Annotated in this window: 57 protein-coding genes and 1 riboswitch (2 of these 58 running past the window's edge); of the genes, 31 read left to right on the top strand and 26 right to left on the bottom strand. The window is 71.6% G+C overall.

Annotated elements, in window-relative coordinates:
- The 5 genes from ACIRST_RS08085 to ACIRST_RS08065 form a co-directional block, all read left to right on the top strand.
- Window positions 1-225 carry the 3' end of an ABC transporter substrate-binding protein gene (locus ACIRST_RS08085; RefSeq protein WP_402800794.1) on the top strand. The gene continues 768 nt to the left of window position 1, outside the view, so the window shows 225 of its 993 coding nt (coding positions 769-993); the start codon falls outside the window, past its left edge; the stop codon is at window positions 223-225.
- A gap of 87 nt (window positions 226-312) precedes the next feature.
- Window positions 313-696 carry a nuclear transport factor 2 family protein gene (locus ACIRST_RS08080; RefSeq protein WP_350522971.1) on the top strand — a complete coding sequence of 128 codons (384 nt, stop codon included), beginning with the start codon at window positions 313-315 and terminating at the stop codon, window positions 694-696.
- Between the two features lie 10 nt (window positions 697-706).
- Complete coding sequence (locus ACIRST_RS08075; protein WP_350522972.1) at window positions 707-1,183, top strand: GNAT family N-acetyltransferase; 477 nt, start codon at window positions 707-709, stop codon at window positions 1,181-1,183.
- Window positions 1,184-1,379: 196 nt separating this feature from the next.
- Window positions 1,380-1,790 carry an anti-sigma regulatory factor gene (locus ACIRST_RS08070; RefSeq protein ID WP_218203464.1) on the top strand — a complete coding sequence of 137 codons (411 nt, stop codon included), beginning with the start codon at window positions 1,380-1,382 and terminating at the stop codon, window positions 1,788-1,790.
- Window positions 1,791-1,964: 174 nt separating this feature from the next.
- Window positions 1,965-2,972, top strand: coding sequence for a SigB/SigF/SigG family RNA polymerase sigma factor (locus tag ACIRST_RS08065; RefSeq protein ID WP_402800792.1), 1,008 nt, complete (start codon window positions 1,965-1,967; stop codon window positions 2,970-2,972).
- A gap of 60 nt (window positions 2,973-3,032) precedes the next feature.
- On the opposite strand, the gene ACIRST_RS08060 is transcribed toward ACIRST_RS08065, so the two are convergent.
- Window positions 3,033-3,461, bottom strand: a complete 429-nt coding sequence (locus ACIRST_RS08060) for a hypothetical protein (protein WP_350522974.1) — start codon at window positions 3,459-3,461, stop codon at window positions 3,033-3,035.
- A 50-nt stretch (window positions 3,462-3,511) separates the two neighbouring features.
- Between ACIRST_RS08060 and ACIRST_RS08055 the strand changes: the two genes are divergently transcribed.
- Window positions 3,512-4,483, top strand: coding sequence for a diacylglycerol kinase family protein (locus ACIRST_RS08055; RefSeq protein ID WP_350522975.1), 972 nt, complete (start codon window positions 3,512-3,514; stop codon window positions 4,481-4,483).
- Between the two features lie 368 nt (window positions 4,484-4,851).
- Entirely contained in the window at window positions 4,852-5,103 is a 252-nt protein-coding gene (locus ACIRST_RS08050) for a WhiB family transcriptional regulator (RefSeq protein ID WP_014138019.1), read from the top strand.
- 517 nt (window positions 5,104-5,620) lie between these two features.
- Here ACIRST_RS08050 and ACIRST_RS08045 read toward each other — a convergent pair.
- The 7 genes from ACIRST_RS08045 to ACIRST_RS08015 form a co-directional block, all read right to left on the bottom strand.
- On the bottom strand, window positions 5,621-7,141 hold the full coding sequence (locus ACIRST_RS08045; protein ID WP_402800788.1) for a sensor histidine kinase: 1,521 nt from the start codon (window positions 7,139-7,141) through the stop codon (window positions 5,621-5,623).
- Between the two features lie 445 nt (window positions 7,142-7,586).
- Window positions 7,587-8,672, bottom strand: coding sequence for an SIS domain-containing protein (locus ACIRST_RS08040; protein WP_350522977.1), 1,086 nt, complete (start codon window positions 8,670-8,672; stop codon window positions 7,587-7,589).
- 264 nt (window positions 8,673-8,936) lie between these two features.
- Entirely contained in the window at window positions 8,937-10,211 is a 1,275-nt protein-coding gene (locus ACIRST_RS08035) for an extracellular solute-binding protein (RefSeq protein WP_402800949.1), read from the bottom strand.
- 458 nt (window positions 10,212-10,669) lie between these two features.
- Window positions 10,670-12,223, bottom strand: a complete 1,554-nt coding sequence (locus tag ACIRST_RS08030; protein WP_350522979.1) for a glycoside hydrolase family 3 protein — start codon at window positions 12,221-12,223, stop codon at window positions 10,670-10,672.
- A gap of 6 nt (window positions 12,224-12,229) precedes the next feature.
- The gene (locus tag ACIRST_RS08025; RefSeq protein ID WP_350522980.1) at window positions 12,230-13,057 is read right to left on the bottom strand and encodes a carbohydrate ABC transporter permease; all 828 of its coding nucleotides are present in this window, start codon (window positions 13,055-13,057) and stop codon (window positions 12,230-12,232) included.
- The gene (locus ACIRST_RS08020; protein WP_402800785.1) at window positions 13,054-14,082 is read right to left on the bottom strand and encodes a carbohydrate ABC transporter permease; all 1,029 of its coding nucleotides are present in this window, start codon (window positions 14,080-14,082) and stop codon (window positions 13,054-13,056) included. The genes ACIRST_RS08025 and ACIRST_RS08020 overlap by 4 nt, the downstream gene beginning before the upstream one ends.
- 89 nt (window positions 14,083-14,171) lie before the next feature.
- Complete coding sequence (locus ACIRST_RS08015) at window positions 14,172-15,461, bottom strand: extracellular solute-binding protein (protein ID WP_402800782.1); 1,290 nt, start codon at window positions 15,459-15,461, stop codon at window positions 14,172-14,174.
- Window positions 15,462-15,798: 337 nt separating this feature from the next.
- Here ACIRST_RS08015 and ACIRST_RS08010 point away from each other — a divergent pair, with 337 nt between their 5' ends.
- The 4 genes from ACIRST_RS08010 to ACIRST_RS07995 all read left to right on the top strand — a co-directional run bounded on the left by ACIRST_RS08010 (window position 15,799) and on the right by ACIRST_RS07995 (window position 19,814).
- Window positions 15,799-16,590 carry a GntR family transcriptional regulator gene (locus ACIRST_RS08010; protein WP_350522983.1) on the top strand — a complete coding sequence of 264 codons (792 nt, stop codon included), beginning with the start codon at window positions 15,799-15,801 and terminating at the stop codon, window positions 16,588-16,590.
- Window positions 16,591-16,994: 404 nt separating this feature from the next.
- Window positions 16,995-17,258 carry a DUF3311 domain-containing protein gene (locus ACIRST_RS08005; RefSeq protein ID WP_350522984.1) on the top strand — a complete coding sequence of 88 codons (264 nt, stop codon included), beginning with the start codon at window positions 16,995-16,997 and terminating at the stop codon, window positions 17,256-17,258.
- Complete coding sequence (gene mctP, locus ACIRST_RS08000; protein ID WP_402800779.1) at window positions 17,255-18,868, top strand: monocarboxylate uptake permease MctP; 1,614 nt, start codon at window positions 17,255-17,257, stop codon at window positions 18,866-18,868. Before ACIRST_RS08005 ends, mctP begins: the two co-directional genes overlap by 4 nt.
- Window positions 18,869-19,022: 154 nt before the next feature.
- Window positions 19,023-19,814 carry a histidine phosphatase family protein gene (locus tag ACIRST_RS07995; RefSeq protein ID WP_350522986.1) on the top strand — a complete coding sequence of 264 codons (792 nt, stop codon included), beginning with the start codon at window positions 19,023-19,025 and terminating at the stop codon, window positions 19,812-19,814.
- A gap of 49 nt (window positions 19,815-19,863) precedes the next feature.
- Here ACIRST_RS07995 and ACIRST_RS07990 read toward each other — a convergent pair whose 3' ends face one another.
- Window positions 19,864-20,838: a helix-turn-helix domain-containing protein gene (locus tag ACIRST_RS07990; protein WP_402800776.1), complete on the bottom strand. Its 975-nt coding sequence runs from the start codon at window positions 20,836-20,838 to the stop codon at window positions 19,864-19,866.
- 429 nt (window positions 20,839-21,267) lie between these two features.
- Between ACIRST_RS07990 and ACIRST_RS07985 the strand changes: the two genes are divergently transcribed.
- The gene (locus ACIRST_RS07985) at window positions 21,268-21,762 is read left to right on the top strand and encodes a GNAT family N-acetyltransferase (protein WP_402800774.1); all 495 of its coding nucleotides are present in this window, start codon (window positions 21,268-21,270) and stop codon (window positions 21,760-21,762) included.
- A gap of 27 nt (window positions 21,763-21,789) precedes the next feature.
- Here the strand turns inward: ACIRST_RS07985 and ACIRST_RS07980 are convergent, their stop codons facing one another.
- The 3 genes from ACIRST_RS07980 to ACIRST_RS07970 form a co-directional block, all read right to left on the bottom strand.
- On the bottom strand, window positions 21,790-23,475 hold the full coding sequence (locus tag ACIRST_RS07980; protein WP_402800772.1) for an ArnT family glycosyltransferase: 1,686 nt from the start codon (window positions 23,473-23,475) through the stop codon (window positions 21,790-21,792).
- A 138-nt stretch (window positions 23,476-23,613) separates the two neighbouring features.
- Window positions 23,614-25,023, bottom strand: a complete 1,410-nt coding sequence (locus ACIRST_RS07975; RefSeq protein WP_350522990.1) for a LamG domain-containing protein — start codon at window positions 25,021-25,023, stop codon at window positions 23,614-23,616.
- A 94-nt stretch (window positions 25,024-25,117) separates the two neighbouring features.
- Window positions 25,118-26,344 (bottom strand): ricin-type beta-trefoil lectin domain protein, encoded by a 1,227-nt coding sequence (locus ACIRST_RS07970; protein ID WP_350522991.1) that lies wholly within the window; start codon window positions 26,342-26,344, stop codon window positions 25,118-25,120.
- A gap of 435 nt (window positions 26,345-26,779) precedes the next feature.
- Between ACIRST_RS07970 and ACIRST_RS07965 the strand changes: the two genes are divergently transcribed.
- The 6 genes from ACIRST_RS07965 to ACIRST_RS07940 all read left to right on the top strand — a co-directional run bounded on the left by ACIRST_RS07965 (window position 26,780) and on the right by ACIRST_RS07940 (window position 35,536).
- On the top strand, window positions 26,780-28,198 hold the full coding sequence (locus ACIRST_RS07965; RefSeq protein ID WP_350523033.1) for a glycosyltransferase family 2 protein: 1,419 nt from the start codon (window positions 26,780-26,782) through the stop codon (window positions 28,196-28,198).
- 5 nt (window positions 28,199-28,203) lie between these two features.
- Complete coding sequence (locus ACIRST_RS07960; RefSeq protein WP_402800769.1) at window positions 28,204-29,313, top strand: glycoside hydrolase family 26 protein; 1,110 nt, start codon at window positions 28,204-28,206, stop codon at window positions 29,311-29,313.
- Entirely contained in the window at window positions 29,310-31,166 is a 1,857-nt protein-coding gene (locus ACIRST_RS07955; protein ID WP_402800768.1) for a glycosyltransferase family 39 protein, read from the top strand. The genes ACIRST_RS07960 and ACIRST_RS07955 overlap by 4 nt, the downstream gene beginning before the upstream one ends.
- Before the next feature lie 62 nt (window positions 31,167-31,228).
- Window positions 31,229-31,372: riboswitch (cobalamin riboswitch) on the top strand.
- Between the two features lie 190 nt (window positions 31,373-31,562).
- Window positions 31,563-33,962: a ribonucleoside-diphosphate reductase subunit alpha gene (locus ACIRST_RS07950; RefSeq protein WP_402800947.1), complete on the top strand. Its 2,400-nt coding sequence runs from the start codon at window positions 31,563-31,565 to the stop codon at window positions 33,960-33,962.
- 20 nt (window positions 33,963-33,982) lie between these two features.
- Entirely contained in the window at window positions 33,983-34,978 is a 996-nt protein-coding gene (locus ACIRST_RS07945; RefSeq protein ID WP_350523035.1) for a ribonucleotide-diphosphate reductase subunit beta, read from the top strand.
- 84 nt (window positions 34,979-35,062) lie between these two features.
- Window positions 35,063-35,536, top strand: coding sequence for a hypothetical protein (locus ACIRST_RS07940; RefSeq protein WP_402800767.1), 474 nt, complete (start codon window positions 35,063-35,065; stop codon window positions 35,534-35,536).
- Between the two features lie 52 nt (window positions 35,537-35,588).
- Here ACIRST_RS07940 and ACIRST_RS07935 read toward each other — a convergent pair whose 3' ends face one another.
- From ACIRST_RS07935 to ACIRST_RS07925, 3 genes are all read right to left on the bottom strand, one after another.
- Window positions 35,589-35,879, bottom strand: coding sequence for a DUF397 domain-containing protein (locus ACIRST_RS07935; RefSeq protein ID WP_402800765.1), 291 nt, complete (start codon window positions 35,877-35,879; stop codon window positions 35,589-35,591).
- A 68-nt stretch (window positions 35,880-35,947) separates the two neighbouring features.
- Complete coding sequence (locus ACIRST_RS07930) at window positions 35,948-36,169, bottom strand: DUF397 domain-containing protein (RefSeq protein ID WP_402800764.1); 222 nt, start codon at window positions 36,167-36,169, stop codon at window positions 35,948-35,950.
- Window positions 36,162-37,031, bottom strand: a complete 870-nt coding sequence (locus ACIRST_RS07925; protein ID WP_402800762.1) for a helix-turn-helix domain-containing protein — start codon at window positions 37,029-37,031, stop codon at window positions 36,162-36,164. Before ACIRST_RS07925 ends, ACIRST_RS07930 begins: the two co-directional genes overlap by 8 nt.
- A gap of 226 nt (window positions 37,032-37,257) precedes the next feature.
- Here ACIRST_RS07925 and ACIRST_RS07920 point away from each other — a divergent pair, with 226 nt between their 5' ends.
- The 9 genes from ACIRST_RS07920 to ACIRST_RS07880 all read left to right on the top strand — a co-directional run bounded on the left by ACIRST_RS07920 (window position 37,258) and on the right by ACIRST_RS07880 (window position 41,678).
- A complete protein-coding gene (locus tag ACIRST_RS07920; RefSeq protein WP_402800760.1) occupies window positions 37,258-37,695 on the top strand; it encodes an ATP-binding protein in 438 nt (145 codons plus the stop codon).
- The gene (locus tag ACIRST_RS07915) at window positions 37,692-37,964 is read left to right on the top strand and encodes a hypothetical protein (RefSeq protein WP_402800759.1); all 273 of its coding nucleotides are present in this window, start codon (window positions 37,692-37,694) and stop codon (window positions 37,962-37,964) included. Before ACIRST_RS07920 ends, ACIRST_RS07915 begins: the two co-directional genes overlap by 4 nt.
- Window positions 37,965-38,110: 146 nt before the next feature.
- Window positions 38,111-38,614 (top strand): DUF6879 family protein, encoded by a 504-nt coding sequence (locus ACIRST_RS07910; RefSeq protein ID WP_402800757.1) that lies wholly within the window; start codon window positions 38,111-38,113, stop codon window positions 38,612-38,614.
- Window positions 38,615-38,848: 234 nt separating this feature from the next.
- Window positions 38,849-39,040: a hypothetical protein gene (locus ACIRST_RS07905; RefSeq protein ID WP_402800755.1), complete on the top strand. Its 192-nt coding sequence runs from the start codon at window positions 38,849-38,851 to the stop codon at window positions 39,038-39,040.
- A complete protein-coding gene (locus ACIRST_RS07900) occupies window positions 39,024-39,551 on the top strand; it encodes a DUF6879 family protein (RefSeq protein ID WP_402800752.1) in 528 nt (175 codons plus the stop codon). The genes ACIRST_RS07905 and ACIRST_RS07900 overlap by 17 nt, the downstream gene beginning before the upstream one ends.
- Complete coding sequence (locus tag ACIRST_RS07895; RefSeq protein WP_402800749.1) at window positions 39,548-40,381, top strand: helix-turn-helix domain-containing protein; 834 nt, start codon at window positions 39,548-39,550, stop codon at window positions 40,379-40,381. Before ACIRST_RS07900 ends, ACIRST_RS07895 begins: the two co-directional genes overlap by 4 nt.
- Window positions 40,382-40,605: 224 nt before the next feature.
- Window positions 40,606-40,854, top strand: coding sequence for a hypothetical protein (locus tag ACIRST_RS07890; RefSeq protein WP_402800747.1), 249 nt, complete (start codon window positions 40,606-40,608; stop codon window positions 40,852-40,854).
- Window positions 40,855-40,950: 96 nt separating this feature from the next.
- Window positions 40,951-41,196: a DUF397 domain-containing protein gene (locus ACIRST_RS07885; protein WP_402800745.1), complete on the top strand. Its 246-nt coding sequence runs from the start codon at window positions 40,951-40,953 to the stop codon at window positions 41,194-41,196.
- A 77-nt stretch (window positions 41,197-41,273) separates the two neighbouring features.
- Window positions 41,274-41,678, top strand: a complete 405-nt coding sequence (locus tag ACIRST_RS07880; protein ID WP_402800744.1) for a hypothetical protein — start codon at window positions 41,274-41,276, stop codon at window positions 41,676-41,678.
- 1 nt (window position 41,679) lies between these two features.
- On the opposite strand, the gene ACIRST_RS07875 is transcribed toward ACIRST_RS07880, so the two are convergent.
- Together ACIRST_RS07875 and ACIRST_RS07870 are read right to left on the bottom strand one after the other, a co-directional pair.
- Entirely contained in the window at window positions 41,680-42,399 is a 720-nt protein-coding gene (locus ACIRST_RS07875) for a hypothetical protein (protein ID WP_402800743.1), read from the bottom strand.
- Between the two features lie 71 nt (window positions 42,400-42,470).
- A complete protein-coding gene (locus ACIRST_RS07870) occupies window positions 42,471-43,556 on the bottom strand; it encodes a hypothetical protein (RefSeq protein WP_402800741.1) in 1,086 nt (361 codons plus the stop codon).
- A gap of 201 nt (window positions 43,557-43,757) precedes the next feature.
- Between ACIRST_RS07870 and ACIRST_RS07865 the strand changes: the two genes are divergently transcribed.
- Window positions 43,758-44,822 (top strand): ferritin-like protein, encoded by a 1,065-nt coding sequence (locus ACIRST_RS07865; RefSeq protein WP_402800739.1) that lies wholly within the window; start codon window positions 43,758-43,760, stop codon window positions 44,820-44,822.
- Window positions 44,823-44,889: 67 nt separating this feature from the next.
- Here ACIRST_RS07865 and ACIRST_RS07860 read toward each other — a convergent pair whose 3' ends face one another.
- From ACIRST_RS07860 to ACIRST_RS07820, 9 genes are all read right to left on the bottom strand, one after another.
- Window positions 44,890-45,369 carry a flavodoxin family protein gene (locus ACIRST_RS07860; protein ID WP_402800737.1) on the bottom strand — a complete coding sequence of 160 codons (480 nt, stop codon included), beginning with the start codon at window positions 45,367-45,369 and terminating at the stop codon, window positions 44,890-44,892.
- 148 nt (window positions 45,370-45,517) lie between these two features.
- A complete protein-coding gene (def, locus tag ACIRST_RS07855; protein WP_350523009.1) occupies window positions 45,518-46,159 on the bottom strand; it encodes a peptide deformylase in 642 nt (213 codons plus the stop codon).
- A gap of 53 nt (window positions 46,160-46,212) precedes the next feature.
- On the bottom strand, window positions 46,213-47,205 hold the full coding sequence (locus ACIRST_RS07850; protein ID WP_350523010.1) for a hypothetical protein: 993 nt from the start codon (window positions 47,203-47,205) through the stop codon (window positions 46,213-46,215).
- A gap of 276 nt (window positions 47,206-47,481) precedes the next feature.
- Window positions 47,482-48,762 (bottom strand): HD-GYP domain-containing protein, encoded by a 1,281-nt coding sequence (locus tag ACIRST_RS07845; RefSeq protein WP_402800944.1) that lies wholly within the window; start codon window positions 48,760-48,762, stop codon window positions 47,482-47,484.
- 86 nt (window positions 48,763-48,848) lie between these two features.
- The gene (locus tag ACIRST_RS07840; RefSeq protein ID WP_402800734.1) at window positions 48,849-50,279 is read right to left on the bottom strand and encodes an HD-GYP domain-containing protein; all 1,431 of its coding nucleotides are present in this window, start codon (window positions 50,277-50,279) and stop codon (window positions 48,849-48,851) included.
- A gap of 346 nt (window positions 50,280-50,625) precedes the next feature.
- On the bottom strand, window positions 50,626-51,039 hold the full coding sequence (gene rsrA / locus ACIRST_RS07835; protein WP_350523013.1) for a mycothiol system anti-sigma-R factor: 414 nt from the start codon (window positions 51,037-51,039) through the stop codon (window positions 50,626-50,628).
- A complete protein-coding gene (locus tag ACIRST_RS07830; protein WP_396544461.1) occupies window positions 51,036-51,779 on the bottom strand; it encodes a sigma-70 family RNA polymerase sigma factor in 744 nt (247 codons plus the stop codon). Before ACIRST_RS07830 ends, rsrA begins: the two co-directional genes overlap by 4 nt.
- 315 nt (window positions 51,780-52,094) lie before the next feature.
- On the bottom strand, window positions 52,095-52,730 hold the full coding sequence (locus ACIRST_RS07825) for an alpha/beta family hydrolase (RefSeq protein WP_402800732.1): 636 nt from the start codon (window positions 52,728-52,730) through the stop codon (window positions 52,095-52,097).
- A gap of 23 nt (window positions 52,731-52,753) precedes the next feature.
- Window positions 52,754-53,506 carry an SOS response-associated peptidase gene (locus tag ACIRST_RS07820; protein WP_402800730.1) on the bottom strand — a complete coding sequence of 251 codons (753 nt, stop codon included), beginning with the start codon at window positions 53,504-53,506 and terminating at the stop codon, window positions 52,754-52,756.
- A 137-nt stretch (window positions 53,507-53,643) separates the two neighbouring features.
- On the opposite strand from ACIRST_RS07820, the gene ACIRST_RS07815 reads away from it, so the two are divergent.
- From ACIRST_RS07815 to rsgA, 3 genes are all read left to right on the top strand, one after another.
- Window positions 53,644-54,369, top strand: coding sequence for a M50 family metallopeptidase (locus tag ACIRST_RS07815; protein ID WP_350523016.1), 726 nt, complete (start codon window positions 53,644-53,646; stop codon window positions 54,367-54,369).
- Window positions 54,370-54,516: 147 nt separating this feature from the next.
- Window positions 54,517-55,848: a 3-phosphoshikimate 1-carboxyvinyltransferase gene (gene aroA / locus ACIRST_RS07810; RefSeq protein WP_350523017.1), complete on the top strand. Its 1,332-nt coding sequence runs from the start codon at window positions 54,517-54,519 to the stop codon at window positions 55,846-55,848.
- A gap of 15 nt (window positions 55,849-55,863) precedes the next feature.
- Window positions 55,864-56,039 carry the start of a ribosome small subunit-dependent GTPase A gene (gene rsgA / locus ACIRST_RS07805; protein ID WP_350523018.1) on the top strand. Its footprint extends 880 nt past the window's final position, so 176 of the gene's 1,056 nt are visible here — the first part of the coding sequence; the start codon lies at window positions 55,864-55,866; the stop codon falls past the right edge of the window.

Raw genomic sequence — 56,039 nt, 5'->3', positions numbered from 1 at the left:
GTGGTGCAGCGCGACCCCGAGGTGATCGTGATCAACGACTACGCGACCCCGGGCGCCGAGGAGAAGCGGAAGTTCCTCAAGTCGTTCCCGCCGCTGGCCGGCGTCTCCGCGATCAGGAACGACCGGATCTTCGTGCTGGACTACGTCGACCTCGTGGAGAGCCCGCGCAACCCGGCCGCGATCGGCACCCTGGCCGAGTACCTGCGCACCGTGCCGGCCCGCTGAGCGGCCCGGTCTCCGGCCCCTCCGGTCGGTGGTGCCGGGCGTAGGCTCTAGGTACGAGCCGACGGACCCCGACCGGAGGAGCGAATCATGACCACCATGGCGGCCCCCGCGGCCTTCGACACCCGCGCCCTGCGCGAGGGCATCGAACGCTGCGACGCCGACGCCCTCCTGGCGCTCTACGCGGAGGACGCCGAACTGCGCGTGGTCGACCGGAAGACCCAGCCCAGCCACCCCCTGGTGATGCACGGGCTGGAGGAGATCGGCGCCATGCTGAGCGACATCTACGGCCGCGAGATGACCCACAAGCTGGAGCAGGTGGTGGTCCAGGACGACCACGTCGCCTTCCTGGAGTCCTGCCGCTACCCGGACGGCGTCCGGGTGCTGATGGCCTCGATGGCCGACCTGCGGGACGGAAGGATCGTCGATCAGACCTCCGTCCAGGCCTGGGACGAGACGGGGCCCGAGCAGTAGGCTCGCTGGCATGATCCGCACCGCAGTCGCCACCGACGTTCCCGTCATCCACGCCATGATCCGTGAGCTCGCGGAGTACGAGAAGGCCCCGCACGAGGCCGTGGCCACCGAGGAGCAGCTGCGCGAGGCCCTGTTCGGCGCCGATCCGGCCGTGTTCGGCCTGATCGCCGAGGACGGGACCACCGGGGAGCCGGTGGGCTTCGCCCTCTGGTTCCGCAACTTCTCGACCTGGCGCGGCACCCACGGGATCTACCTGGAGGACCTGTACGTCCGCCCGGAGGCGCGCGGCGGCGGCCACGGCAAGGCCCTGCTGCTGGAGCTCGCCCGGATCGCCGTGGAGCGCGGCTACTCCCGGGTGGAGTGGTCGGTGCTGGACTGGAACCAGCCGTCGATCGACTTCTACAAGTCGATCGGTGCGGTGCCGATGGACGAGTGGACCGTGTACCGGCTCACCGACGAGGCACTCGCCGCCGCCGGCCGCCGCTGAGCGGACCGACGGAGTCCGGGAAAGGGTCTGCCACCCTGCGTCGCAATGCCTTACCATGAGTAACCCCGAACCGGGGTGCAACAGGGCAGGCAGAGTGATGGCGGACCCGCAACCCCGGTGCCTCCTTTGAGAGGCGGCAAGCAGGGGTAACAAGCGGGGTACCAAGCAAGCACAGCGCGTCACCCAGGAGGCAAGGGTGTCCCAGATCGACGGCGATCTCGGTGTTCAGGATTTCGTGGAGGTCCGGCTCCCCGCGGCGGGGGCCTACCTCTCCGTGCTGCGAACAGCGACGGCCGGGCTGGCGGCCCGGCTGGATTTCACCCTCGACGAGATCGAGGACCTGCGGATCGCGGTCGACGAGGCCTGCGCCATCCTGCTGCAGCAGGCGGTGCCGGGCTCCGTCCTTTCCTGCGAGTTCCGCCTGGTCGGCGACTCGCTGAAGGTGACCGTCGCCGCCCCGACCACCGACGGCAAGGCCCCCGAGCGGGACACCTTCGCCTGGACGGTGCTCTCCGCGCTGGCCGGCGAGGTCGACTCCTCGGTCGGCGAGGACAACACCGTGTCGATCAGCCTGCACAAGAAGCGCGGCGGGTCCACGGCCCACTAGCCGGGCGCCGGACCGCACCGCACAGACCGAGCAGCACCCGCGCAAGGGCCGTCCGCCGCACCCCCTCCCGGGGCCGGGCGGACGGCTCCCGGTACCGCCTCCGGGCGGTACGACCAACGAGACGATTCCGGGGCCGCGGCCCCGGTGCTCCCGGAACGGAACGGGGGAATGGCCGTGAGTGATCTGGACCGTACCGGCCTCGCGACGGCGGGACCTGCCGTACCGACCCAGGCGAGCGTTCCCGGCCTCGCCGCCAACGACGAAGCGCACCCGAAGGACGCCCACCGGATGAGCCACCCGACCGAGCCGACGTCTGAGCCGACGCCCGACTCCGTCCCCCCGCCGGAGCCGGCGGACCGGGCGGACGAGACGGCCGAGGCTGAGCTGCACGGCGCCGTGCCCGCGCAGGGCGCGCACCGCTCCGGCGCCCCGGACCGGGAGGCCGCCCGCGCCCTGTTCGTCCGCCTGTCGGCGCTGCCCGAGGGCTCGCCGGAGCGGGTCGAGCTGCGCAACCAGCTGGTGCGGATGCACATCCCGCTGGTCGAGCACCTGGCCCGGCGCTTCCGCAACCGGGGCGAGCCGCTGGACGACCTCACCCAGGTCGCCACCATCGGCCTGATCAAGTCGGTGGACCGCTTCGACCACGAGCGCGGGGTCGAGTTCTCCACCTACGCGACGCCGACCATCGTCGGGGAGATCAAGCGGCACTTCCGCGACAAGGGCTGGGCGGTGCGCGTCCCGCGCCGTCTGCAGGAGCTGCGGCTGTCGCTCACCACGGCGACCAGCGAGCTCTCCCAGCGGCACGGCCGCTCCCCCACGGTGCACGAGCTGGCCGAGCACCTGGGGATCTCCGAGGAGGACGTCCTGGAGGGCCTGGAGTCCGCCAACGCGTACTCCACGCTGTCCCTGGACGTGCCGGACAGCGACGACGAGTCGCCGGCCGTCGCGGACACCCTGGGCGCGACCGACGAGGCGCTGGAGGGCGTCGAGTACCGCGAGTCGCTCAAGCCGCTGCTGGCCCAACTGCCGCCCCGGGAGCAGAAGATCCTGGTGCTGCGGTTCTTCCGGAACATGACCCAGTCGCAGATCGCCGCCGAGGTGGGGATCTCCCAGATGCACGTGTCCCGGCTGCTCGCCCGGACGTTGGCCCAGCTGCGGGAGAAGCTGCTGGTGGAGGAGTAGGACTGACGGCCGCTCAGCTCCGGCTGCGCGGCCGTCCGGCCCTCCGGCGGCCCTGTGCGCTCAGTCCTCGGACGGGGCGTACAGGGCCGCCGTCGACTTCGGGTTCAGCAGCGAGCCGATGCCCACCAGCCCGAGCAGGCCGACCAGGGCACCGACGGCGATCATCGTGCCGCCGCTCTGGAACATGTAGTAGGCGACCGGCAGGCAGATCGAGTTGGTCAGCACCGCCGGGCTGCGGCCCCAGCGGCGCTCCTTCAGCAGCGCGCGGGCGGCCAGCACCGGCAGCACGCCGAGCAGCACGATGACCACGCCGCCGAACTCGTTCAGGGCGAGCTGCTTGGACTGGCCGGACAGCGCGGCCACCATGTCCCAGACGCCGACGACGGCCAGCGCGGCGCCCTCCAGGGCGGTGATGGCGGCGCCCAGGGTCAGGGACGCCGGACGGCCGGAGTCGGCCGCGGGTACGGGTGCGGAGGTTTCTGCGGTCACTCCAGCAGGGTAGCCGCCGGTTGGTCCGTACCGCCCCGTAGGCTTTCCCCATGCGCGCTCTCCTGGTCGTGAACCACAAGGCCACCACCACCAGTGGCCGGACCAGGGACGTCCTGATCCACGCCCTGCGCAGCGACCTCAAGCTGGAGGTGGCCGAGACGCAGTACCGGGGCCACGCGCGCGACCTGGCCCGCGAGGCGGCGGAGGACGGCACGGTCGACCTGGTGGTGGCGCTGGGGGGCGACGGCACCGTCAACGAGGTGGTGAACGGGCTGCTGGCGCACGGCCCGGGCGAGAAGGTCCCGCGACTGGCCGTGGTGCCGGGCGGTTCGACCAATGTGTTCGCCCGCGCGCTGGGCCTGCCCAACGACCCGGTGGAGGCCACCGGGGCCCTGCTGCACGCGCTGGAGCACAAGCAGGAGCGCCCGATCGGGTTGGGCAAGGCGATGACCGACGGCCTGCCGGACCGCTGGTTCACCTTCACCGCCGGCCTCGGCTTCGACGCCGGCGTGGTCGGCCGGGTCGAGGAGCAGCGCAGGGCCGGGCGCAAGTCCACCCACGCCCTCTACGTCACGCAGGCGATCCGGCACTACTTCACCCAGCGTGAGCAGCGCCGATCCGGCCCGGTCTCCCTGGAGCTGCCGGGCCGCGAGGCCGTTCCGGGGCTCGTGCTGTCGATAGTCAGCAACACCTCGCCGTGGACGTTCCTCGGCAACCGCCCGGTCTACCCCTCACCGCTCGCCTCCTTCGACACGGACCTCGACGTCTTCGGCATCACCCGGATGACGGCGTTCGGTACGGCTCGAACGATCCGTCAGATCCTGCGGTCACACACGCCTTCGAGCGACGGCGCACCGCCGGTCGGTCCGTCCGGGAAGCACGTCGTCTCCTACCACGACGTCCGGCACTTCACCTTGGTTTCAGAGGAACCGGCCCCGTTCCAGGTGGACGGCGACCATCTTGGAGACAGGAGTCGCGTCAGTTTCACAGGCGTTCGGCGGGCACTGCGTGTGATTGTGTGACCGGAAGCGGGGTTCGCCCTTCTTCTCGAACGCACAAGCCCCCTTCACTCCATAGAAGTACTGGCTGTGAGCTAGGCGACACCGAAGAATCAAAAATTCCTCCCCGAAGGGGGTTGTATCCGAGCCCGAGGTTTGCGAACCTCTACATGGCGATCGGGACACATCGCAGCGACGGCGACTCCGGAACCACGGAGCACCGACCGCGGGGTGTCCCTCGAATCGCCGAATCCCCCCCAGCACAGACCACCCGGGCCCGGTAGGCCTTTGGTCTCTTTTGCTGTTGCGGGATTCGTGAAAGCGTTCACATTCACAAAGCCATCGATTATGCCGCCCGGGCAACCCCCGTCGGCAGGAGGAGTTGGACGACCATGGACTGGCGCCACCGCGCTGTCTGCCGCGAAGAGGACCCGGAGCTGTTCTTCCCGATCGGGAACACCGGTCCTGCTCTGCTGCAGATCGAGGAAGCCAAGGCCGTGTGCCGCCGCTGTCCGGTGATGGAGCAGTGCCTCCAGTGGGCCCTCGAAACCGGCCAGGACGCCGGCGTCTGGGGCGGCATGAGCGAGGACGAGCGTCGTGCGATGAAGCGCCGCGCCGCCCGCAACCGCGCCCGCACCGCCTGATCGCGCCGATCACACGGCGTAGCACCAGCAGTGACCGCAGTACCGATCAACACATGATCAAAGGCTTCCCTGCACCTCCTGGTGAAGCCTTCCGCACAAAGGACCTTGCCCGGCTTGGTCCCGCGACACCGGACCCGTCCAGCCACTTGATACTGTTCACTTAGAGCAATATCGTGGAGCTGTGGCGCTCACCGTGTGCAACGCACCGGCGAGGTGTCGCTCTACCCAGAGCCCCCGTTCCGGCCGACTCCCCCCGACGGCCGGAACGGGTTGAGAGGCCCTGTCGACCCACCCCCCCCGGTCGACAGGGCCTCGTTTCTGTTTCCGCGACCGTTCGCTCCCGCGCTCCGCCGCTCCCCCGGCCACGTCCGGCCGAAGCGGCACGGGGCGGCCGGAGTGCGCAGCCGGCGCTTCCGCCGAACGCGCGCCCCCGCCGAGCGCCCTCGTGCAACGGATTCTCAGCAGAATCTCAGCCGGGCCGGACCCGGCGGACCGGGCCCGCGGCGGGCCTGGGTCCTCAGCGGACCGGGATCTCCAGAACCACCTTCGTACCGCCGTTCGGACCGGCCACCATGTCGAAGGTACCGCCCAACTCGCCGGTGGCCAGCGTCCGGACGATCTGCAGGCCGAGGTTGCCCGCCGTCTTGGGGTCGAACCCCTCCGGCATGCCGCGGCCGTCGTCCTGCACGGTGATCAGCAGGTACTCCTCCGGTCGGGCGCCGCCGTTCCAGCTGTCCGACCAGCCCATCCCGGTCGCCGGGGCCCGCCCGCGCAGCGCGCTGACCTCCAGGTTCCCGGAGGCCGTCGGGCCGAAGGCGTGCTCCAGGGCGTTCTGCAGCAGCTCGGTCAGCACCATCGACAGCGGGGTGGCCACCTCGGCGGACAGGATGCCGAAGCTGCCGGTGCGGCGGGTCGCCACCCGGCCGTCCTGGGACAGCTCCATCACCATCGCCAGCACCCGGTCGGCGATCTCGTCGAAGGCCACCTGCTCGTCCAGGGCCTGGGAGAGCGTCTCGTGCACGATCGCGATCGAGCCCACCCGGCGCACCGCCTCGTCCAGCGCGGCCCGGCCGGACTCCGACTCCATCCGGCGGGACTGCAGCCGCAGCAGGGCCGCGACGGTCTGCAGGTTGTTCTTCACCCGGTGGTGGATCTCCCGGATGGTGGCGTCCTTGGTCATCAGCTCGCGGTCACGGCGGCGCAGCTCGGTGACGTCGCGGCAGAGCACCAGCGATCCGGTCAGGGTGCCCTTGGGCTTGAGCGGGATCGCCCGCACGGTCACCACTCCCCCCTGCGCCTCCACCTCGGTCTGCCGGGGTGCCCAGCCGCTGGCCACCTTCACCAGTGCCTCGTGGACGGCGCCGCGGGACGGCGGGGCGAGGTCCGCGGTGGTGCGGCCGAGGTGGCTGCCGACCAGGTCGGTGTTGAGGCCGAGGCGGTGGTAGGCGGAGAGCGCGTTGGGGCTGGCGTAGGTGACGATGCCGTCCGCGTCCAGGCGGATCAGGCCGTCGCCGACGCGGGGGGCGGCGTCCATGTCGACCTGTTCGATGCCGGGGAAGGGGAAGCTGCCGGCGGCGATCATCTGGGCCAGGTCGGAGGCGCTCTGCAGGTAGGTGAGCTCCAGCCGGCTGGGGGTGCGGACGGTCAGCAGGTTGGTGTTGCGGGCGATCACCCCGAGCACCTTGCCCTCGCGCCGGACCGGGATCGACTCGACCCGGACCGGGACCTCCTCGCGCCACTCCGGGTCGCCCTCGCGCACGATCCGGCCCTCGTCGAAGGCGGCGTCCAGCAGCGGGCGCCGACCGCGCGGGACGAGGTGGCCGACCATGTCGTCCTGGTAGGAGGTCGGCCCGGTGTTGGGCCGCATCTGCGCCACCGAGACGTAGCGGATGCCGTCCCAGGTGGGGATCCACAGCACCAGGTCGGCGAAGGAGAGGTCGGAGAGCAGCTGCCACTCCGAGACCAGCATGTGGAGCCATTCCACGTCGGCCCCGGTGAGGGTGGTGTGGCGGCGGACGAGTTCGTTCAGCGAGGGCACATGGCGAGGGTAGCGCCGCCGGTCCGGGCGGGGCGCGGCGGACCGGCGGGCGGACGGCGCGTGACGGCCTCCCGACGGCCCGGAGTTGTTTAGACCAATTCGCCAAGCGGCCTGGACAACCCAGATTGGTCTAGTCCACAATGAAAGAGCACCAAGGAGCGGACCCCGCGCAACTGCCCTGACCGCGCGCGGCCTCTCCTCGGTCGGACGCCGCCGAACGAGGACCCCGCACAGTCCTCGATCGTCCCCGGCGCCCGACGACAGCTCCGGGCTGCGGTGCCGCACGGGTTGAGGGTCCCGTGTCGGCGCCGTGGCCCGTAGTGCTTTCCGGCCGCCGCGCGGCCCCGGACCACGTTTCCGCCGCTCAGCGGACCGGCCCCCGTCCACAGGCTGTGGACGGGGGTCGGTCCGCGCGCGGGGCCGGTCTTCCTCGGCCTACCGCGGTCTACCTCGTCTCGGTGACCTTGGCCAGGGCGCGCGGGGCGTCCGGGTCCTGGCCGCGGGCGATGGTGACCTCGTACGCCAGCAGCTGCAGCGGCAGGATCTCCAGGATCGGCTGCACCTCCTCCGGCACTCCGGCCGGCAGCACGAAGCCCGCCGAGGCGGCGTCCACCTGCGCCTGCTGGCCGATCACCACCAGGTCCGCGCCGCGGCCGCGCAGCCGGTCCAGGACCGGCTGCAGGGCTTCGCCGCCCTTGCCGTCCGGGACGATCGCGATGACCGGCGAGACGTTGTCCACCATGGCCAGCGGGCCGTGCAGCAGGTCCGCGCCGGAGAACGGACTGGCCGGGATGTAGGTGGTCTCCATCAGCTTCAGCGCCGCCTCGCGGGCCGTCGGGTAGCCGTAGCCGCGCGAGGTGATGACCAGGCGCTGGGCGAAGCGGTAGCGCTCGGCCAGCGCCCGCACCTCGGCGTGCCGCTCCAGCACGCCCGCGGCCAGGGCCGGCAGCCCCTGGGCGGCCGAGCCCTCCCCGGGCTCCCGCCGGGAGTACCCCCAGGCCTCCGCGAGGCCCTCGACCAGCAGGTAGAGCGCCAGCAGCTCGGCGGTGTAGGTCTTGGTGGCGGGCAGCGCCTTCTCCGGGCCTGCCAGCACGTCGATGTGGAACTCGGAGACCTCGGCCAGCGGCGAGGAGGCGTTGTTGGTGACCGCGAGGGTGATGGCGCCGGCCTCGCGGGCGGCCTTGGTGGAGGCCACCAGGTCCGGCGAGCCGCCGGACTGGCTGACGGTGATCACCAGGACGTCGGTGAGGTCCGGCTTGGCGCCGTACGCGGTCGTGGTGGACATCGAGGTCAGACCGGCCGGCTTGCCGAGCAGGATCTCGACCAGGTACTTGGCGTACAGCGCGGCGTTGTCGGACGTGCCCCGCGCGGTGAGCAGGACGAAGCGCGGGTTGCGGGAGGCGATCTCGGCCGCGATCCCGCGGATCTTCGGGGCGCCCTCGTCGAGGATGCGCTGGAGGACGGCCGGCTGCTCGGCCATCTCCGCCGCCATGATCCGGCCGGGGACGGGAGCGGTGTGCGGGTCGGACATCTGGGTCTGCCTCCGATGAGACGGTTCGACCCCGCCCGGGCGGCTGCCCGACGGGGACCTCTACGGCGGCGAGTCCGCACACTCGCGGCGGTTCTTCGTGCCCGGCAATCCTATGGGCGCGCCCGGCCCGGAGCACCTCCGAACTTCCCTGCCGCACGCCCGTCGTGCGCCCCGCGCGCCCGGCGCGCGATCCGTCTCCGGACCTCCGTCCGACCCGCCGCCCGCCGCGCCCGGAGGCGGGAGGGCGGACGGCGGCGGGGCGGCTCAGGACGTCTTGTTGATCAGCTGGTCGATCGCGGCGTCGGCCTCCTTGGTGGCCTGGTCCACCGACTTGCCCTTGAGGATCGCGCTCAGCATGTCCGGGATGACCTTCTGCTTCTCGACCGCGCCCCAGCCGGGGGCCAACGGGGTGAACCAGGCGTCCGGGACGGCGTTGGCCGCGGCGGCGGTGGACGGCTTGTTCTTCAGCGGGTTCAGCTGGGTGAGGTTGTTCGGCAGGATGTCCTTGTCGGCCAGCGCCTGCTCGGACTTGCTGCTGGTGAACATCCGGATCCAGTCGGCCGCCAGCGCCACCGACGGGGACTTGGCCGTGACGGCGAGGTCGGAGCCGCCGATGAAGGTCGGCAGCGGCTTGCCGTCCGGGCCGGGCATGGTGGCCACCTTGACGGCGTCCTTGAGGCTCGGGTCGCCGGTGACCGGCGCGGTGACGGAGGTCGCCTCGTAGCCGTTGCCGTAGAAGGACGCGGCGTGCCCGCGGGCCATCGACTCGAACTGGTTCTGCTCGTTCACCGTCAGGTCGCCCTTGTTGTACTTGCGCACCAGGTCGACGAAGTGGCCGATGCCCTCCTGGGACTTGGGGTCGTGCAGGGTGCCGTGCCAGTTCCCGGCGCTGTCGAACTTGGCGATGCTGCCGCCGTACGCGGCCACGTAGCTCATCGCCGCGTACCAGTACGGGCCGGGCAGGTAGAGCGGGGAGAAGGTCCTGTCCGCCTTGTTCCTGTCCGCGACCTTGTCCAGCGCGGCCAGCAGTTCGGGCTCGGTCTTCGGGAACTCGGCGCTGCCGGTGGCCTGTTGGAAGGCCGCGGAGTTGTAGATGGCGACCCGCGAGCCGGCGTAGTACGGCACGCACCAGAGCTTGTCCTGGTAGGTGCAGGTGTTGGCGAGCGCCTTGATCCAGCTGTCGGAGTTGTCGAAGCTGGTCCGGTCCACCGGGGCGAGCGCGCCGGACAGCACGTACTTCATGGTCTCCGTGTTGCCCAGCTCGACGACGTCGGGGGCGGAGCCCTCCGCGATCGCCTTGTCCAGCTTGGTGACCTTGTCCGCCCAGCCCTGGTACGAGAGCTTGAGGGCGACGTTCGGGTACTTCGCCGCGAACTCGTCGTTGACCCGCTGGACGAGGTCGGGCCAGTTCTTCTGGGCGTCGTCCATCAGCCAGACGGTGACGGTGCCGGTGGCGGCCTTCGAGGCGGCGGAGCCCTTGCCGTCGCCCGACGGTGAGCCCGACGAGGAACAGGCCGTCAGGCCCGCCGCCAGTGCCATGGTCCCGAGCGCCGAGATGAGCTGACGCGTCTTCACGCCGTCCTCCGAGGGTGTTGAGAGCCGTGATGCCCGCCGGCAGCGTGATTGGCGCCCGCAGCGGAGAGTCCGGACAGGGGGCGGCGACGTGCTTCGGGGTGGGCCGATACCACATCCGGTGAGGTTGAAATTCGAACCGGATGACTGGACTCTGGCCTAGACCAATGGCGGTGTCAACGGCCAACAGCCTTTGCGACCAAGGCCGTTGCAGAGCCGTTGTACCCCGTGGCGATCAGTCGCCGCCCCGTCACCGTAAGTGGAAATTAAGGTGGATTTAAGGCTCACTTGAGGGAACACGGTCACCCGGCGGATCCGCGGGCCAACGCCGGGGAAACGGAAACGGGCCCGCCATGCGACATGCGCATGACGGGCCCGTGGGCCGACGTCCACCGGCTCCGGCCGGTGACGTTCCCCTGGTCGGTTCAGCCGATCGCTCCCGGCTGCCCGGTGAGCACCTCCACGGCCGCCAGCCCGCAGACCCGGGCGGCGCCGTGGGTGGCGATGTGGAGCGCGCCGACCGGCTCGGACTGGGGCAGCCCCATCTCGACCACGGCGGCGTCCGGGCGGGCCGCCACCAGGCGGCCCAGCACGGCGGACATCCACGGGTAGCGGTGCACGTCCCGGACCACCAGCACCAGGCGGCGGCCCTCGGCCCCGGCCAGCAGCTCGTCGACCAGCGCGTCCAGCTGCTCCGGGGCGGCCTCGGCGGCCGACACCGCGCGGGTGCGGGTGCCGGGGAAACGGTCGGCCAGCATGCCGGCCACACCCCACGGGGTGACGTCGCCGACGGCGATGTTCGGCTCGTCCGAGAACGAGGCCACGTACGGGCGCTCGCTCACCGGAGGCGCCACCAGGCCCGGCGCCCGGACCACCTTCAGCGCCCGGCGCGCGGCCCGCAGGCCGACCGCCAGGTCCGGCTCCGGCCGCTCGCCCTGGGCCGAGATCCGGCCCCAGCTGCCCAGCGCCCGGACCCGCGCGGCGGCGTCCGCCAGCCGCTCCTCGCCCAGCCGGCCGGCCCGCACGCCCGCCACGATGGCGTCGCGCAGCATCAGGACCGTCTCCTCGTCGGCGAGCCCGCCGCCGACGCAGATCGCGTCCGCGCCGGCCGCCAGGGCCAGCACGGTGCCCTCGCCCATCCCGAAGGTGTCGGCGATGGCGCCCATCTCGATCGCGTCGCTGACGATCAGGCCCTGGTAGCCGAGGCCGCCGTCGGCCGGCGCGGCGCGCAGCAGGTCGCGCAGCACGGTCGGGCTGAGGGTGGCCGGCAGCTTCGGGTCCAGCGCCGGGATCATGATGTGGGCGGTCATCACGGCCTTGGTGCCGGCCGCGATCGCCGCCTGGAACGGGATCAGGTCGCGGGCCCGGAGCACGTCCAGGTCGACGTCGATGACCGGCAGGCCGTGGTGCGAGTCCACCGCGGTGTCGCCGTGCCCCGGGAAGTGCTTGGAGCAGGCGGCCACGCCGGCCGACTGCAGGCCCTCGACCCAGGCGGCGGTGTGCCGGGCGCACAGCTCGGGGTCGGCGCCGAAGGAGCGGACCCCGATGACCGGGTTGCGCGGGTTGGAGTTGACGTCCGCGGTGGGCGCCCAGTTGTAGTTGACGCCGGCCGCGGCCAGCGCCCGGCCGAGCTCGCGGGCGACGTCCCTGGTCAGCGCCGGGTCGTCGATCGCGCCGAGCGCCAGGTTGCCGGGCCAGGAGGAGCCGGAGCCCGCCTCCAGCCGGGTGACGTCGCCGCTCTCCTCGTCGATGGCGATCAGGAGGTCGGGGTTCTCGGCGCGCAGCGCCCGGGTGAGCGCGGACAGCTGGTCGAGGTCGGCCACGTTGCGGTCGAACAGCGCGACCGAGCCGAGCCCGGCGGCGAGGTGGCGCAGCACCCACTGCGGCGGCTCGGTGCCGACGAAGCCGGGCTGCAGGACGGTCAGGGCGTCGCGGTGCAGCTGGTCGCTGTCCGGCACGGTGGGAACGAGGATGCTCACGGTGACTCAGCCCTTCACGGCGCCGTCGGTCAGACCGCCGACCGCCTTGCGCTGCAGGAAGATGAACAGGATCAGCACGGGGATGGCGAACATCGTGGACGCCGCCATGGTGGCGCCCCAGTCGTTGCCGAAGGCCGTCTTGAAGGAGGACAGCCACAGCGGGAGGGTCTTGCCCTCCTCCTTGTTCAGGATCAGGACGAGCGGGAACTCGTTCCACGCCGTGATGAAGCCGAACAGCGAGGTCGACATCAGGCCGGGGGCCAGCAGCGGGAAGATCACCTTCACGAAGGCCTGGGTGCGGGTGCAGCCGTCCACCATGGCCGACTCCTCCAGCTCCTTCGGCACCGCGGCGATGAAGCCGCGCAGCGTCCAGATGGTGAAGGGCAGGACCATCATCATGTAGAAGAGCGTCAGCGGCAGCAGGCTGTTCAGCATGTCGTTGTCGCGGGAGATCATGTACACCGCGATGGTCATGACCTCCCACGGCGCCATCTGCGCGATCATGACGACCAGCACGAAGGCCTTGCGGCCGCGGAACTTCATCCGGGCGATGGCGAAGGACGCCAGGGTCGCGATCACCAGCGAGAGCAGCACCGCGCCGACGGTGGCGGTGACGCTGTTGGCGACGTACGTCCAGAAGTTCGGCGCGTTGACCGCGGTGGTGAAGTGGTCGAGCGTGCCGTCGAGCGGGAGGAACACCGGCGTCTTGCTGATGATGTCGCGGTCCTGCTTGAAGGAGGTCGCGACCATCCAGTAGACGGGGAAGATGAAGAAGACGAAGAGGACGACCGCGATCACGTTCGGCCAGGTACGTCCGAAGAGAGAGCGCCTCACAGCTCGTCCTCCTGCTTGATCATGATGCGGAAGTAGTACGCCATCAGCGCGCCCAGCATCAGGATGGTGAGCACCGCGATCGCGGAGCCGATGCCGTAGTGCTGGCCGGACGAGCCCTCCAGGAACGCGTGCACGGGCAGGGTCCTGGTCAGGTTCTCGGGGCCGCCGCCGTTGATCGCGTAGACCTGGGTGAAGGACTTGAACACCCAGATGACTTCGAGGAAGGTCGTGGCGAGGAAGAACGGCTTCAGGTTGGGGAAGATCACCAGGCTGAAGATCTTGCCGGAGCCGGCGCCGTCCATCCGGGCGGCCTCGTAGAGCTCCTTGGGGATGGTGGTCAGAGCGGCGTACATGTTGAACGCCACGAACGGGATCGACTGCCAGACGATCAGCAGGATGACCACGAAGAAGGTCGAGTACTGCGAGCTGAGCCAGTTGTAGTCGGCCATGGAGTGCCAACCGAGCTGGTCCAGGAACCAGTTGACGACGCCCCACTGCTGGTCGAACAGCCAGGTGTAGACGGTGGTCGCGGCGACCACCGGCATGGCCCAGGCCATCAGCAGCGAGATCGACAGCGCCAGGCGCATCCGCTTGCCGAGGTGGTTGAGCAGCAGGCCGACCAGCGTGCCGCCGACCATGATCAGCACCACGTTGACCAGGGTGAAGACGACGGTGCGCCCGGTGACCGACCAGAAGTCCGGGTCGGTCAGCTGCTCCTTGTAGTTGTCGAAGCCGGTCCACTCCGTGAGGTGCATGACCAGCTGGCGCCTGTTGAGGTTCTGGAACGACAGCAGGACCGTCTTGACCAGCGGCCAGCCCAGCAGGGCGATGGTCGCCAGGGTGGCCGGCAGCAGCAGCAGGTACGGCGCGAAGCGGGAGCCCAGTCCGGGGGCGCCCGGCGGTCTGGTGCGCTTCGGTCCGGCGCCGCCGGCACCGCCGCCCGCGGCAGTCGTCCCGGTCCCGTCCACCACGGCCTCCCCCGCGTCCGGGGACGGTGCCTGCACCCGCTCTGAATGCACAGCCATCGTTCTCACTTCCTCACAACCCGACCACGACGGACGGGCGCCGCCCACCGGCCCCCCGCCGGGAGCCGGTGAGCGACGCCGCTCGATGCCTACTGCTTCTGGTTGAGCCGCTTCGCGATCTCGTCGTCGTACTTCTTGGCCGTGGCGGCGTAGTCGCCGCCCTGCAGGGCGGCGGTCAGGAAGTCCTTGATCGGGTTCGGCTTGTCCTCGACGCTGGCCCAGTTCGGGGTGTTCGGGGTGATGCCGCCGACCGCCGCGGCCGTCTGGGCGGCCTTCGCGAAGTCACCGGTGATCTGGCTGTTCAGCGCGGCCTTGTTGGGGATGTTGCCCGCGGCGGCGACCAGGCCCTCGTTCTTGTCGTTGAGGGCGACCTTCAGGAAGTCCTTCGCCATGTCGGTGTTCTTGCTCTGCGAGGCGACCGCGAGGTTCGAGCCGCCGAGGAAGACACCGGAGGGCTTGTCGGCGGTCTTGCCCGGGATCGGGAAGAAGCCGATCTTGTCCTTGGCCATCTCCTCCGGCTTGGGCAGCTCCCAGCCGAGGGCGATCATGGCGCCGACGTTGCCCTTGGCGAAGACGTCCTTCTGCTGCGGGGTGGCCTCGTCCTTGTCCTTCGGACCGGTGGCCGAGTAGCCCTGCAGCTTCTTGTAGGTCTCGAAGGCCTTCTGCGCCTCGGGCGAGGACAGGCCGCCGACCCACTTGTCGCCGTCCTTCTTGGCGATCTTGCCGCCCTCACCGGTCAGCAGGCCGAAGTAGGTGTACCACTCCTGGCCCGGCAGGTAGATCGGGTCGGCGACGCCCTCGGTGCCCTTGAGCTTGTCGAGGTCGGTGTAGAACTCGTCCAGGGTCTTCGGGGTGTCGGTCAGGCCGGCCTTGGCCCACAGGTCCTTGTTGTAGGCGACGACGCGGTTGGAGACCCACCACGGGGCGGCGTACTGCTTGCCGTCCAGGATCGCGGCCTCGTTCTGGTTGGCGGCCCAACCGTCGCCCCCCAGGGCGGACTTGTCCTTGGTGATGTCCAGCAGGCCGCCCGAGGCCGCGTAACCGGCGGTCTGGGTGTTGCCGATCTCCAGGACGTCGACGGAGCCCTCGGACAGCGCGGCGGTGACCTTCGGGCCGATGCCGTCCCACTCCTGGATCTGGAAGTCGACCTTGGAGCCCGGGTAGGTGGTCTCGAAGTCCGCCTTGACCGCGTCCGTCCAGCCCTTCGGGGCCGAGCCGGTCATCAGCCACACCTTCAGCGTCTTGCCCTTGTACTTGTCGGCCGCCGAGGAGGACGACGACTTCGAGTCACCGTCACTCTTCTTGCCGTCCGAGCCGCAAGCCGCCAGGCCGACGACCATTGCTGCGACGCCGACCGCCGCGATGAGCTGACGCTTCACGCCATCCTCCTGAGGGATGCCTGGTTTACCCCCGTCGGGCGGCAGCGGCAGACCCACACAAAGCGGGGGAATCGGTGCCGCGGAACCCTTCGAACGGGTGGGGGGATGAATAGTGACCGGCCTAGTGGTGTAGACCAGATGCCTGGAGCTTGGCCTAGACCAATGGGCCTGTCAACGGCTGTTCGACCGATCTCGACCACCCGTTATCAAGCCGACACCGCACATCGTTCATCGCGTGATGAGGTATTCGTTCCGCAGCCATACATGCAACGATGTGAGCCGTTAACGATGTGGTGGGGCCTGTGAAGGCCCTGCGAGAAGCGGGAGAACAGGTCCGATGAGCAGCGACGGGGGAACCACCGCCCAGGCCGAAGACCCCGAGGTGAAGAACCTCCCGAACCAGGCCGGCACCGACCCGACCGCGCGCGTCCCCAAGTACTACGGGCTCAAGCGCCACCTGCTGCAGCTCACCGAGACCCAGCCGGCCGGCACCCCGGTCCCGCCGGAGCGCGCTCTGGCCGCCCAGTTCGACACCTCGCGCACCACCGTCCGCCAGGCCCTGCAGGAACTGGTCGTCGAGGGCAGGCTGGAGCGCATCCAGGGCAAGGGCACCTTCGTCGCCAAGCCCAAGGTCGCCCAGGCGCTGCAGCTCACCTCCTACACCGAGGACATGCGGGCCCAGGGCCTGGAACCCGCCTCACGGCTGATCGAGATCGGCTACATCACCGCCGACGACCACCTCGCCCCGCTGCTCGACATCAAGCCCGGCGGGCGCGTGCTGCGGATCGAGCGGCTGCGCCTGGCCAACGGCGACCCGATGGCCATCGAGGTCGCGCACCTGTCCGCGAAGCGCTTCCCCGCCCTGCGGCGCAACCTGGCCAAGCACAACTCGCTGTACGCGGCGCTGCGCGAGGTGTACGGGGTCACCGTGGCCGAGGCCGAGGAGACCATCGAGACCACCCTGGCCAACCCGCGCGAGGCCGGGCTGCTCGGCTCCGACCTCGGCCTGCCGATGCTGCAGCTGTCCCGGCACTCCTTCGACGCCGAGGGCAACCCGGTCGAGTGGGTCCGCTCCATCTACCGGGGCGACCGCTACAAGTTCATCACCCGTCTGAAGCGCCCGGAGTAGGCGCCCGGAGCGGGCACCCGGAGCGGGCACCCGGGACGGCTCCCGGAGCGGGTGCCACCCCGGCTGAAGCGTCCGGCGCGGACGCACTCCCCCACCGCGCCACGGGCACCGGCGCGCGCGACCTGCGCGCCGGTGCCTTCCGCTTCCCGTGACGGTGTTTTTCGTGTCCCGCGGCGGCGGGGATCGGTCGGTCACGTCCGACTGGTGGGAAGTTCCGTCGTTCCCGGTGACATGGATCACGCCATGCTCTAGATTGCGCAGCCGTACTGACTGCCGATCACCGATGGTGCTGCCCGGCGGGCTCGCGGGGGCGTGCGGTGCTCCCGGGGCTGCGGCGCCGACGGGGAGAACCCTCCGGAGCGGAGCCGAAGATGCCGTCTGATCCCGATACGTTCGAAGATGTCATGCCCGAGCCAGTCGGGGCGCCCGTCCCGGCGGTGACCCCCGAGCGGGTGCTGGCCGGTCTCGCCCTGCTCGTGCCGATCGTCGCGATGCTCTGGGTGTCCTCGTACGACAAGTCGGACCCGGCGGTGGCCGGGATTCCGTTCTTCTACTGGTACCAGCTGCTCTGGGTGCCTGCGTCGGCCGTCTTCACCGTCGCCGCGTACCTGCTGATCAACCGGGACGAGAAGGCCCGCAAGGCGGCCCGGAAGGGCGGTGTCCGATGAAGGACGTCAACGTGCCGGCCCTCGTGGTCTTCGTGCTGTTCTTCGCCCTGGTCACCGTGATGGGCTTCCTCGCCTCGCGCTGGCGCCGCGCGGACGACGCGGCGCACCTGGACGAGTGGGGCCTGGGCGGGCGCAGCTTCGGGACCTGGGTGACCTGGTTCCTGCTCGGCGGCGACCTGTACACCGCGTACACCTTCGTCGCCGTCCCGGCCGCCGTGTACGCCACCGGCGCGGCCGGGTTCTTCGCCGTGCCGTACACGATCATCGCCTACCCGCTGGTCTTCCTCTTCCTGCCGCGGCTCTGGTCGGTCTCCCGGGTGCACGGCTACGTGACCCCGGCCGACTTCGTCCGCGGCCGGTACGGCTCGCGGCCGCTGTCCCTGGTGGTCGCGCTGACCGGGATCCTGGCCACCATGCCGTACATCGCCCTGCAGCTCGTCGGCATCCAGGCGGTGCTGGACGTGCTGGGCGTCGGCGGCGGGGAGAACGCCAACTGGTTCGTCAAGGACCTGCCGCTGTTCATCGCCTTCGGTGTGCTGGCCGCCTACACGTATTCCTCCGGCCTGCGCGCCCCGGCGCTGATCGCCTTCGTCAAGGACGCCCTGATCTACATCGTGATCATCGTCGCGGTGATCTACATCCCGATCCGCCTCGGCGGCTACGGGCACATCTTCGACGCGGCCGCGCACAAGTTCGGCGCACCGGGCGCCAAGGGGTCGATGACCGTCCCGCACGACAAGCAGTGGACGTACGCGACGCTGGCCCTCGGCTCGGCGATGGCCCTGTTCATGTACCCGCACTCGGTGACCGGTGTGCTGGCCTCCAAGTCCCGCAACACCGTGCGCCGCAACATGGCGATCATGCCCGCGTACTCGCTGATGCTGGGCCTGCTGGCGCTGCTCGGCTTCATGGCGATCGCGGCGGGCGTCGGCAAGGGCGACAAGACCTACAACGCCCAGCTCTCGGTGCCGCAGCTGTTCGCGAGCATGTTCCCGGACTGGTTCACCGGCGTGGCCTTCGCCGCCATCGGGATCGGCGCGCTGGTGCCGGCCGCCATCATGTCGATCGCTGCGGCCAACCTGTTCACCCGCAACGTCTACAAGGACTGGCTCAAGCCCGCCGCCACCCCCGCTGACGAGACCCGCGTCGCCAAGGCGGTCTCGCTGCTGGTGAAGGTCGGCGCGCTGGTCTTCGTGCTCGGCATGGACAAGCAGGCCGCGATCAACCTGCAGCTGCTGGGCGGCCTGTGGATCCTGCAGACCTTCGTCGCCATCGTCGGCGGCCTGTTCACCCGCTGGTTCCACCACTGGGCGCTGTTCGCGGGCTGGGCGGCCGGCATGGTCTACGGCACCTGGAAGGCGTACGGCCTCGCCAGCCCGGCCACCAAGCACTTCGGCGGCAACGCCGCCGAGATCCCGGGCATCGGCGAGATCGGCTACATCGGCCTGACCGCCTTCGCGCTGAACCTGATCGTCGCGGTGGCGCTCACCCTGGTGCTGCGGGCCGCCAAGGCGCCCGAGGGCCCGGACGAGACCAAGCCGTCCGACTACAGCGCCGACGCCGGCGACGACGAGCTGAAGAACGCGCCGGAGCCCGTAGCGGCGCACTGATTCGCGACGTACGCGCCCTGTGATCGTGCCGCCTTCTCCGTGAACACTGGAGAAGGCGGCGCGATCATATGTATGAACAGGCGTGCACGCCGGGCACCACCAGACCGGACCGGCAACCGGCCGGGACCTGATCGACCACGGGGAGCTCGCGGCCATGGCAGAACTCGGTACCACCCTCAACGGCCAGCACCAGTCCACCCAGAGCCACCACCACCTCACGGCCCACCGTCCGGCGGCGGCCACCCGGCTGCCGTCCGTCCTGATCGCGACCCGGCACGGCGAGTCCACCGCCAACGTCGAGTTCCAGCTGGCCGAGGCCGCCGGCGCGCTCAGCGTCCCGATCAGCTGCCGCGACGCCGACATCCCGCTGTCGCTGCACGGCCGGGAGCAGGCCCGGGCGCTCGGCCGCTGGTGGGCCGCCCTGCCCAGCGCCGACCGGCCGCGCAGCGTCTGGTGCTCACCGTACGTGCGCACCACGGAGACCGCCGGAATCGCGCTCGCCCAGGCCGCCGGGCTCGGCGCCGTCCCGGTCTCGCTGGCCGTCCGCTACGACGAGCGGCTGCGCGACCGCGAGCTCGGCGTCCTGGAGATGCTGCCGAAGGCCGCCATCGAGGCCAAGCACCCGGAGGAGGCGGCCCGGCGCCGCAAGATGGGCGAGCTCTACTACCGCCCGCCCGGCGGCGAGTCCTGGGCCGACGTCGCGCTGCGGGTGCGCAGCCTGCTGCGGGACGTCTGCGAGGAGGAGGCCGGCCGGCCCGTCCTGCTGGTCGCGCACGACTGCACGGTGCTGATGCTCCGCTACGCGCTGGACCGGCTCACCGAGGAGCAGCTCGTCGCGCTCGGGCCGGTGCACAACTGCTCCACCAGCATGTGGCGGGCCCAGGAGGGGCGACTGCGGCCGGACCGCTGGAACGTCGTCGACCACCTGGCGGCCGCGGAGGACTGACGCACCGTCGTCTCGGCGCCGCAACGCCCACGCCCTCACGCCGGTGCCGTCACACCAGCGACGGATCGGCGAAGCCGCGCCGGTAGGACAGCGGCGTGGTGCCCAGCCGGCGGCCGAAGTGGTGCCGCAGCGCGGCCGCGTTGCCGAAGCCGCAGCGGGCGGCGATCGCGTCCACCGGCTCGGTGGTGGACTCCAGCAGCCGCTGGGCGAGCAGCACCCGCTGCCCGACCAGCCAGCGGTGCGGGGTGGTCCCGGTCTCCTGCCGGAACCGGCGGGCGAAGGTGCGCGGCGACATGTGCGCCCGGGCGGCCAACTGCTCGACGGTGGACTCCTCGTCGAGGTGGTGGCGCATCCAGTCGAGCAGCGGGGCCAGCGAGTCGCCGCCGCCCTCGGGCAGCGGGCGGTTGACGAACTGGGCCTGCCCGCCCTCCCGGTGCGGTGCGACCACCATCCGGCGGGCGATCTCCCGGGCCACCTCGGCGCCCTGCACCTTGCGCACCAGGTGCAGGCAGGCGTCGATGCCGGCCGCCGTCCCCGCGGAGGTGATCACCGGGTCGTCGTCCACGTACAGCACGTCCGGCTCGACGGTGGTCAGCGGGAAGCGCGCGGCCAGTGCCTCGCCGTACCGCCAGTGCGTCGCGGAGCGGCGGCCGTCCAGCAGCCCGGCGGCCCCCAGGACGAAGGCGCCGCTGCAGATGGAGAGCACCCGGCCGCCGTCCGCCACCACCGCGCGCAGCGCCGCCAGCAGCGGCTCGGGGTACTGCGCGCGGACGCCCGACGCGGTGACCACCGCGAGGTCGGCGCCGGCCAGCCGCTCGGGGCCGTGCGGGACGTCCACCGTGAAGCCCGAGTGGGTGGCGTGCGGCCCCGGACGGGCGCCGGCGATCGCGAAGTCGTAGCCGGGCAGTCCGTCGGCGGTCCGGTCGAGGCCGAACACCTCGCAGGCGACGCCCAGTTCGAAGGGGTGGATCTCCTCCAGCACCACCGCGACCACGTTCTGCAGCCTGCCCCCGCTGTTCCGCATGCCGTCCAGGATGCCCCGGGAGCCCCGCGCGGGGGAAGGCGTCGGCTGGCAGGATTTCGAGGGCATCGGTCATTCCTGCCACTCGTGGGCGCCGCCGCGCCCGGCCAGAGTGGAGCGCATGGACAACGACACCATCGCCGGCGCACTCGCCCTGGCCGGAGCCGTCGGCGGCTTCGGCCTGCTCGGCGTCCTGATCGGCCGCGAGGTCTCCCGCGGCGCGGCGGCCGGCCGCGACAACCACCACCGCCCGGGCGGCTACCCGGCCGACCTCGCCCGGCCCGACCGGCTGTACGGCACCGCGCCCACCACCCCGCCGCACCCGCCGCACCCGTCCGCCCCGGCCCGCACCCCGGCCGGGGCGGCCGGTTCGACCCCGGAGCATCACACCCCGGAGCGTTGCACCCCGACCGGCTCCGGCACACTGGCCGCATGGACTACCTCATCCGCCCGGCCCTTCCGGAGGACCTCGAAGACGCCGGCCGCATCACCGTCGAGGCCTTCGTCGACGGCGGCTTCACCTCGCCCGGGAGCAGCTACGTCGAGCTCCTGCGCGACGCCGAGCGCCGGGCCCGGGAGGCCGAGCTCCTGGTCGCGGTCGACCCGGCCGAGGGACGGGTCCTCGGCTGCGTGACCTTCGCGGTCGGCGGCACCGAGTGGGCGGACATCGCCACCGAGCGCGAGGGCGAGATCCGGATGCTCGCCACCGACGCCGCCGCCCGCGGCCGGGGCGTCGGCGAGGCGCTGGTGCGCGCCTCCCTCGCCCGCACCCGCGAACTCGGTCTGGCCGGCATGGCGTTCTCCACCCGCCCGGAGATGACCGCCGCCCACCGCGTCTACGAGCGGGTCGGCTTCCGGCGCACCCCCGAGCGCGACTGGGCGCCGTACCCGGGGATGGACCTGATGGTCTACGCCCTGGCGTTCTGAGCGCCGGTCACGCCCGCGCGGCGCGGGTCACGGCTGCTTGTCGTAGCCGGGCGCCACGTAGACGGTGTACTGGCCGTGCGGGCCGCTCTTCACGACGGTGACCACCCGGTACCCGGCGGCCTTCAGCGTCGGCTGGATCGCCTTGTCGGTGGCCCCGGTCTGGGTGAAGTCCAGGACCACGACCTTCCACTCGTGCGCCTGGATGCCGGCCTGGATCGCGGGCACGCCGTTCTGCATCTCGCCGGTGGCCGGGTCGCGGCGGAAGACCGCCACCAGGTCGTGCCACTGCTGCCAGTTGCTCTGCTTGCGCAGGTAGTACGCCGGGACGTTGTAGTTCTCGACCAGGTACTTGTCCTCGCCCTTGACGATGTACGGCTCCAGCGCGGCGACGAACCCCTTCGAGTTCGACCACTCGCCGTACATCTCCCGGCCCTGGGCGGCGCCCACCCAGGCCAGCGGGCCGACCACCAGCACGGCGGCCGCGACCCCGGCCACCAGGTGCAGGCGGCCCTTCAGCCACAGCACCGTGCGGGCCAGCACCAGGCCCACCACGACGCAGGAGAACCAGGCCCCGAAGTCGACGTGCTTCTGCAGCGACAGCCAGGTGTGGATGCGGACCTGGTTCACCGGCGCCATCAGCCCGGCCAGCAGCAGCAGGACGGCCAGCCAGAACTCGGGCCAGGCCGCGCCGCCGCGCCGGCGCGCCCGCACCAGCTGCACCACCACGCCGATCAGCGCCACCACCAGCAGTGGGCCGACCCAGCGGGCGGCCTCCGAGGCCACGTAGGAGTACGAGTCGTGGCCGGGGGCGCGCTTGAGCGTGGTGTGGTTGAAGCCGTTGACGTAGCGCTCGCCGGCCGCCGCGGCCGCCGCCCCGACCGCCACCGCGAAGGTGAGCAGGACCAGCAGCCCGCGCCGCCAGGCCTCCCGGGAGCGCAGCGACCCGCGCGGCCCGGCCAGCACCGCGATGCCCGCCACCACCGGGACCCACAGCAGCGCGGCGTACTTGGTGGCGCCGGCCAGCGCCAGCAGCAGACCGGAGGCGACCAGGCTCGGGTACCCGCCGCCGGTGGTCAGCCGCACCGCGAAGTACCCGGCCCAGGCGAGGATCGCCAGTGCCATCGCGTCGTAGGTGGCCAGGCCGCCGAGGAACTGGGTGGGGCCGAGCGCCACGAAGGCCGCCGCCGCGCAGAAGGCCGCGAGCGAGCCGTGCAGCCGCCGGGTCGCCAGGTGGACGGCCACGGTGGCGGAGAGCATGAACACCAGGCTCAGCAGCCGGGCGCCGTTCAGCCCGCCGACGAAGTCCGCGGCGGCCACCACGACCGGGTAGATCAGCGGGGAGCCGGAGAAGAAGGTCTCGTACGTCGACACCGGGGTGCCGTGCCGCAGGTGCGCGATCTCCTGGTAGCCGGCGTAGATGTAGGTGCCCTCGTCGATGAAGGCGGTGTTGCTGAGGATCAGGTGGTACGAGAGCGCGGCCTGGACGAGCAGCACGGCGAGCAGCGGCAGCCAGTCGGCCCGCAGCGCCGGCCGGGCCGGGTGCGGCACCCGGGGCGGGCCGGACTTGCGGCGGCGCCGGTCGGCCGGGGACGGCTGCGCCGGCGCGGCGGCCGCGCGGTCGCGCTCGCCGAGGGCCACCCCGCCCCGCCTGGCCCCGCCCAGGACGGGCTTGCGGGTGGACTCGGGCCGGATCCAGCGGCCGTCCGCGCTCATCAGTACTGCTCCTCATCTGGGCTTTCGCATCCGGACGCGCGCCGGCGGGCGCGCGCCCCGGGGCGCGCTTCGGCCGCCGCCCCCACTGCCGGGGCGCGGCGGCCGGACGATCGGGGGGCCGGGCGGCCCCGGGCGGGCTCAGCCGCTGAGCCAGGCTCCCACCGGCGGGACGGACGGCGGCGAACTCGGACCGGCGACGATCTTGACGATGTCGGCCTCCGGCAGCACCTGGCTCCAGAGCTGGATGTCGGCGACCGCGCCGTGCCAGGGGTCGGCCCACTGCGAGTTGGAGCTCAGCCGCCCCACCTGCAGGGAGTTGGTGCCGCTCGGCTGCACCCCGGCCGACTTGGCCGAGGACTGCGGAGCGCCGTTGACGTACAGGGTGAGCTGGCCCGTCGGGTCGTCGTACACCCCGGTCAGCAGCACCCACTGGTTGACCGTCGCGTCGCCCTTGGACCAGGCGATCGCCGAACCGCCGCCCGGCACCTGGACCTTGAAGTACCACTGGTCGTGCCCGTTGTTGTTGGCCCGGCCCAGCGAGTACGAGTAGTACTGGCCGTCGCCCTGGCTGACCGCGCTGCGGTTGCCGTTGGGCAGGTCGACCAGCACCCGGGCGGAGACCGTGAAGCTCTTGTTCACGTCGACGATCGAGGTGGAGGTCGAGGCGAAGGAGTCCGGCCCGCTGGGCAGCCTGAGGACCTGTCCGGAGAACCCGGCCATCGTCCCCTGCTTGGCGTCGGCGCCGAGGTTCAGCGGCACCTGGCCCGTCTTGGCGGGCAGGCTGCCGACGGTCGGCGGGCTGTCGATGCCCTTGACCGGCGGGGCGCTCGACGGGGTCGACGGGCCGGTCGAGACCGGGGCCGTCGGGCTCGCCGAGGTGGTGTTCTGCGTGGTCTTCTTGGTGTCCTTGGAGTGCTGGTAGTACCAGAACCCGCCGCCACCGGCCGCCGCCACCACGACCACCGCGGTCAGCACGCCGACCAGCTTGAGCCGGCGGCCGCGCTTGGCGGCCTGCTCGTTCCGCTCGGCCAGCGCCTCCCAGTCCGGCGTGCCGGAGGAGCCGGCCGGCGGCGGGAAGCCGCCCTGCTGCTGCCACTGCGTCGCGGGCTGCGTGGGCTGCGCCGGCTGCGCGGCCGACGGGAACGCCTGCGGGCCGGGCTGCGGCGCGGGCGGCTGCTGGACGGGCTGCGGGACGGCCTGGGGCTGCTGCTGGACGGGCGGCTGCGGCAGGGGCGGCTGCTGGACGGGCGGCTGCGCCTGCGGCGGCGCCACCGGACCCGGCTGCACCGGACCGGGCACCACCGGGGCCGGCCCGCCGCCCGGCTGCGGCACCGGCGGCACCGGCTGCGGGAACGGATGGGGCGTCACCTGCTGGGGCTGCTGCGCAGGCGCACCGGGCGGCGGCCCGTAGCCGGACGCGGGGCCGAAGGCACCGCTCGGAGACTGCGGTGGCACACCGGTGGCCGGAGCGGCCCCCCCGGCCGGTGCCTGCTGCGGTGGCGTGGGCGGCTGGCCCGGCTCGCCACTCGGTACCGGTCGATCGCTCATGGCCGGAATGCTAGGGCATCCGCCCCGACACGCCCATGGGGGGTGCGCGGACGGAACGTCAGTGCCGTTCCGTCCCCGGTCGCGCGGCGCCCCGTCACGCAACCCCGTTGTACGGCAGCTTCCAGCGCTGCGAGACGGTGTCCGCGCACGACCGCAGGAGCACCGGCGTGCCGTCCGCGAGCGCACCGCCCGCGGTGCCCAGGCACAGACCCGAGTCCGGGTGCCGCAGTCGCTGCCCGGGGGCGGCCACCCAGCGCTGCGCGGAGCCGCCGGTGCACTCGGCCAGCGTCACGGACGCGCGGTCGGCGGTCGGCGCCAGGCAGGCCGCTCCGCCGCGCAGCGAACCGTCGTTGCCCACCGTCCAGCCGGTCGAGACGCCCGGATCGCCGCAGGTCCCGACGGTCACCGGGGTGCCCGCGAGCCCGCCGCCGCCGTGCCGCAGGCAGATCCCGGGCGCCCCCGCCGGGACCTCCCCGGCCGGCAGGCCGACCCGGTTGTGGAAGGCGAAGGACTCGCTGCGCAGGCCGGTGCCGCCGCTCCACACCTCGAAGCCCGCCTGCACCCGGCACAGGTAGGAGCCCTTGGGGACGTACCCGCGGGCCATCGCGTCGGCGGTGAACAGCCGCAGGTTGAGGCCGCGGGTGGTGTGGGTCGGCGCCGTGCGCACGTAGCTGATGACGCTGTGCGGGCCGGTGATCGGCGCCTGGTAGACGTGGTAGCTCGCGTCCCCGAACTGCTGGGAGTCCGCGACCTTGTCGCCGGCCGGGCGCACGCTGTCGGTGGCGTCCAGCCAGACCATCAGCTCGGCGCTCTCCCCCGGCAGGCAGTTGTCCGGGGTGGAGCCGTACCAGAGGTCGAAGGAGAGGTTGAAGGAGCCGCTGACCCGGCCGTTGGCGTCCCAGTCGGCGGTCGCGTCGCCCAACGCGCTGACCGGTACGGGCAGTCCGCTCGCGCCCGGGGCGGTGGAGACGTTGGGGTAGGCGCCCGGGGCGAGCGGGTTCTTCGGGACGAAGTCGCGGATCTGGCCCACCGTGAACCCGCTGTCCCCGACCGGGTCCACGCAGACCGTGCCCGCGGTGTTCCACGGGTTCGGTTCGAGGACCTTCGACCCGCCGTCCATCGCCAGCTTGGGGAAGGGCTCCTGCACGGTCGAGCAGAGGCCGGACCCGGCCGCCGCGGTCGTCGCGGTGACGGCCGGCGGCTGTTCCACCGCCCCGACCTCGCCGCTGCACCCGGCCAGCAGCGCCGCGACCGCGCCGAACGCGGCCGCCGCCCGCAGACCCCGCGCCACGCGTCTGGCCGAGCCGTCCTCGATGATCATCACTCTTCCCCGAACCGTCCTCACCCGCTGGGCGGACACCGTACACAAGCGCTCCACCCGCACTTCCGTTCACATCACGATCGGAGCTCGATATCGGTTCCGGGCCGCCGACCGAAGAGGGGGGAGAGAACTCACAGCAACCGGTCCCGTACGATCCTGGCGTCCCCCCGCGCACCGACCGACAACGGCCGCCGTGCGGGGAAGGTTCAGACTCAACACGGCTTCGGGGGAGTAGAGCACGTGACTGTCACCGAGGGCACGCGACTCGCGGGCAGCGGTCAAACGCCCGTCTCACGACGCCGGAGCCGACGGGACCCGGCCGCCCGCAACCAGTGGGGCCTGCTCCCCCAACCCCCGGACAACACCGAGAAGTACCTGTACGCGCGCACCAACCTCTGGGTGCTGACCTGCTTCTCCGTCATCAGCTTCGGCTGCATGGTGGCCAGCGAGATCGGTCTGCTCAGCGCGACGCCCTGGTTCTTCGTGTTCGTCCCGCCGCTCGCCTTCACCATCGCCTACTACCTGATCTCCCGGTGGGTGCACGGCTTCAACCAGACCTTCGACGTGGCCGCGCACCGCGCCCTGGTCAAGTCCTGGCAGCCGGAGCGCCATCCGACCGTCGACGTCTTCCTGCCCGTCGCCGGCGAACCGATCGAGGTGCTGCACAACACCTGGACGCACGTCGCCCGGCTGCGCGACCACTACCCGGGCGAGGTCACCCCGTACGTCCTCGACGACAGCAACAGCCCGCAACTCGCGCAGATGGCCGTCGACTTCGGGTTCGTCTACGGCACCCGGAACAAGCTCGGCTGGTTCAAGAAGGCCGGCAACCTGCAGTTCGGCTTCCGCAACTCCGACAGCGACTACATCCTCATCCTGGACGCCGACTTCGCGCCCCGGCCGGACCTGCTGAACGAGATGCTCCCCTACATGGAGGCCGACCCCCGCCTCGGCATCGTCCAGTCCCCGCAGTTCTTCCGCATCCTGGACTCGCAGAACTGGATCGAGCGCGGCGCGGGCGCCGTCCAGGAGCTGTTCTACCGGACGGTGCAGGTCTCCCGGCAGCGCAACGACGGCGCCATCTGCGTCGGCAGCTGCGCGGTCTACCGGCGCGCCGCGCTGGAGGAGAACGGCGGCACCACGCTGATCGGCCACTCCGAGGACGTGCACACCGGCTTCGACCTGCGCCGCCTCGGCTGGGACCTGCAGTACATACCCGTGGCGCTCGCCACCGGTGTCTGCCCGGACAACGTCGGCGGCTTCTTCAACCAGCAGTACCGCTGGTGCACCGGCTCGATGAGCCTGCTCGGCAGCAAGAAGTTCTGGACCACCAAGCTCCGGCCGGTCACCCGCGCCTGCTACCTCTCCGGGTTCTTCTACTACATCCACACCGCGCTGTTCACCGTCGTCTCGCCGCTCATCCCGATCGTCCTGCTGCTCGCCCGGCCCGACCTGATCCGCTGGCAGAACACCGCGCTGGTGCTGCCCGGACTGCTCTACGCGACGGTCGTCTTCCCGCTCTGGCACCGCAACCCCTACCGGCTGGAGGCCTGGGCCGCCCGCATGATGTACGGCTGGGCGCACGTCTTCGCCATCTGGGACATCGTGCGCCGCAACCGGATGGCCTGGCAGCCGACCGGCTCCAGCGGCGCCAAGAAGAACAAGACCCGCCGCTTCTGGATCGCCGTCATCGCCTGGGGTGGCGGAACGGCCCTGCTCTGGGTGTTCCTGAGCATCTGGCGGATGCTCACCATGGGCCCGCTGAACTTCGCCCTCGTCCTCGCCTCCGGCCTGTTCTACGCCACCATCGTGGGCCGGGTCCTCGTCCAGCCGCGCCCCACGGAAGCAGTGTGATCGCCATGACCGCACACCCCCGAGGGGCCGGTCGGCTCCGTCGCCGGCTGGCGCTCCCGATGCTGACGGCCGGCCTGCTGCTCCTCACCGCCTGCGGCCCGGAGGACCCGGGCTTCGCGATGCAGAAGGGCTTCGCCCCGCCCGCCCCGGCCACCACCACCGCCCCGGGCCAGGCCGCCGGCGGCACCGCGGCCGCGGCCGGTGCCGCCACCGCCCCCACCGGGGCCGCCAATCCCAAGGCCCTGCCGGCCGGCGTCCCGTACGACGTCACGCCGCTGCTCAAGCCCGGTCTCAAGTACCTCGGCGCCGCCCTGCCCGACGTCCCCGCCTCGATGGACGCGCTGGGCCCCTACAGCGCCACGATCGGCAAGCAGCCCAACGTCCTGGAGTACTACGCCCACTGGAAGGGCGGCTTCGACACCGCCGGCGTGCGGCGGATCTACGAGGCCGGGGCGCTGCCGTACATGGCCTGGGAGCCGTACGACCACTCGCTCGCCTCGATCGCGGCCGGGGACACCGACGACTACGTGCGCGGCGTCGCCAAGGCCGTCGCCAAGCTCAACCTGCCGATCGCCGTCAGCATCGCCCACGAGATGAACGGCGACTGGTACCCGTGGGGCCGCCAGGCCTCCAGCCCGGCGGACTTCGTCGGCGCCTGGCGCCACGTCCACGACATCTTCGACCAGGCCGGCGCGACCAACGTGATCTGGGTGTGGAGCCCCAACATCACCGACCCCGCGCCCAACACCCGCCTGGCGCCGTACTACCCCGGCGACACCTACGTCGACTGGGCCGGCATGACCGGCTACTTCACCAAGAGCGGGCCGAAGACCTTCGAGACCCTGTACGGGCCGACCATGGCCGAGATCCGCACCTTCTCCAAGAAGCCCTTCTTCATCAGCGAGACCGCCTCCGAGCAGGGCAAGCGCCAACGCGCCGACATCGACCAGCTGTTCTCCGGGCTGGAGGCGCACGACGACATCGTCGGCTTCGTCTGGTTCAACATCGTCAAGCGGGCGGACTGGCGGGTCGAGGCCGTCCCGGACACCCTCGCCGCCTTCAAGCAGCGCGTGTCCGACCCCCGCTACGGCTTCGACATCCGGAACCCCCGATGAGCACTGACTCCGACTTCAACCCGTTCGCCCCCATCCCGCGCCGCCGCGCGCCGAAGGGCGACGCACCGCCCGGCGGCGCCGTGCCCGACGGGCCCGCGCCCGACGGGCCCACGCCCGAGCGCGCCACGCCCGAGCGCACCGCGCCCGCCGGCACCGCGCCCGCCGGCTCCGCGACCGGCCGCGCCGCCCGTCGCCGGGCCGCGGGGTCGGAGCCGACCGTCCCCGGGCCCCGCACGGACACCGCCACGCCGACCGCGGCACCGGCCAGGGCGGCCACGGCCACCGCGACCGCCGAGGCCAACCCCGACGGCATCGAGCTGGCCCCGTACACCATCCCGCAGGTCCCCACGATCGGCTGGGACCCGGGCACCAGCCCGCGCCGCCGCTGGATCGCCCGCGGCCTGCTCGGCGCCGTCCTGGCCGTCCAGGCCGCGCTCTCGCTGCGCCTGCTCGCCGCCGCGCACCCCGACGAGGCCGCCGCGATGGTCGCCGGCCGCCAGCAGCTCGCCCATCTGATGCACGGCACCCCGGTCACCACCGACCTGGTCGACCGGATCAACGGCTCGCCCTGGCTCTACCCGCCGCTGGCGGGCGCGGCCGCCGACGCCAACGGCATCTGGGGCACCCGGCTGCTCAGCCTCGGCTTCGCGCTGGCCACCACCGTGCTGCTGTACTCGCTGACCCGGCGGCTGTTCAACGAGCGGGTCGCGATCTGCGCGATAGCCGTCTACGCCGTCCTGCAGTCCACCGTCGTGGTCGGCTTCTACGCCGCCCCCGAGTCCCTCGCCGTGCTGCTGGTCGCCCTCGCGGCCTGGGCCACGGTGTTCACCTCACGGCGACATCCGGCGCTGGTCCTGACCGCCGCCCCGGCCGCCGCGCTCGCCTGCGCCGTCGCGTACTCCGCGGCCTTCGCCGTGCCCGCCCTGGTCGGCCTCGCGCTGGCCACCGCCCGTCCGCACCGCCGCCTCGGCCCGGCCGCCCTGCGCGCCCTGCTGCTGGCCGCCGGCACCGTCGTCCTGCTGCTGCCGTACGGCACGCTGGGCGAGCTCGCCGGGTGGTCGCCCTCGCACGGCAACGCCCCCGGCTCGGCCGGCGCCGTCCTGTTCTCCACCGTCCAGTGGAGCGGCCTGTTCACCGTCCTCGCGGTGGCCGGCACGATCGCGTACGCGCGCCGCGAGCAGATGAACGAGCACGACGCGCCCGAGAAGGAGGCCGTTCCCACCTCGCGCGGCCACCGCGCCCTGCTCGGCACCGTGCTGACCGCCACCGCCCTGCTCGTCCCGGCCGCGCACGTGTGGACCGGCACCTCCGGGGCACTGTTCCGCCACCTCGCCTACGGCATGCTGCTGGCCGCCCCGCTCGCCGGGGTCGGCCTGACCCGGCTGGTGGGCGCCCACTTCCGCCACCCCCAGCTCGGCATCCTGGTCTGGGTCGCGCTGCTCGCCCTCGGCCTGGAGCAGTCCGCCCTGCGGTACCAGAACGGACCCGACTCCGGCCGCCTGCTGGCCGTCCTGCGGTCCCACGCGGTGCCCCAGGGGCGCTACCTCACCGAGGTCGACGGACTCGCCGAGTACTACCTCGGCGCGGTCAGCAAGCCCGAGCAGTGGGTCTCCGCGCGCACCGGCACGGAGTACCGCGACGCGGCCGGCGTGCAGCACCACGGGGACGACGGGAGCGTCGCCGCGATCCGCGACGGCTGGTTCACGATGGTCGTCCTCGACAGCACCGCGCCGCGCGCCACCGACCGCGCCCTGAGCGCCGCGCTGGCGGCCGGCGGGCAGTACCGACTGGTGGCGCAATTCACTTCGCCGACCGGCGATTCGAGCACGTACAAGGTCTATCTCAAGCACTGACCGGCCGACGGGCCCGCCCACGCGGGCGACACGACAGGCACAACATATGGTGCCGCCGCAGAGCAGCGGCACTACATGTATGCTCGCTTCTGCTGTCGATGCAGGGGAACCCGGTGCGAATCCGGGACTGCCCCGCAGCGGTGTGCGGGCGGCTGGAGCAGCTGTCCCCGCGAGTCCGAGTACCTGCCGGCGGCGTGCGCCACGGCCCTCCCGCAGAGGCCGCGCCAGCACCAAGCACCACCCCTCCGGGCCTCGCGGGCGGGCCGGGGAGACACCGTCGCGCGACGCCGTTTGCGTTCGTGCCGTGCTCCCCTGCCCCGACCGGCCCGAGGCTCCGATCACCGCCGCCGATCGCCGCCAGGAGAGAGCGCCTTGACCACCGCTGCCTCAGCCACCCTGCCCGCCCAGGGCTCCGGTACCGCCTTCATCGACCCGAAGGTCTCCGACCCCGGCGGCGCCCTGCTGCGGCTGCTCACCGACCGCAGTGTCGACCTCCCCGAGGTCGACCCCGGCCATGTCGCCGCCGCTGCGCTGCGCGGCCGCCACGCCGGCTCGGACTTCGCCGAGCTGCGCGGGCTGGCCGTGGACGCCGCCGCGTCGATGATCGCCGAGGACCCGCAGTACTCGAAGCTCGCCGCCCGCCTGCTCGCGCTGGAGATCGTCGACGAGGCGAACAGCCAGGGCTCCACGTCCTTCTCCGCCTCGATCGCCGTCGGCCACGCCGAGGGCCTGATCGGCGACACCACCGCGGACTTCGTCGCCAAGCACGCCGCCGCGCTGAACGCCCTGATCGACGCCGCGGGCGACGACCGCTTCGAGTACTTCGGCCTGCGCACCGTGCAGTCCCGCTACCTGCTGCGCCACCCGATCACCCGCAAGGTGGTCGAGACCCCGCAGCACTTCCTGCTCCGCGTCGCCTGTGGCCTGGCGGTCGGCGACAACGAGCAGTCGGTGCGCGAGGTGGCCGAGCTGTACGGCCTGATGAGCCGCCTGGAGTACCTCACCTCCTCGCCGACGCTCTTCAACTCCGGCACCCGCCACCCGCAGATGTCGAGCTGCTACCTGCTCGACTCCCCGCTGGACAACCTGGACTCGATCTACAACCGCTACGCGCAGATCGCCCGCCTGTCCAAGCACGCCGGCGGCATCGGCCTGTCCTACTCGCGCATCCGCTCGCGCGGCAGCCTGATCCGCGGCACCAACGGCAAGTCCAACGGCATCGTGCCGTTCCTGCGCACCCTCGACTCCTCGGTCGCCGCCGTCAACCAGGGCGGCCGCCGCAAGGGCGCCGCGTGCGTCTACCTGGAGACCTGGCACGCCGACATCGAGGAGTTCCTGGAGCTCCGCGACAACACCGGCGAGGAAGCCCGCCGCACCCACAACCTCAACCTGGCGCACTGGATCCCGGACGAGTTCATGCGCCGGGTCAACGCCAACGCGGACTGGTCGCTGTTCTCCCCGGCCGACGTGCCCGAGCTGGTCGACCTGTGGGGCGAGGAGTTCGACGAGGCCTACCGCAAGGCCGAGCAGGCCGGCAAGGCCGTCCGCACCATCCCGGCGCAGACCCTCTACGCCCGCATGATGCGCACCCTGGCGCAGACCGGCAACGGCTGGATGACCTTCAAGGACGCCTCCAACCGCGCCGCCAACCAGACCGCGCTGCCGGGCCGCACGGTGCACTCCTCCAACCTGTGCACCGAGATCCTGGAGGTCACGGACGACTCCGAGACCGCCGTCTGCAACCTGGGTTCGGTCAACCTCGGTGCGCACGTCGCCGTCGGCGCCTCCGCGGACGACCTGCTCGGCGCGATGGACTGGGAGCGCCTCGACGCCACCGTCCGCACCGCCGTCACCTTCCTCGACCGCGTGGTGGACATCAACTTCTACCCGACCACCGAGGCCGGGACGTCCAACTCCCGCTGGCGCCCGGTCGGCCTCGGCGTGATGGGCCTCCAGGACGTCTTCTTCAAGCTGCGGATCGACTTCGACTCCGCGCAGGCCGCGCGGCTGTCCACGCTCATCGCCGAGCGCATCATGCTCACCGCGTACGAGCGCTCCGCCGACCTGGCCGAGCAGCTGGGCCGCCACGAGGCGTACGGCGAGACCCGCGCCGCCCGCGGCGAGCTGCACATCGACCACTTCCCGACGGCCGCCCCGCAGTGGGCCGACCGCTGGACGGCGCTGCGCGCCCGGATCGCCGAGACCGGCCTGCGCAACTCGCTGCTGCTGGCCATCGCGCCGACCGCGACCATCGCGTCCATCGCCGGCGTGTACGAGTGCATCGAGCCGCAGGTGTCCAACCTGTTCAAGCGCGAGACGCTCAGCGGCGAGTTCCTCCAGGTCAACCCGTACCTGGTGCGCGAGCTCAAGGAGCTCGGCGTCTGGGACCAGCAGACCCGCGACTCGCTGCGCGACGCCAACGGCTCCGTCCAGGAGCTGAACTGGCTGCCGGCCGAGGTCCGTTCGCTCTACCGGACGGCCTGGGAGCTGCCGCAGCGCGCGCTGATCGACCTGGCCGCGGCCCGCATGCCGTACCTGGACCAGAGCCAGTCGCTGAACCTGTTCATGGCGGCGCCGACCATCGGCAAGCTGAGCTCGATGTACGCCTACGCGTGGAAGGTGGGTCTGAAGACCACCTACTACCTGCGCTCGCGTCCCGCGACCCGCATCGCCCAGGCCGCCTCCGGTGCCGCCCGCAGCGCCGTGCCGGTCCCCGCCCCCACCATGACCCAGGCCGAGCAGGACGCCATCGCCTGCTCCCTGGAGAACCCCGAGTCCTGCGAGGCCTGCCAGTGAGCACCCCCGACGACCGCAAGATGCTGCTCGACCCCGGCTTCGAGCTGACCCTGCGCCCGATGCGCTACCCGTCGTTCTACGACCGGTACCGGGACGCGATCAAGAACACCTGGACCGTGGAGGAGGTGGACCTGCACTCCGACGTCGCCGACCTCGCCAAGCTGAGCGACGGCGAGCGGCACATGATCGGCCGGCTGGTCGCCTTCTTCGCGACCGGTGACTCGATCGTCGCGAACAACGTGGTGCTGAGCCTCTACAAGCACATCAACTCCCCGGAGGCGCGCCTGTACCTGTCGCGCCAGCTGTTCGAGGAGGCCGTGCACGTCCAGTTCTACCTGACGCTGCTGGACACCTACCTTCCGGACCCGGAGGACCGCAACGCGGCCTTCGCCGCGGTGGAGAACATCCCCTCCATCCACCAGAAGGCGCAGTTCTGCTTCAAGTACATGAACGCGGTCGACCACATCGACTCGCTGCAGACGAAGGAGGACAGGCGGGCGTTCCTGCTCAACCTGATCTGCTTCGCGGCGTGCGTCGAGGGCCTGTTCTTCTACGGCGCGTTCGCGTACGTGTACTGGTTCCGGTCGCGCGGCCTGCTGCACGGCCTGGCCACGGGTACCAACTGGGTGTTCCGCGACGAGTCCATGCACATGGACTTCGCGTTCTCGGTGGTGGACACCGTCCGCGAGGAGGAGCCCGACCTCTTCGACGACGAGATGGCCAAGCAGGTCACGGAGATGCTGGAGGAGGCCGTCGAGGCCGAGCTCCAGTTCGCCCAGGACCTGTGCGGCGAGGGCCTGCCGGGCATGAACACCGCCTCGATGCGGGAGTACCTGCAGGCGGTGGCCGACCAGCGCCTGGCGCGTCTGGGTCTGCCGATCCGGTACGGGTCGACCAACCCGTTCGGCTTCATGGAGCTGCAGAACGTCCAGGAGCTGACCAACTTCTTCGAGCGGCGCGTGTCGGCGTACCAGGTCGCGGTCGAGGGTTCGGTCTCCTTCGACGACGACTTCTAAGTCGACAACAACGTTCAGCGAACAGCGGAGCTGCCGTCACGGCAGCTCCGCTGTCGGTTCTCGGTGTTCGGGGGATAGCCAGGAATGTCCAAGCTCCAACAGCGTGTGATCAACGGCCCGTTCGGGCCGATCCAGGTCAGTCATGACCGCTGGCCGTCCGTCGTGGCCCGGGTGCAGGGGGTGGGGATGCCCACCGTCACGGTGGTGCCCGACCGCGAGCACGGCGCCATGAACGTCAACGGCCAGAACGTGCCGATCAGGCGGAAGTCGCGCACCCGCACGGCCGTGGTGGGCGAGCGCACCTACGAGCTGCGGGCCACCAGCCTCCGCCGGGCGGAGCTGCGCCGCAACGGGGTGCGCATAGCGGATGCCCGCGGCTCGTACCGGGCGTATGCGCCAGGAAGCACGATTCCCGGCCTGAGCGCCCGGATCACCTGGTCCCAGGGCATCGACCCCACGGATGTGGCGGTCGCCCAGTCCATGGTCCTCGCATTCGGCGCCGGTGGTCCAGGAGCGGTCCTGAGGACCATGTTCTTCTGGGTCGACAACTTCAGCTGAGAGCAGGATGCTGCCCCGCACGGCCACAGCCGTGCGGGGCAGCACTGTTGATTCAGTCGGTCGGAAACTCGCCGGACTTGACCCCGGCGAGAAAGGAAGACCAGGCATCGGCCGGGAAGGGCAAAGCCGGCCCCTCCGGGTCCTTGGAGTCGCGAACCGCCATCCCGCCCGACGTCACGAATCGGGTCTCCACGCACTCGTTCACCGCGCTGTAGCTGCTTCTCTGCCAATCAACTTCGCTGGCTGCGCCGGGAGCAAGCTCGGCCACCTCGACGCAATCACCGCCCTGCCCGCTGTAACCGGACTTGCGCCACACGACGTCTCCAAGCTCCGATGCCAGCACGTCGCCTCCCTCTCCGGTCCCGCCGGGTACGGTTCCCGCCACACCCGAGCAATCACATCGAGACCCGTCTACCCGCCCGGGAACTCCTCAGCCTTCACCCCTGACAGGAAGGACGACCAAGCATCAGCCCGGAAGAGCAGTGTCGGCCCATCAGGGTCCTTCGAGTCCCGCACTGGAACAACTCCGGTCACACCAACCGCGATCTCCACACAGTTGCTCTGCGCGCCTGAGAACGATGACTTTCGCCAGCTGAGATCAGCAGCGGCCGCCCCCTCGGGGATGCTACTCATCGCTGTTCTTTCCTTTCGCGATGCGCTCGATGAGCGCGACTGATTCCTTTCGAGGCAGAGACTCGGCCAGCGCCCGCCGGAACAGGTTGGAGTACTTGAAGACCTCTCCCGGCTCCTCGATATAGAGCGTGCTGAGGAGGCTGTCCACGTATACGACGTCCGTCTCAGTGCTCTCGGGGAAGCTCAGGATGACGAGCGGCCCGAACAGTGCGGCGTGGACATCCGAGTCCTCCGGCAGCACCTGGATGTTGATGTTGGGCTGGTCCGCCATGAGGACGAGGTAGTCGAGTTGCTCGCGCATCACCGCGCGCCCACCGATCTGGTGCTTCAGCACAGATTCCGACAGCACGACCCAGAGCCGGAGCGGAGACTCGCGCTTCAGCACCGAGCGCCGTTCCAGCCGCACCTTGGTCAGCTGCTCGACCTGTTCAACGGTGGCGTCCTCTATCTGCGCCCGCACGACCGCCCGCGTGTAGTCCTCGGTCTGCAGGAGTCCTGGGACAAGGAAGGTCTCCACGCTGTAGGCGTCCGAGGCATCAGCCTCCAATGAGATGTAGTCCGCATAGAGAGGCGACAGCGCATCCGAATACCGGTCCCACCAGCCACGCAGGCGCCCATCCCGCGCCAGATCCTCCAACCGGCTACGCGTCGCCTGGTCCGTCACGCCGTAGAGGTCGAGTAGCAGCCGGAGATCCACGAGCCTGATACCGGACTGCGCAGCCTCGATCCGGCTGATCTTGCTCTCCGCGCAGTCCAGTTGCCTGGCGGACTGAGCCATCGTCATCCGCGCAGCAACCCGCAACTCCTTGAGCGTTCGAGCCAGACGTCGCTGTCGAACCGTCGGATTCCTGTTCACGGGCACGCGTTGACCTCCCAGCGGTATGTGCATTGCCAGTCTGCCGCCCTCCGCCCGCGACAACAATCTTTGATCAGTTCCAAAGTCGAGACTTGCACTCCAGAAGAGAAGCGGGGCATGCTACTCAACGTAGTCCGCTAGGCAACACACCGTGATCATGGCGGACTTCACCCGGGCATTCCCATGCCTTCTTCAGCTGCTGTCACCCGCACACTCCAGAGGTGGCCCCGCCATGCCTGAAACCGTCTCCCCCGCCCCCAGCGAGCAGACCTGCTGGCTGCCCCGGCACCACAGGTCCCCCCGCGCCGCCCGTCAGGAGCTGCGGGACTTCCTCCGCCCCCACCCCGCGGGCAAACCCCTGCTCCCCACCGGTGAGTTGCTGGTCAGCGAGCTGGTCACCAACGCCGTCCAGCACGCCCGCACGCCGCGCGGGCGCCTGATCTTCATCCGCTTCCACTTCTCCTCCGACGACGACACCCTCCGTATCGAGGTGCACGACGCCGACAGCGAGAAGCCCTCGCTCCGCGACACCACCACCGCCGACGAGAGCGGCCGAGGCCTGTTGCTGGTCCACGAGTTGGCCACCCAGTGGGGCTGCTGCCCGCGCGCCGGCGGCATCGGGAAGTTCGTCTGGTGCCACGTGTCCGCCCCCGCCGAGGCCGCCGCGTGAGCACCGTCCGGGCCGAGATCTCGGGCATCATGCTGCCCACGGTGTTTCCCAGCCTCGACCACGCCCTCCCCGTCATGTGGGAGCGCGTCCGCAACCTGCCGATCCGCGAGGCCCACCGGGACCTCATCCGGCTCTGCATCGGCCCGGGCGGCGGCGAGGGCGTCGCACGCCGCCTGCACCAGGACGGCAGCTGGAGCATCACCCTCTACGTCGGCGACATGACCGACTGGACCGCCCACCCGATCACCATCACCACCGACCGCCCCTGAACTCCCCCGCCCCGCCCCGGCATCCACGCCGGGGCGGGGCGGCCGAACCCCCTTTCCCGCTCTCGAAAGATCGCGTCCTTGACCCCGAAGCGCCGGGCGGGAAAGGCTTGGAACCGACGAGTCACCCCCTCTGGAGGATCACTTCCGTGCTCAAGGGTCAAGACTTCAGCCGCCTCTTCGAGACGTTCGAACAAACGGCCTTCCGCCTCGAAACACTGGCCGTCTACGACGTGGATGAAGAACGCGAGGAGTTCGAGGACTTCCTCGCGGGGAAGGGGTTGCCGCCCGACTGCTCCGAGAACCCGTGGGTTCGCTCCATGACCGACCTGGGCAAACAGGTGTCCCGGGTGCACGTCCTCCGATCTCCGCTCTCGGACTATCTCCGGTACGAGTTGGCGGCATACCCCGGCAACATCAAGGCCGGCGAGTCGATCGGCATCATCGACACGGCCTGCCAGCAGGTGGTCGGACTGCCCGACCATGACTTCTGGCTGTTCGACGACGCCAAGGTCTACCGGATGCACTACACCGAGTCCGGCCAGTTCATCGGAGCTGAACTCCTGCCCGCCGACCGACTCCCGGAGTACCGGCAGTACCGGGACATCGCCCAAGCGAACGCCATGCCCTTCGGGGAGTACACGGCGGCTTGAGCGGCGAACCTCTCGATATCCGACAGAAGCTCCTCGTCTTGGCCGAGCCACAGCGATCCGTTTCGGCGGGCCCTCGCTCCTCGCAAGGGCCCGCCGGGGAACAGGTGCCATCGCCGCTGAACTCTTGAGCTTCTGTTCGAAGTTGGGCCGGTTTCCAGTATTGGAAACATGAACCTCTTGCCTACGCCCGACCCGACTCGGGAGCATCGTAGGGACACCGAGCGAGGAGACAGCGTGGAGCTGACACGACTTGTGGGTTCCTGTGAAGACGGCGATTGCCCGACGCTCTACCTGACGGATCGGGGAACTCTCGCCGTCCAGGGCGAGCACCTCACCGAGCACGACCTCCAGGTTCCGGTTCACGAGACACTGGTCGAAATTCCCGTCGAACTCATCCGAAAGGCGATCCGTGACAACCTCATCTAGGACCCTCGGGGACTGGTTCTCAGAGTTCGATCGAGACGCGTTCCGGCTGGAGACGCTGGATGACTACAGCCAGTCCGGTGGGGTGGACGCCTATCAGGCCTTCCTCGCAGGCGAGGGACAACCGGAGAGCTTCAAGACCGCCGCGTGGGTCCAGACCGTAGCCGATGCCACTCGTTCGGGTAAGCGCATGTACCGCGTGCACGTCCTCACCCGCCCGCTCACGGACTACCTCCGGTTCGAACTCGCATGGGGATACCACCGGAACATGGCAGCCGGTGAGGAGTTCTTCATCCTCGACACCACGAGTCAGGAGAATCCCGTTCCCGAGGCGCCGGACTTCTGGCTCTTCGATGACGAGACGGCTGCCCAGATGAGCTACGACAGCAACGGGAAGTACCTTGGTGCCGAGTTCCTCACCGGCACCGTGATCCCCCGCTTCAAGGCGTACCGTGACATTGCGATGGCGAACTCAGTCCCCTTCACGGATTGGTGGGCCGAGCACGGCGAGTGAACAGAACTCAGCTCGGGGCAGCGCTGCGGGAACTTCGGCAGTCTTCCGGAAAGGAAGCCAAGGCCGTCGCCCGCAGCGCCGTCATGTCTCCGAGCAAGTTGAGCAAGATCGAAACCGGCAAGGTGCCCCCCACCGTCGTGGATGTGGAACGCATCCTTGAAGCCATAGGCGTGTCCGACGAGGTCAAGGCCGAGTACATGGCCGCCGCGCGGGCCGAGGCCACCGAGGCGACAGCCTGGCGCCTGGTACGACGTCTGGGCTATCACCGCAAGCAGCAGCAGATCAAGGCACTGGACGACTCGACCACCCTGCTTCGCGTGTTCCAGCCGTCTCTTGTTCCCGGGTTGCTCCAAACCCCGGAATACGTGCGAGCCGTCTTCGAGGGGAAGAACCTCGGCGAGGAGCAGCTGTCTCGGACGGTTTCAGCGCGGCTTGCGAGACAACAGTGCCTCTACGACACCACCAAGTCGCTCCGGTTCATCATCACCGAGTCGGTTCTTCGCTGGCGCCTCGTTCCCGCGGCGATGATGGCCGGGCAGCTGGACCGCATCATCTCCGTTTCACGTCTCGGCCATGTCGACATCCGGGTCGTTCCGCTGGCTGTCCCGCAGTCCGACGTGCCGTCGCACTCCTTCGTGATCCGCGATGACCGCATGGTCACGGTCGAGACCGTGCACGCCGAACTGGCGGTCACCGACCCGCGCGACGTTGAGATGTACGTACGCAAGTTCAACAGGTTCTCCGACCGTGCCGTGTCCGGCGACACGATGCGCCGCATGCTCGAAGCCATCCGGGACCAGTTCTTGGCGGAACTGGAAAGCGCTCCGTAACCACGCGATCCACAGTCGACCGCGGCGTTGGCCTTCCGCCTTCGGGAAGTGCCCAAGGAGCCCGGTCGATAGCCGAGCGCAGGAAGTCGGCCATGTCGACTTCCTGCGCCACAACGACGGCCCAGGCGAATTCTTTCGGCAACAGGAAACCGCGTAGGAATCACGGCGGGCCTCTCGTAACTTGATGGCTCCCAGAATCATTTCCCAGAATCCCGGGAGCCGCCATGTCCGCTGCGAATTCCGAACAGCCGAGCGAAACGAGCCCGCAACTCAACCGGCGCCGCACGCATGCGGAGCTCATGGCGCTGATCGACAGCAACCCTGTCCGGAAGGACCTCACCACCGGCGGCCTGGTCGAGATCGTCGGCGCCGAGAACGGCCGGGCTCTGGTCCGGCCGCTGTTCGAGCCGGACGCCCCGGCGCGCCAGGTGCCCGCCGACCAGCTCACCACGCGCATCAGCCTCTGGGGCTGAACCCGCTCCCGCGATTCCTCCTCTCACACGTCCGCCCAACTCCTGGGCGGAGCGGGGCCGTTTCGCGCCCCGAAGCATTACCGGAAGGTGCAGGCAATGACCGATCACAACCTGTACGAACTCGACCTCTCGCAGATCGAGTTCAACCGCGCGTGCGGTGGCAACCAGGGCGGAGGTGACGACGGCACCGAGACCTGCGTGACCCTCGGTGTCGTGCCCGACGCCCCGGGTGTCTTCGCCCTCGGCGACAGCAAGCGGCCCGACCGTGAACCGCTGCTGTTCACGGCCCAGGAGCTGACCGAGGCCGGGATCGACCCGGCGCGGTTCGGCCTGTCGGTCTGACGTCCCCCGACAGCCTCGGCCGCCCGCAGTCCCGTGCGGGCGGCCGAGGCCCCCAACCCCTGCGAGGAGGAGCGCGCTTGCATTTCCACGGCTACGAGTGGGCCGGTGACGGCCGGCTGCTGGCGCGGGAGTCGGAGCGCCGACCGGTCGAGGCCGCACGGTTCGGCCTCTCGGAGCTGCCGCCGATGATGACGGGCTGGTGGCTGCTGCGGCCGCCCTCCCAGGTCCGAGCCACCTGGAAGCACCCGGAAGATGCCGCCGACTGGCTCGCGGAGCGCTACGAGCAGCACACGCCCGGCGGCGACCCCTGGCTCCCGACCGCCGCACGTCGCCGGTTCGCCCTCGACCAACTGGCCCGGGCCTCCGACGTGACCTGGTCCCGCTGGGTGTCCGACATCCGGTGGTCGGGCCACTACGTGATCGTGTGCCCCAATCGCACCTGGCCGGGCCTCCCCTGCCCGACCGGCCGGCTCGCTCAGTAGTTCATGGTGTAGGTCCAGTCACCCCGCAGGGCAGCACACATCCCGTCGAGCGCCTGCCGGTTGAAGGCCCGGACGCAGAGCCAGCCGAGTTCGACGTCGGGGTCCGTCCGGTCGATGCACACCAGTACCTCCGGTCCCGCGTACCACCGGCGGCCGTCCTCCTCCGGCCCTTCCTCGAAGGGCGGCACCGGGGTGAACTCCCGTCAATGTCGCCAGGCGCCGCTTCCCGACGCATCCCGCCCATGTCGTCGCAGAGGAGGTTCCCGTTCAGCACCGACTCCACGAAAGCCGCGGAGAAGCGGTCGGCCATCGGCTCCCACTCCGCATCCACCGGATCGCCCGGGGTCGCGTCGGTCACCAGTGGCGGGTCGTCACCGCCGGCCTGGTCGAGCCGGATTCCGACCGCCCAGTACCAGTACCGCTCGGCCATGAAGACGAGGATCCCGTCCTCCACCTCCACGTCCTCCAGCGGGATCCACTGTTCCTGGCCGCCGAACAGGTCGAAGCGCCGCCCGAACCGGCCGTACGCCTCGCGCAGGGCGCCGGGCAGCGGCAGGCCGAGGCGCTGCTCGGCCGCGGCGAGCTCTTCCTCCGTGCAGCCGTGCGCCTCCTCGACCGGTGCTCCGAGGTGCGCGGCGAACCGTTCGACGAACCGCCAGGCGGCGGCCGGGCCCGCGAGCGAGGCGGACAGCTCGGCCGGAAGATCGAATGTCGTGGACACCCCGGTACGGTACCCGGGCGCCACGACACCGCCCGGGCCGGGCGGACGGCCGCAGCGCGGGCGACAGCCCGTCAGTCCTCCTGCCAGTCCTCGATGCAGAACCGGGCCTCGCTGAGCATGATGTCCCCGGCCCTGGCCGCCCGGACGTAGATGCCGGTCCCGTCCGGCCCCTGGTCCCCGGCGCAGGTCACGCGCAGGCCCAGGTCCCGTTCCTCGGCGTGGCGGGCGATGTCCGCGTCGACGTCGGCGACGGGCCGGCCGATCAGCCGGATGCCCGCGTACTCGATCCGGGGCCCGGTGCGCCCGTGCACGGTCACCGCCGCCAGGGCGGGGGCGCCAAACCCGCCCCCGTAGTGGGCGGTCACCCCTGTCCCGTCGAAGACGTCCGCGCCCAGGTTCCACTGTGCGTCCTGGGCGTACGGCGACGGCCAGCCGGCCCACGGGTGGGAGCCGAGCCGGGCGGACGGGATCTCGCCGCCCAGTGCGGCTGCCACCTCGGCCGGGCTCATGCCGAACCGGAGCGGGCCGACTCCCTCCAGCGGGGTGCAGTCCCAGCGGGGCCGGGCCTCGTCCGCCGTCACCTGCCACGTCCCGGAGTACGCGTCCTCGGCGCGGGCGCGCGACCAGTCACGTACCGGCCCGGGTCCGTGTGGGTCCCCGGCCAGTTCGGGGCCGAGCAGCAAGGCGCCGGTGATCGCCCGGCTCGTCCGCTGCACGTACCCCTCGGGTGCCCTCCCCCACTCCTGTCCGGTGTCCATGGACACCCCCCAGGCGGCCACCTCCGGGTCGCCGCTCCGGTTCTCCCGTACGGCCACTCTTTCCCGGCGGGCGAGTTCGTGGAGGTCCGCACGCACCTCCGACGGCACCCGGGCGATCAGCTCGACGCCTCGGAGCCGTACCCGCGGTTCGGCGAGTTCGTCGATCGCCACCGCGAGCAGTCGCGGCTCCGGCCCGAAGAACGCGGTCACCCCGAGGTCGTGGTAATCCTGCCTCACCGGCTCGCCCCCCGCGCGCCGAGCGACCCAGACGACGGCTCCGGCAAGAGCCGCCGCCACCTCGTCGGGGCTCATCCCGAACCGCAGCGGCCCGACCCCCACCAGCGGGTCCAGCACCCACTGCGGACGTTCCTCCTCGGGCTTCCTGTTCCACCAGCCCACCGGCACACCTCCGCACTCGCCCCGACCGACCCGGCACCGCCGGCCGATGATCTTGTCGGCCAGCCTAGGCGCGTCCCCTGACAGCTCCCCCCGCCCCGCCCGTCCGGATGAACTCCCGGGCCACACCGGCCTCCCACGCATGCGGACGACCGGGCCCCGGCTACGTTCCGCGCACAGCCGCACGACGAAAGGGGCCCACCCGTGCCGACGACCGGAATCCTGGACTACGAGAGCGACGCGATCGTCCAGCTCATGAGCATGGCCGAGGAGGACTGGACGGAGCAGGAACTCAAGGACGCCCTCCAGCGGGCGATCATGCTGGAGCTCTCCACCATCCCGCCCTACGCCACCGCCCTCTGGTCGATCACCGATCAGGACAACAGCAAGCCGGTCCGCCACACCATCCGCGAGATCGTCTTCGACGAGATGTCGCACTTCGGCCTGGTCTGCAACATGCTCACCAGCATCGGCGGCACGGTCGTCCTCAAGGACCCGCTCACCGTCCCCAAGTACCCGGGCGAGCTGCCGGGCGGGGTCAACCCGGGGCTGGAGGTCTTCCTCAGCGGGCTGAGCCGGGAGTCGGCCACGCTCTTCTCCGACATCGAGAAGCCCGAGAACCCGCTCGCCTTCGCCGCCGACGGCAACACGATCGGCGCCTTCTACCAGCGCATCGCCAACGTCTTCCCGAAGTTCGCCCACCTGCTGACCGGGCAGAACCAGGTGACCTTCCCGCTCGGGGCGATCGGCCACGGCGCCGGCAACGACATCGTCGCGATGAACACCATCGACGACGTGCTGAAGGCGATCGACGTCATCCGGACCCAGGGCGAGGGCACCGACGCCTCCCCGGACAACCCCTTCCACGGCGCGCCCGGTGAACTCGCCCACTACTACGCCTTCAAGGAGATCGCCGTCGGCAAGAAGCTCGTGAAGAACCCGGCGACGGGGATGTTCGAGTTCACCGGCCCCGACCTCCCGCTCCCGGGCACCGCACCGGTCCCCCGGGTCCCGGCCGGCGGCTGGGTCAACTCCCCCGGCAACGAGCCCGACCAGACCACCGCCGCCGTACTGAACGACTTCAACACCGCCTACAGCGACATGCTGCGCGCCCTCGAAGCGGCCTGGGGCGGCAATGCGGACTCGCTCTCCGACGCGATCGGACACATGAACGATCTGGGTGACTTCGCACGGCAGTTGAACGCCATCAAGCTGCCCGCCAATCCCCAAGCCGTCTACGGGCCGGAGTGGATCTTCATCCCGAAGTAGCCCGAACCGACTCGAACCTGCTCCGGAGGGCCGGTGCGCTCCGATCCGCCCGCACCGGCCCTCCGTCTCACCTCCAGCCGCCTTCGAGGCCCCGGCCCCCCAGCTCCTCGGCGAACGCCCGCGCCGCCGCCAGGTCCTCCGCGCCCGGCCGCGCCTTGTTGAGGCCGCCGACGAGCCTGAACGGGAGCCAGGTGTCGAAGCCCCGGCAGGAGAAGGCGTCGGCCACCTCGAAGCCCTTCTGTTCCAGGGCCCGTACGAGCGGACGCGTGAAGGGCCGGACCGGCAGTTCCGGCAGCCCGCTGGTGGCGAACACGAACGCCCTGCCCCGCTGCCCCCGCGGAACCGACCGGACGAAGTCACGCAGCCGGGGGTGGAACCGCCCGGTGAAGATCCCCGAGCCGAATCCCACCAGGTCGTAGCCGGCCAGCTCCGCCGGATCGACCTGCTCGGGCTCGACGACCGGGGCCGACAGCACCCGGCCCATGGCCTCGGCGATCCTCCGCGTGTTGCCGTGGGACACGGACGCGCACACGATGACGGCCTTCATGACGGATCTCCTTCGCTCGGTCACACGCTCGGTCACACCCACCGGGTAGACCGGACGCCGCGCGAGGACGTGACATCCCGCGGCCGGGAACGCCCGAAGGCCGGTGCGGACAGGTCCGCACCGGCCTTCGACAATGACCGTTCCGCCGTTACGCGTTCGGCACGGTCGCGTACTTCGGGGTGCCCTCGGCCATCTGCTTCAGGGCGTCCTTGCGGTCGCGCTTCGACAGCTTGTCGATGTAGAGGGTGCCGTACAGGTGGTCGGTCTCGTGCTGCAGGCAGCGGGCGAAGAAGCCGGTGCCCTCGACGCGGATCGGCTTGCCGTCCTTGTCGACGCCGGTCACGGCGGCGAAGTCCGGGCGCGGCAGCTCGGCGTACGCGGTGGGGACGGACAGGCAGCCCTCGTTGCCGTCGTCGAGGACCCGGCGCCGGTCGGCCGGGTACTCCTCCAGCTTGGGGTTGATCACGTGGCCGATGTGGCGCACGCCCTCGTCGTCCGGGCAGTCGTAGACGAAGACCTTGAGGTCCACGCCGATCTGGTTGGCGGCGAGGCCGACGCCCTCGGCGGCGTACATCGACTGGAACATGTCGTCGATCAGCGCGGAGAGCTCGTCGTCGAAGGCGGTGACGTCCTTGACCTCGCGGTGCAGGACGGGGTTGCCGACGACGGTGATCGGACGGGCGGTGCCCTTGCCGAGGTCGGGCTCCTCACCGATCACCTTCACGGGAGCCTCGGGCGCCGCCCCCTCCACGTCGTGCTCGTGCTCGTGCTGCTCGGCCTGCTCCGCCATGTCTTCCGCTTCCATAGGTCCTACGCGTACCTCACCAGGGTACTCAGCGGGGTTCAGCAGACCTCTTCGAGATCCCGGTACGCCCGGGTCCCCGGGGAGGCCGCGACCCAGCGGTCCAGCAGGGTGCGCACCAGGTGGGCGGGTGCGGCGATCCCGCACTCGCGCTCGACCAGCCAGGACATCCCGGCCGCGCCGCCCTGGCTGAGGTGGCTGAGGTGGCCGGGGTGCGCGGCGTCGCCGTCGTCGTGCGGGTCGTGGTGGGCCGCGACGCCGTCGTCGGAGGCCATCCGGCTCTCCGAGCAGGCGCGGCAGAGCAGCCGTACCGACGAGGTCCAGTCCTCGGCCGCGTAGCCGGCGTCGGCGACCAGCCGCTCCAGCGCGTCGCGGTCCCCGGCGGTGGCGGCCTGCAGCAGCACCACGTAGGTCGGCACCGGGGAGGGGGCCCAGAGCTCGATCTCGTCGAACACCGGGTAGGCGACGCCGTCGGTGACCCGCTCGCCGTGGGGGGCGCCGTCGTGCAGCACCACCTCGCCCCAGCGGCGGCCGGAGGAGGGCAGCGGGATGGAGAGGACCTCGATCCGGGCCGGGTCGAGGCGGCGGCCCCAGACCACCTCGGACTCGCCGTCCGGGGAGAGCCGCACCGGGGTGGTGCCGAGGTCCAGGCTGACCGGGCCGTCCGGCTGCCCGCCGGGGCCGCCGGACAGCTTGAGCCCGTACGCCTGCCAGGCGCGGCGGGCCAGCGGCCAGTCCTGCAGGGCGGTGGCGGTGATGCCGAGGTTCCACCAGTCGGGGGCGCCGTGTTCGCGGTCCAGCAGGGCGACGGCGCGCAGGCCGGCCGAGCGGGCCTGCTCCCAGTCGCGGCGGAACTTGTGCAGGAGGGCGAGGTTGAACCACGAGTCGGAGAGCCAGGGCTCCAGGTCGGCGGCCATCACCAGCAGCGCGCCGGCGTCCTCGTAGCGACCGTCGCCGATCAGCGTGAAGGCCCGGTCGGTCGTCTGCCGCCAGGTGGCGGACGGCCGGTGCCGTGCCCGGTGGAAGATCCTCACGTTCGTCCCTGCCGTCGTCGTCCGCTCAAGTCCCGTGCCACCGTGCCCGTACCGCCTCGGACGGCGTACCGGGCCCGGCGCTCCGGGTCGGTGTTCCACGCTACGACCGCATCCAACCACGCCCGCCCCCGCCCGCGCTCCCCACCGCCGAGGTTGGGGCCCGCCCCTCCCCAGCCTGCCCGCCCGGCCGCGCCCTCTCAACCCCTGGCGGGTCCGACCCCGGCTGCGGCCCCGGCTGCGGCGCCGGCTGCGGCCCTCGGGCGGCAGCCCCGGCCGTCAGCCCCTGGCCTGTCCGCCGACCCTGGCCAGGGCGTCCACCACCCGGGCGTCGTAGACCCGACCGCGCCCCAGCCGGATGACCTCCAGCGCCTCCAGCCGCCCGACGGCCTCACCGACGCCCCGGCCGCGGGCCACGGTGAGCAGGTCGTCGTGGGCGTTGGCGACCCGGATGATCCTGGCCGCGAGCGGCACCGGGCCCTCGCCGACGGCGGGCCCGGCGCAGGGGTCGGCCAGCCGGGCGACCTGCTCGGCGACCTGCTTGGGCACGCCGGTACGGCTGATCACCTCGCTGCCCAGCCGGGCGATCCGCTGCTGCTCGACGCACGGCAGCACCGCGGTGGCGCCGTCCGGCACCGGTTCGACCAGGGACAGCTGCCCGACGTCGTGCATCAGCGCGGCGTACTCCAGCAGGGCGAGCTCGCGGGTGCCCAGACCCAGCTCGCGCCCCAGCGCGCACGCCGTGTCCGCGACCCGGCGCGCGTGCCCGTGCGGGGTGTAACCGGCCACCTCGGTGGCCCGGGCCAGGCTGGCGATGGTCTGACCGGTGGTGGCCCGCACCGCGGCGGCGCGCCGGAAGGACACCTGGGCGAGCAGCAGCGGGGTGCAGAACAGCGGCAGCGCCCAGAGCCCGACCTCGCCGGCCGCGAGGCTGACCAGCATCCCGGTGGCGACGATCGCCGAGCCGATGCCGAACAGCGAGCGCAGCTCGTCCTCCAGCGCCGCGGGGAACCGCAGCCCGCCCGCCGAACGGCGCAGCAGGGCCGCCAGGGTGGCGTCGCAGAGCGCGGCCAGCGCGGCGACGACGGTCAGGAAGGCCCCGTACGCCGGGCCCTCGGGCGAGAAACGGTCGACCAGGCCGCCGTTGTAGAGCGGCTGGAAGACAGCGGCCGCGAAGCCGACGGCGAGCAGCCGGCGGACGGCGCTGTCGCGGCGGGCCGGGTCGGCCCAGGGCGGGCGGCGGTGCGGGCGCTCGGGGCGGTGCGGCAGGGCGGCGAGCCCGGGCAGCCAGGCCAGCAGCAGGCCGGCCCCGGTCACCGCGACCACCTGGAGCATCCCGTGCGCGGTCGGCACCCCGCGCAGCGGCCCGAGCAGGGCGTACGCCAGCGCACCGGCGGCGCCGATGGGCGCCTGTTCGCGATCGCCCGGAAGGGTGATCCGGACGCATTCGCCGAGCGCGATCAGCAGGGTGAACGCCAGCGCGACCTTGGGCTCCGCGACCCCGCGCACCGCGACCGCGCCCAGCGCGAGCGCCAGCAGTACGGCGGCGGCCGCGTGCACCGCGCGGGTGGTGGGCCCGCACGCCGTGCGGTCGGCGGGCGTCCGGCTGCGGGCCGTCCGGCCGAGGGCCGCGCGCCCGGGCGCCGTCACGGCTGCCCGGGCGCGGGGGCGCCGCCCTGCGCGGGTACCCGGCCGGGAGCCGTCCGGACCGGTTCGGGCACCCCGAGCGGGATGTCCGGGACGGCCCGCACGCAGTCCTCGGAGTGCACCACCGGCCGCCAGTCGTGGGCGGCCAGCGCGTCGATCAGCGCCCGCACCATCACCGGGTCGAACTGGCTGCCCGAGCAGCGCTCCAGCTCGGCCACCGCCTCGGCGACCGGGCGGCCGCGCCGGTAGGAGCGGGTGGAGGTCATCGAGTCGAAGGCGTCGGCGACCGAGATGATCCGGGCGAACTCGGGGATCCGGTCGCCCGCCAGCCCGCTCGGGTAGCCCCGGCCGTCCATCCGCTCGTGGTGGTGCAGGATCCCGGCGTGCGCCTCGCCGAGGAAGTCGATCCCGCGCACCAGCTCGTACCCGTACACCGGGTGGATCTCCACGGCCCGGCGCTCCGCCTCGGTGAGGGGACCGTTTCTGCGCAGGAGCTCGGTGGCCACCCCGAGCTTGCCGACGTCGTGCAGGATCCCCGCGAAGCGCAGGGTGCGCAGCCGGTCGGCCTCCATGCCGAGCTGAGTGGCGATCAGCACCGAGGCCCGGCCGACCCGTTCGCTGTGCCCGCGGGTGTAGGCGTCCTTGATCTCCACGGCCTGCACCAGCGACTGCACGGTGGCCTGGTGGGCGTCCTGCTCGCGCTGGCCCTGGGCGAACACCCAGGCGGAGATGGACAGCGGCAGCAGCGCCAGCAGCGCCGCGAACGCACCGTACGGGCCCTGCCAGAGCACGGCGACCATCAGCCCGCCGGCCGCGTGCACCAGCACCGGCAGTCCGCACACCGAGCAGGCCCCGCGCAGCAGCACCCCGGCCCCGCGGCCCTCGCTGAGCATCACCATCACGCCCACCACCACCCCGTTGACCAGGCAGAACGCGGCGACCGCGGTGAAGCCGGGCAGCAGCGCGGCCGGGAACCGGGAGCCCAGCAGCAGCTGCGGGCCGCGCAGCAGGTGGAAGACGACCGAGGAGGCGAAGGCGCACAACGCGAGCTGGGAGCCGTTGAACAGCTGGCGCCCGCGGCAGCCGCGCCCGCTCGGCCCGCCGAGCAGGGCGGCCGGGGCGGCGACCAGGGCGGCGGCGGCCGGAGGGAGCATCAGGACCCCGGCGAACAGCACCGGGAAGAAGGCGTTCACCCCGGGCCGGGCGGGCACCCGCTCGGGCGGCGCCGGGCGGCGCAGCAGCCTGCGCACCAGCACCAGACAGGGCGTCGGCAGGCCCTGGGCCAGTGACTCCCAGCAGCCGTGCAGGAAGGCGAGCAGCCCGACCTTGGGCCAGTCCACCGGCTGGCCGAGCCAGCGCGGGACTCCCGGGGTGGCACCGGCGGGCAGCAGCGGCACCAGGCAGCACAGCGCCGCCACCGGGACGGCCACCAGGTAGCGCGCCGCCCCGGGCGGCAGGGTCGCGCCCCCACTGTCGGTAGCGATGTCGACCTCCCCGCCGTCCGGGCCCGTGTTGCCTCAACACGCCGGGCGAACCGGCGGTGAGCGTCCGTCAGGAGGATAGGCCGCCGTCCGGGCGCGGGGACGCATGGTCGCGCAATGGCGCAGTTGGCGCACCGCCAACTCACCCGAACGAGTGAGGGCGCACGTGAGCAGAACGGGAGCGGCCCCGGGAGCACATGCTCCCGGGGCCGCTGGACTCCCTTGGCCCGGACCGGGCGGGCCGCCCTCGTCGACGGGCCGGCGGACGCCTACGCCCGGACGCCTACCCTGACGGTCACTCCGCCGGGGCGCCGGCCTCGACCGGGGCACTCGGACGCTCGGCCGGCTCCTCGCCCGCCTCACCCTGCGCCAACTTCGGTGCCGGCCGGGCGGACTCGGCGTGCACCTCCACGGAGGCCTCCACCGCGACGACCACCTGCTCGCCCGAGCGCTGCCCGGCCCGGATCGAGTCGATCCTGGCCAGCACCTTGCTGCGCAGATCGGTCGGGGTGTCGTCGCACCCGCAGGAACGCTTGATCAGCGCCTTGATCGCCTGCTCAAGCCCGTACTGCTTCAGGCAGGGCGAGCACTCCTCGAAGTGCACGCGCAACTTCGCGCAGTCGCCCTCGGCCATCTCGTTGTCGAGGAATTCATAGAGGTGGTCGAGGACCTCGCCACACTCGGTTTCGTGCGGATCGCCGCAGCTCATGAGCCCGAGCCCTTCGCTTCCTGCCCTGCCCCGCTGCCGGCCGGGACGAGCCCGCGCTCACGGGCGTAATCCTCCAGCATGCCGCGCAGCTGACGGCGGCCGCGGTGCAGCCGGGACATCACCGTACCGATGGGAGTACCCATGATGTCCGCGATCTCCTTGTACGCAAAGCCTTCTACGTCCGCGAGATAGACGGCGATCCGGAATTCCTCCGGGATGGCCTGGAGCGCGTCCTTCACATCGCTGTCGGGGAGGTGGTCGAGCGCCTGGGTCTCCGCCGAGCGCAGGCCGGTCGACATGTGCGACTCCGCCCTGGCCAGCTGCCAGTCCTCGATCTCCTCCGCCGCGGTGCGCTGGGGCTCCCGCTGCTTCTTGCGGTACGAGTTGATGAACGTGTTGGTGAGGATGCGGTACAGCCAGGCCTTGAGGTTCGTGCCCTCACGGAACTGGTGGAAGGACGCGTACGCCTTGGCGAACGCCTCCTGGAGCAGGTCCTCCGCGTCGGCCGGGTTGCGCGTCATGCGCAGCGCCGCCGAGTACATCGGGTCCAGGTAGCCCAGGGCGTCGCGCTCGAAGCGCTCCCGCCGGGCCTCCTCGCTCTCCTCCGCCGACACCCGGTAGGTGTCCTCACCGATCGCCTCGGCCAGCTCCTCACCGGTGAGCGCCTCGCCCGCAGGCCGGACCTCGTCCGGGCCACGACCCGGCTCGGCCTCGTGCTCGGTCCCGACGACCGGACCCACCTCCTCGGCATGACGGCCACGGCCCACGGCGGGCCGCCCAGAAATGGAGGATATCGGGCTGACGGGCTTCTCGCCCGCGTCAATCCACTCCGACCAGGAGGGGACGAGGGCCGTGGCGGCCTCGCGCTCCTCAGGCCGTTCGGGGCACGCGATCGAACCCATCTGCCCTGCCTCTCACCGGTGACTCGTGCTGACGAGGGTGTCAACCACCCCGGCCCCGCCCGCATTCCCGTCCTCGCGCACCATTCACTCGCACGAGTGAGCGACCGGAAACTCCCTGCTCACGGCGGTCCCGGGCCCGGCCGCGGGCCCGCCTCAGACCAGCCGCAGGACCCAGTCCCCGACCGCCGAGCAGATCAGGTCCAGCACCTCGTCCTGCCCCATCGGCGCCCGCTTGGGCACCGCGAACCCGTGGCTGCCGTACGGCACCGCCACCAGTTCGTGCCCCGCCGGCAGCTCCGGGAACTCCTCCGGCCCGCCGAACGGGTCCTGCACGCTCTGCACCACCAGCGTCGGGAGCCCCGACGCCAGCAGCTCCTCCGCCCGGCTCTTCTCCGGCTTGCCCGGCGGGTGCAGCGGGAACGCCAGCGCCACCACCCCCACCGCCCCGGTGGCCGCCCCCGTCCGGCAGGCCACCCGCGCCCCGGCGCTGCGCCCGCCCACCACCAGCGGCAGCCCCTGCCCGGCCAGGTGCTCGGCGACCGGCCGCCAGCCGAGGTCCAGCGCCTTCGGCGCCGGGCCCAGCTTCTTGCCCGCCACCCGCCAGGGCTGCTCGACCAGCGCCACGCTGATCCCGCGCTCCGGCAGCCGCCCGGCCAGCTCCACCAGGTCCCGGGCCTCGATCCCGCCCCCCGCGCCGTGCCCGAGGGCCAGGACGGCCTTCGGTTCGGCCGCCCGGTGGTGGGTGATCCGGGCCTCCCCGGCCTCGGTGGGGATGAGTTCGGTCGTCATCGCTGCTCGCTCCCGGATGCGCTTCAGAACAGGGTGGTCTCGTGCTCGACCTCGGCCCAGGGCTCCTTGAGCTCCGGGCCGTTGTTGCGGATGCTGCCGACCGCCGGCGACACCGGGGTGGCCAGCAGGGCGCCGGGCGGCGGGGGTATCAGCAGCCGGCCCAGGGCGTCCGGGTCGGTCAGCCGCGGGTCCAGCCACGCGTCCCAGTCCTGCGGGTCGAGGAACAGCGGCATCCTCTCGTGGATCGGCGCCAGCGACTCCTCGGCGTCCGTGGTGACGATCGTGAACGTCACCAGCCAGGCCTCCGGGTGCCCGGGCGGCACCGCCCGGTTGCGCCAGAACTCGTACAGCCCGGCCAGCGCCAGCGGGGTCCCGTCCGCCCGGGAGACGAAGTACGGCTTCTTGCGCGCCTTGCCCCGCTCGCCCGGCACCGTCTGCCACTCGTAGTAGCCGTCCACCGGCAGGATGCACCGGCGCGCGGCGAAGGCCTGCCGGTAGGAGGGCTTCTCGTGCACCGTGTCCGACCGGGCGTTGATCATCTTCACCGCCGTCTCCGCGGTGTTCGACCACTGCGGCACCAGCCCCCAGCGCAGCACCCGCAGCTGCCGCACCGCCCGCGGCTGCTCCCCGGCCATCCGCTCCAGCACCACGAAGGCGCTGTCGGTCGGTGCGACGTTCCAGTTCGGGTCCAGGGTCTCCTCGGGGTCCCACTGCTCGACGTCGAACAGCTCGATGACGTCCTCGGGCTTGCTGCTGGCTGCGAACCGACCGCACATGCGGGCCAGCTTGCCATGCCGCCCGTCCTCATCACTTGTTCATGCCCGGACCAGAACCGCCCGCTCCCGCCCGCCCGTCTCCCCGTGGGAGGCTGCCCCGAACGGCCCAGCGCAGCGAACGGAGGCGGGAAGATCACATGAGCACCGACGACCACACCCTGAGCGCCCTGTGGGACCAGGTCACCGGCAACCAGCCCGCCCCGCCCGGCTGGCTGGTCCTGGCCACCGGCGCCGCCGCCCTGCTCACCGTCCTCGCCCGCCCGCTCTGGCACGTCGCCCGCAACGCCGTCACCATCGCCCACGAGGGCGGCCACGGACTGGTCGCGCGCCTCACCGGCCGCAAGCTGGCCGGCATCCGGCTGCACTCCGACACCTCCGGGCTCACCGTCTCCTACGGCCGCCCCACCGGCCCCGGCATGGTCCTCACCGCCGCCGCCGGCTACACCGCCCCCGCCCTGCTCGGGCTCGGCTGCGCCGCCCTGCTCGCCGCCGACCGGATCACGCTGCTGCTGTGGCTGGCGATCGCCCTGCTGCTCGCCCTGCTCCTGCGCATCCGCAACGCCTTCGGCCTCTTCGTCGTCCTGGTCGCCGGCGGCGCCTTCTTCCTGGTCTCCTGGTTCGGCAGCGCCGAGGTCCAGGCCGGCTTCGCCTACCTCGGCTGCTGGTTCCTGCTCTTCGGTGCCGTCCGCCCCGTCCTGGAGCTCCAGCACCAGCGCCGCATCGGCTGGGCGCAGGACTCCGACGCCGACCAGCTCGCCCGGCTCACCCACGTCCCCGCCCTCGCCTGGGTCACCGTCTTCCTGCTCGTCGCCCTGGCCTGCCTCGCCCTCGGCGCGACCTGGCTCCTCCAGCCGCTGCACTGACCCGCACCCGACGGCGACCGTCGGCACCGGATTCCGAGCACCCGGAGGCGCGCGGGTGAATCACAGCCCCGAGCCGGGGGGCGCAGAGCCGCCGGAGGCGAGCGGGCGAATCACGGCCCGTTCCGGTACGGCCCCTAGACTTGCCACATGACCGAGACCCCGTGGCCCGCCCCCGTCGCCACCAGCCCCGTCGACGCGACCGTCACCATCCCCGGCTCCAAGTCGGTCACCAACCGGGCTCTGGTGCTGGCGGCACTCGCCGAGCGGCCCGGCTGGGTGCGCCGCCCGCTGCGCAGCCGCGACTCCCAGCTGATGGCCGACGGCCTGCGCGCCCTCGGGGTCACCATCGAGGAGACGGTCAACAACGACGCCGGCGGCACCGGCGGCGGCGAGGCCTGGCGGGTCTTCCCCGCCCCCGCGCTGCGCGGCCCCGCCTCCGTCGACGTCGGCAACGCCGGCACGGTCATGCGCTTCCTGCCCCCGCTCGCCGTCCTCGCCGACGGCCCGGTGCACTTCGACGGCGACCCGCGCTGCTACGAGCGCCCCCAGCACGGCGTGATCGACGCCCTGCGCGCCCTCGGCGCCCGCATCGACGACGGCGGCCGCGGCGCGTTCCCGCTGACCGTCCACGGCACCGGCTCGCTGGACGGCGGCCCGGTGGAGCTGGACGCCTCCTCCTCGTCCCAGTTCGTCTCCGCGCTGCTGCTCTCCGGCGCCCGCTACAACCACGGCATCGAGGTCCGGCACGTGGGCGGCCCGGTGCCGTCGCTGCCGCACATCCGGATGACCGTGGAGATGCTGCGCAAGGCCGGCGCCCAGGTCGACGCCCCCGAGGACGGCGGCGAGAAGGACGTCTGGCGGGTCACCCCCGGCGCCCTGATCGGTCGCGACCTGGTGGTCGAGCCGGACCTCTCCAACGCGGCGCCGTTCTTCGCCGCGGCCCTGGTCACCGGCGGCCGCGTCACCGTGCGCGACTGGCCCCGGCACACCACCCAGCCCGGCGACCAGCTGCGCGAGATCTACACCCGGATGGGTGGCGCCTGCGAGTTCACCGACGAGGGCCTGCAGTTCACCGGCACCGGCCGGATCCACGGCATCGACGCCGACCTGCACGACGTCGGCGAGCTCACCCCGGTGATCGCCGCCGTCGCCGCGCTGGCCGACTCCGAGTCCCACCTGTACGGCATCGCCCACCTGCGCCTGCACGAGACGGACCGGCTCGCCGCGCTCGCCAAGGAGATCAACGACCTCGGCGGCGACGTCACCGAGACCGAGGACGGCCTGCGGATCCGCCCGCGCCCGCTGCACGGCGGCACCTTCCGCACCTACGAGGACCACCGCCTGGCCACGGCCGCCGCGGTGCTCGGCCTCGCCGTGCCCGGCATCGGGGTGGAGAACGTCGCCACCACCGCCAAGACCCTGCCCGACTTCCCGGCGATGTGGGCCGAACTGCTGGGCGAAGCGGCGGCGGACGCCTGAGCGGAGACTGAGCACATGCGCCGCTACGGCAAGGACGCCGACGAGGACGACATCCGCAACCGCCCCGCCCGCCGGGGTTCCCGGCCGCGGACCCGGATCAGGCCCAAGCACGAGGACGCCGCCGAGGCGATGGTGCTGACCGTCGACCGCGGTCGGCTGACCTGCCTGGTCGACCCGGGCACCAAGCACGA

Source organism: Kitasatospora sp. NPDC101447 (genome assembly GCF_044767225.1).
In the GTDB taxonomy this organism is placed as follows: Bacteria; Actinomycetota; Actinomycetes; order Streptomycetales; family Streptomycetaceae; genus Kitasatospora.
This window is presented reverse-complemented; position numbering and strand designations above follow the sequence as displayed.

Excerpts from the sequence above, each read along its gene's own strand:
- ACIRST_RS07975 (WP_350522990.1), bottom strand. The coding sequence starts at position 25,023 with ATGAGCGATCGACCGGTACCGAGTGGCGAGCCGGGCCAGCCGCCCACG.
- ACIRST_RS07885 (WP_402800745.1), top strand. The coding sequence starts at position 40,951 with ATGACCGATCACAACCTGTACGAACTCGACCTCTCGCAGATCGAGTTC.
- def (WP_350523009.1), bottom strand. The coding sequence starts at position 46,159 with ATGGCGGAGCAGGCCGAGCAGCACGAGCACGAGCACGACGTGGAGGGG.
- ACIRST_RS07985 (WP_402800774.1), top strand. The coding sequence starts at position 21,268 with ATGGACTACCTCATCCGCCCGGCCCTTCCGGAGGACCTCGAAGACGCC.
- ACIRST_RS07815 (WP_350523016.1), top strand. The coding sequence starts at position 53,644 with ATGAGCACCGACGACCACACCCTGAGCGCCCTGTGGGACCAGGTCACC.
- ACIRST_RS07955 (WP_402800768.1), top strand. The coding sequence starts at position 29,310 with ATGAGCACTGACTCCGACTTCAACCCGTTCGCCCCCATCCCGCGCCGC.
- ACIRST_RS08040 (WP_350522977.1), bottom strand. The coding sequence starts at position 8,672 with ATGTCCGACCCGCACACCGCTCCCGTCCCCGGCCGGATCATGGCGGCG.
- mctP (WP_402800779.1), top strand. The coding sequence starts at position 17,255 with ATGAAGGACGTCAACGTGCCGGCCCTCGTGGTCTTCGTGCTGTTCTTC.
- ACIRST_RS07940 (WP_402800767.1), top strand. The coding sequence starts at position 35,063 with ATGTCCAAGCTCCAACAGCGTGTGATCAACGGCCCGTTCGGGCCGATC.
- ACIRST_RS08050 (WP_014138019.1), top strand. The coding sequence starts at position 4,852 with ATGGACTGGCGCCACCGCGCTGTCTGCCGCGAAGAGGACCCGGAGCTG.
- rsrA (WP_350523013.1), bottom strand. The coding sequence starts at position 51,039 with ATGAGCTGCGGCGATCCGCACGAAACCGAGTGTGGCGAGGTCCTCGAC.
- ACIRST_RS08010 (WP_350522983.1), top strand. The coding sequence starts at position 15,799 with ATGAGCAGCGACGGGGGAACCACCGCCCAGGCCGAAGACCCCGAGGTG.
- ACIRST_RS08035 (WP_402800949.1), bottom strand. The coding sequence starts at position 10,211 with ATGGCACTGGCGGCGGGCCTGACGGCCTGTTCCTCGTCGGGCTCACCG.
- ACIRST_RS07990 (WP_402800776.1), bottom strand. The coding sequence starts at position 20,838 with ATGCGGAACAGCGGGGGCAGGCTGCAGAACGTGGTCGCGGTGGTGCTG.
- ACIRST_RS08075 (WP_350522972.1), top strand. The coding sequence starts at position 707 with ATGATCCGCACCGCAGTCGCCACCGACGTTCCCGTCATCCACGCCATG.
- ACIRST_RS07970 (WP_350522991.1), bottom strand. The coding sequence starts at position 26,344 with ATGATCATCGAGGACGGCTCGGCCAGACGCGTGGCGCGGGGTCTGCGG.
- ACIRST_RS07920 (WP_402800760.1), top strand. The coding sequence starts at position 37,258 with ATGCCTGAAACCGTCTCCCCCGCCCCCAGCGAGCAGACCTGCTGGCTG.
- ACIRST_RS07825 (WP_402800732.1), bottom strand. The coding sequence starts at position 52,730 with ATGACGACCGAACTCATCCCCACCGAGGCCGGGGAGGCCCGGATCACC.
- ACIRST_RS07960 (WP_402800769.1), top strand. The coding sequence starts at position 28,204 with ATGACCGCACACCCCCGAGGGGCCGGTCGGCTCCGTCGCCGGCTGGCG.
- ACIRST_RS07890 (WP_402800747.1), top strand. The coding sequence starts at position 40,606 with ATGTCCGCTGCGAATTCCGAACAGCCGAGCGAAACGAGCCCGCAACTC.
- ACIRST_RS07980 (WP_402800772.1), bottom strand. The coding sequence starts at position 23,475 with ATGAGCGCGGACGGCCGCTGGATCCGGCCCGAGTCCACCCGCAAGCCC.
- ACIRST_RS08080 (WP_350522971.1), top strand. The coding sequence starts at position 313 with ATGACCACCATGGCGGCCCCCGCGGCCTTCGACACCCGCGCCCTGCGC.
- ACIRST_RS08005 (WP_350522984.1), top strand. The coding sequence starts at position 16,995 with ATGCCCGAGCCAGTCGGGGCGCCCGTCCCGGCGGTGACCCCCGAGCGG.
- ACIRST_RS07995 (WP_350522986.1), top strand. The coding sequence starts at position 19,023 with ATGGCAGAACTCGGTACCACCCTCAACGGCCAGCACCAGTCCACCCAG.
- ACIRST_RS08055 (WP_350522975.1), top strand. The coding sequence starts at position 3,512 with ATGCGCGCTCTCCTGGTCGTGAACCACAAGGCCACCACCACCAGTGGC.
- ACIRST_RS08020 (WP_402800785.1), bottom strand. The coding sequence starts at position 14,082 with ATGGCTGTGCATTCAGAGCGGGTGCAGGCACCGTCCCCGGACGCGGGG.
- ACIRST_RS07945 (WP_350523035.1), top strand. The coding sequence starts at position 33,983 with ATGCTGCTCGACCCCGGCTTCGAGCTGACCCTGCGCCCGATGCGCTAC.
- ACIRST_RS07820 (WP_402800730.1), bottom strand. The coding sequence starts at position 53,506 with ATGTGCGGTCGGTTCGCAGCCAGCAGCAAGCCCGAGGACGTCATCGAG.
- ACIRST_RS07860 (WP_402800737.1), bottom strand. The coding sequence starts at position 45,369 with ATGAAGGCCGTCATCGTGTGCGCGTCCGTGTCCCACGGCAACACGCGG.
- aroA (WP_350523017.1), top strand. The coding sequence starts at position 54,517 with ATGACCGAGACCCCGTGGCCCGCCCCCGTCGCCACCAGCCCCGTCGAC.
- ACIRST_RS07965 (WP_350523033.1), top strand. The coding sequence starts at position 26,780 with ATGGTGGCCAGCGAGATCGGTCTGCTCAGCGCGACGCCCTGGTTCTTC.
- ACIRST_RS07930 (WP_402800764.1), bottom strand. The coding sequence starts at position 36,169 with ATGAGTAGCATCCCCGAGGGGGCGGCCGCTGCTGATCTCAGCTGGCGA.